The organism is Micromonospora sp. RP3T (assembly GCF_003027925.1).
Lineage (GTDB): Bacteria > Actinomycetota > Actinomycetes > Mycobacteriales > Micromonosporaceae > Micromonospora.
Map to the genome: position 1 here is coordinate 55,571 of NZ_PYPS01000020.1, position 54,433 is coordinate 110,003.

62 protein-coding genes and 1 riboswitch (2 of these 63 cut by a window edge) are annotated in these 54,433 nt (G+C 73.6%); of the genes, 32 read left to right on the forward strand and 30 right to left on the reverse strand.

Features of this window, described 5'->3' with window-relative positions; translation table 11 throughout:
- On the forward strand, nt 1-65 hold the final stretch of the coding sequence (locus tag C8054_RS17395; protein WP_199199807.1) for an NAD-dependent protein deacetylase. It extends 826 nt beyond the left edge of the window; 65 of the gene's 891 nt are visible here — the last part of the coding sequence; the start codon falls outside the window, past its left edge; its stop codon occupies nt 63-65.
- 57 nt (nt 66-122) lie between these two features.
- Nucleotides 123-213: riboswitch (glycine riboswitch) on the forward strand.
- A gap of 73 nt (nt 214-286) precedes the next feature.
- Nucleotides 287-3,109: an aminomethyl-transferring glycine dehydrogenase gene (gene gcvP / locus C8054_RS17400; RefSeq protein ID WP_107157846.1), complete on the forward strand. Its 2,823-nt coding sequence runs from the start codon at nt 287-289 to the stop codon at nt 3,107-3,109.
- A 94-nt stretch (nt 3,110-3,203) separates the two neighbouring features.
- Here gcvP and C8054_RS17405 read toward each other — a convergent pair whose 3' ends face one another.
- Entirely contained in the window at nt 3,204-3,404 is a 201-nt protein-coding gene (locus C8054_RS17405) for a DUF5999 family protein (protein ID WP_107157847.1), read from the reverse strand.
- Nucleotides 3,405-3,527: 123 nt separating this feature from the next.
- On the opposite strand from C8054_RS17405, the gene C8054_RS17410 reads away from it, so the two are divergent.
- Nucleotides 3,528-4,730, forward strand: coding sequence for a chorismate-binding protein (locus C8054_RS17410; RefSeq protein ID WP_107157848.1), 1,203 nt, complete (start codon nt 3,528-3,530; stop codon nt 4,728-4,730).
- A gap of 20 nt (nt 4,731-4,750) precedes the next feature.
- Here C8054_RS17410 and pip read toward each other — a convergent pair whose 3' ends face one another.
- Nucleotides 4,751-5,698 (reverse strand): prolyl aminopeptidase, encoded by a 948-nt coding sequence (gene pip, locus C8054_RS17415; RefSeq protein WP_107157849.1) that lies wholly within the window; start codon nt 5,696-5,698, stop codon nt 4,751-4,753.
- A gap of 51 nt (nt 5,699-5,749) precedes the next feature.
- Between pip and C8054_RS17420 the strand changes: the two genes are divergently transcribed.
- Together C8054_RS17420 and def are read left to right on the forward strand one after the other, a co-directional pair.
- Entirely contained in the window at nt 5,750-6,259 is a 510-nt protein-coding gene (locus C8054_RS17420; protein WP_107157850.1) for a MarR family winged helix-turn-helix transcriptional regulator, read from the forward strand.
- 10 nt (nt 6,260-6,269) lie between these two features.
- Complete coding sequence (gene def / locus C8054_RS17425; protein WP_107157851.1) at nt 6,270-6,779, forward strand: peptide deformylase; 510 nt, start codon at nt 6,270-6,272, stop codon at nt 6,777-6,779.
- 16 nt (nt 6,780-6,795) lie between these two features.
- Here the strand turns inward: def and C8054_RS17430 are convergent, their stop codons facing one another.
- Nucleotides 6,796-7,572 (reverse strand): GNAT family N-acetyltransferase, encoded by a 777-nt coding sequence (locus C8054_RS17430; RefSeq protein ID WP_233219686.1) that lies wholly within the window; start codon nt 7,570-7,572, stop codon nt 6,796-6,798.
- Nucleotides 7,572-8,348, reverse strand: coding sequence for a TSUP family transporter (locus tag C8054_RS17435; RefSeq protein WP_199199809.1), 777 nt, complete (start codon nt 8,346-8,348; stop codon nt 7,572-7,574). The genes C8054_RS17430 and C8054_RS17435 overlap by 1 nt, the downstream gene beginning before the upstream one ends.
- A 174-nt stretch (nt 8,349-8,522) precedes the next feature.
- On the opposite strand from C8054_RS17435, the gene C8054_RS17440 reads away from it, so the two are divergent.
- Nucleotides 8,523-9,302, forward strand: a complete 780-nt coding sequence (locus tag C8054_RS17440; RefSeq protein ID WP_107157913.1) for an endonuclease/exonuclease/phosphatase family protein — start codon at nt 8,523-8,525, stop codon at nt 9,300-9,302.
- A 3-nt stretch (nt 9,303-9,305) separates the two neighbouring features.
- Here C8054_RS17440 and C8054_RS17445 read toward each other — a convergent pair whose 3' ends face one another.
- Entirely contained in the window at nt 9,306-10,196 is an 891-nt protein-coding gene (locus C8054_RS17445) for a bifunctional 5,10-methylenetetrahydrofolate dehydrogenase/5,10-methenyltetrahydrofolate cyclohydrolase (RefSeq protein ID WP_107157853.1), read from the reverse strand.
- A gap of 92 nt (nt 10,197-10,288) precedes the next feature.
- Nucleotides 10,289-11,314, reverse strand: coding sequence for a hypothetical protein (locus C8054_RS33110; RefSeq protein WP_107157854.1), 1,026 nt, complete (start codon nt 11,312-11,314; stop codon nt 10,289-10,291).
- A 118-nt stretch (nt 11,315-11,432) separates the two neighbouring features.
- Here C8054_RS33110 and C8054_RS17455 point away from each other — a divergent pair, with 118 nt between their 5' ends.
- The gene (locus C8054_RS17455) at nt 11,433-12,455 is read left to right on the forward strand and encodes a beta family protein (RefSeq protein WP_107157855.1); all 1,023 of its coding nucleotides are present in this window, start codon (nt 11,433-11,435) and stop codon (nt 12,453-12,455) included.
- On the opposite strand, the gene C8054_RS17460 is transcribed toward C8054_RS17455, so the two are convergent.
- A complete protein-coding gene (locus C8054_RS17460) occupies nt 12,452-13,444 on the reverse strand; it encodes a tyrosine-type recombinase/integrase (RefSeq protein ID WP_107157856.1) in 993 nt (330 codons plus the stop codon). The genes C8054_RS17455 and C8054_RS17460 overlap by 4 nt on opposite strands.
- Before the next feature lie 98 nt (nt 13,445-13,542).
- Here C8054_RS17460 and C8054_RS17465 point away from each other — a divergent pair, with 98 nt between their 5' ends.
- On the forward strand, nt 13,543-14,406 hold the full coding sequence (locus C8054_RS17465) for an aminoglycoside phosphotransferase family protein (protein WP_107157857.1): 864 nt from the start codon (nt 13,543-13,545) through the stop codon (nt 14,404-14,406).
- Nucleotides 14,407-14,510: 104 nt separating this feature from the next.
- Here the strand turns inward: C8054_RS17465 and C8054_RS17470 are convergent, their stop codons facing one another.
- The 4 genes from C8054_RS17470 to pdxY all read right to left on the reverse strand — a co-directional run bounded on the left by C8054_RS17470 (nt 14,511) and on the right by pdxY (nt 18,730).
- Nucleotides 14,511-16,871: an excinuclease ABC subunit UvrA gene (locus C8054_RS17470; RefSeq protein WP_107157858.1), complete on the reverse strand. Its 2,361-nt coding sequence runs from the start codon at nt 16,869-16,871 to the stop codon at nt 14,511-14,513.
- An 80-nt stretch (nt 16,872-16,951) separates the two neighbouring features.
- Entirely contained in the window at nt 16,952-17,365 is a 414-nt protein-coding gene (locus C8054_RS17475; RefSeq protein ID WP_107157914.1) for a VOC family protein, read from the reverse strand.
- Between the two features lie 19 nt (nt 17,366-17,384).
- Nucleotides 17,385-17,837, reverse strand: coding sequence for a helix-turn-helix transcriptional regulator (locus tag C8054_RS17480; protein WP_233219687.1), 453 nt, complete (start codon nt 17,835-17,837; stop codon nt 17,385-17,387).
- A gap of 41 nt (nt 17,838-17,878) precedes the next feature.
- The gene (gene pdxY / locus C8054_RS17485; protein WP_107157860.1) at nt 17,879-18,730 is read right to left on the reverse strand and encodes a pyridoxal kinase PdxY; all 852 of its coding nucleotides are present in this window, start codon (nt 18,728-18,730) and stop codon (nt 17,879-17,881) included.
- Nucleotides 18,731-18,869: 139 nt separating this feature from the next.
- Between pdxY and C8054_RS17490 the strand changes: the two genes are divergently transcribed.
- Together C8054_RS17490 and C8054_RS33115 are read left to right on the forward strand one after the other, a co-directional pair.
- A complete protein-coding gene (locus C8054_RS17490) occupies nt 18,870-20,288 on the forward strand; it encodes an OFA family MFS transporter (protein ID WP_107157861.1) in 1,419 nt (472 codons plus the stop codon).
- On the forward strand, nt 20,285-20,410 hold the full coding sequence (locus tag C8054_RS33115; RefSeq protein ID WP_255563039.1) for a hypothetical protein: 126 nt from the start codon (nt 20,285-20,287) through the stop codon (nt 20,408-20,410). The genes C8054_RS17490 and C8054_RS33115 overlap by 4 nt, the downstream gene beginning before the upstream one ends.
- A 41-nt stretch (nt 20,411-20,451) precedes the next feature.
- Here the strand turns inward: C8054_RS33115 and C8054_RS17495 are convergent, their stop codons facing one another.
- On the reverse strand, nt 20,452-21,180 hold the full coding sequence (locus C8054_RS17495; RefSeq protein WP_107157862.1) for an SDR family oxidoreductase: 729 nt from the start codon (nt 21,178-21,180) through the stop codon (nt 20,452-20,454).
- A 75-nt stretch (nt 21,181-21,255) separates the two neighbouring features.
- On the opposite strand from C8054_RS17495, the gene C8054_RS17500 reads away from it, so the two are divergent.
- The 3 genes from C8054_RS17500 (at nt 21,256) to C8054_RS17510 (ending at nt 23,336) form a co-directional block, all read left to right on the forward strand.
- Nucleotides 21,256-22,092, forward strand: coding sequence for a patatin-like phospholipase family protein (locus C8054_RS17500; protein WP_107157863.1), 837 nt, complete (start codon nt 21,256-21,258; stop codon nt 22,090-22,092).
- Between the two features lie 37 nt (nt 22,093-22,129).
- Complete coding sequence (locus C8054_RS17505) at nt 22,130-22,588, forward strand: peroxiredoxin (RefSeq protein ID WP_306766820.1); 459 nt, start codon at nt 22,130-22,132, stop codon at nt 22,586-22,588.
- 67 nt (nt 22,589-22,655) lie between these two features.
- A complete protein-coding gene (locus tag C8054_RS17510) occupies nt 22,656-23,336 on the forward strand; it encodes a hypothetical protein (RefSeq protein WP_107157865.1) in 681 nt (226 codons plus the stop codon).
- Between the two features lie 79 nt (nt 23,337-23,415).
- Here the strand turns inward: C8054_RS17510 and cydB are convergent, their stop codons facing one another.
- Complete coding sequence (gene cydB / locus C8054_RS17515) at nt 23,416-24,414, reverse strand: cytochrome d ubiquinol oxidase subunit II (RefSeq protein WP_107157866.1); 999 nt, start codon at nt 24,412-24,414, stop codon at nt 23,416-23,418.
- 15 nt (nt 24,415-24,429) lie between these two features.
- Nucleotides 24,430-25,842, reverse strand: a complete 1,413-nt coding sequence (locus C8054_RS17520; RefSeq protein ID WP_107157867.1) for a cytochrome ubiquinol oxidase subunit I — start codon at nt 25,840-25,842, stop codon at nt 24,430-24,432.
- A 148-nt stretch (nt 25,843-25,990) separates the two neighbouring features.
- Between C8054_RS17520 and C8054_RS17525 the strand changes: the two genes are divergently transcribed.
- Nucleotides 25,991-26,761 carry a 1-acyl-sn-glycerol-3-phosphate acyltransferase gene (locus C8054_RS17525; protein ID WP_107157868.1) on the forward strand — a complete coding sequence of 257 codons (771 nt, stop codon included), beginning with the start codon at nt 25,991-25,993 and terminating at the stop codon, nt 26,759-26,761.
- Nucleotides 26,762-26,803: 42 nt separating this feature from the next.
- The gene (locus C8054_RS17530) at nt 26,804-27,646 is read left to right on the forward strand and encodes an SDR family NAD(P)-dependent oxidoreductase (RefSeq protein ID WP_107157869.1); all 843 of its coding nucleotides are present in this window, start codon (nt 26,804-26,806) and stop codon (nt 27,644-27,646) included.
- 23 nt (nt 27,647-27,669) lie between these two features.
- Here the strand turns inward: C8054_RS17530 and C8054_RS17535 are convergent, their stop codons facing one another.
- Together C8054_RS17535 and C8054_RS17540 are read right to left on the reverse strand one after the other, a co-directional pair.
- Nucleotides 27,670-28,038 (reverse strand): DUF4180 domain-containing protein, encoded by a 369-nt coding sequence (locus tag C8054_RS17535; RefSeq protein ID WP_107157870.1) that lies wholly within the window; start codon nt 28,036-28,038, stop codon nt 27,670-27,672.
- The gene (locus C8054_RS17540) at nt 28,031-28,480 is read right to left on the reverse strand and encodes a helix-turn-helix domain-containing protein (RefSeq protein WP_233219688.1); all 450 of its coding nucleotides are present in this window, start codon (nt 28,478-28,480) and stop codon (nt 28,031-28,033) included. The genes C8054_RS17535 and C8054_RS17540 overlap by 8 nt, the downstream gene beginning before the upstream one ends.
- An 88-nt stretch (nt 28,481-28,568) precedes the next feature.
- Here C8054_RS17540 and C8054_RS17545 point away from each other — a divergent pair, with 88 nt between their 5' ends.
- The 3 genes from C8054_RS17545 (at nt 28,569) to C8054_RS17555 (ending at nt 31,529) form a co-directional block, all read left to right on the forward strand.
- Nucleotides 28,569-29,336, forward strand: coding sequence for a glycerophosphodiester phosphodiesterase (locus C8054_RS17545; RefSeq protein ID WP_107157872.1), 768 nt, complete (start codon nt 28,569-28,571; stop codon nt 29,334-29,336).
- 19 nt (nt 29,337-29,355) lie between these two features.
- Nucleotides 29,356-30,747 carry an MFS transporter gene (locus tag C8054_RS17550; protein WP_107157873.1) on the forward strand — a complete coding sequence of 464 codons (1,392 nt, stop codon included), beginning with the start codon at nt 29,356-29,358 and terminating at the stop codon, nt 30,745-30,747.
- A gap of 107 nt (nt 30,748-30,854) precedes the next feature.
- On the forward strand, nt 30,855-31,529 hold the full coding sequence (locus C8054_RS17555; protein WP_233219693.1) for a thymidine kinase: 675 nt from the start codon (nt 30,855-30,857) through the stop codon (nt 31,527-31,529).
- A gap of 3 nt (nt 31,530-31,532) precedes the next feature.
- Here the strand turns inward: C8054_RS17555 and C8054_RS17560 are convergent, their stop codons facing one another.
- Nucleotides 31,533-31,991, reverse strand: coding sequence for a hypothetical protein (locus tag C8054_RS17560; RefSeq protein ID WP_107157875.1), 459 nt, complete (start codon nt 31,989-31,991; stop codon nt 31,533-31,535).
- Between the two features lie 100 nt (nt 31,992-32,091).
- On the opposite strand from C8054_RS17560, the gene C8054_RS17565 reads away from it, so the two are divergent.
- Nucleotides 32,092-32,466, forward strand: coding sequence for a VOC family protein (locus tag C8054_RS17565; RefSeq protein WP_107157876.1), 375 nt, complete (start codon nt 32,092-32,094; stop codon nt 32,464-32,466).
- A gap of 7 nt (nt 32,467-32,473) precedes the next feature.
- On the opposite strand, the gene C8054_RS17570 is transcribed toward C8054_RS17565, so the two are convergent.
- Nucleotides 32,474-33,319, reverse strand: a complete 846-nt coding sequence (locus tag C8054_RS17570; protein ID WP_107157877.1) for an LLM class flavin-dependent oxidoreductase — start codon at nt 33,317-33,319, stop codon at nt 32,474-32,476.
- A 29-nt stretch (nt 33,320-33,348) separates the two neighbouring features.
- A complete protein-coding gene (locus tag C8054_RS17575) occupies nt 33,349-34,335 on the reverse strand; it encodes a tyrosine-type recombinase/integrase (protein ID WP_107157878.1) in 987 nt (328 codons plus the stop codon).
- Between the two features lie 82 nt (nt 34,336-34,417).
- On the opposite strand from C8054_RS17575, the gene C8054_RS17580 reads away from it, so the two are divergent.
- Entirely contained in the window at nt 34,418-35,440 is a 1,023-nt protein-coding gene (locus tag C8054_RS17580; protein WP_107157879.1) for a YafY family protein, read from the forward strand.
- A gap of 7 nt (nt 35,441-35,447) precedes the next feature.
- Here C8054_RS17580 and C8054_RS17585 read toward each other — a convergent pair whose 3' ends face one another.
- From C8054_RS17585 to C8054_RS17600, 4 genes are all read right to left on the reverse strand, one after another.
- A complete protein-coding gene (locus C8054_RS17585; protein ID WP_107157880.1) occupies nt 35,448-35,882 on the reverse strand; it encodes an Hsp20/alpha crystallin family protein in 435 nt (144 codons plus the stop codon).
- Between the two features lie 151 nt (nt 35,883-36,033).
- Nucleotides 36,034-36,543 (reverse strand): DUF2087 domain-containing protein, encoded by a 510-nt coding sequence (locus C8054_RS17590; RefSeq protein WP_107157881.1) that lies wholly within the window; start codon nt 36,541-36,543, stop codon nt 36,034-36,036.
- Nucleotides 36,544-36,675: 132 nt separating this feature from the next.
- Complete coding sequence (locus tag C8054_RS17595; protein WP_107157882.1) at nt 36,676-37,242, reverse strand: cysteine hydrolase family protein; 567 nt, start codon at nt 37,240-37,242, stop codon at nt 36,676-36,678.
- A gap of 79 nt (nt 37,243-37,321) precedes the next feature.
- Nucleotides 37,322-37,810: a GNAT family N-acetyltransferase gene (locus C8054_RS17600; RefSeq protein WP_107157883.1), complete on the reverse strand. Its 489-nt coding sequence runs from the start codon at nt 37,808-37,810 to the stop codon at nt 37,322-37,324.
- A gap of 89 nt (nt 37,811-37,899) precedes the next feature.
- Here C8054_RS17600 and C8054_RS17605 point away from each other — a divergent pair, with 89 nt between their 5' ends.
- From C8054_RS17605 to C8054_RS17620, 4 genes are all read left to right on the forward strand, one after another.
- A complete protein-coding gene (locus C8054_RS17605) occupies nt 37,900-38,718 on the forward strand; it encodes a TIGR04222 domain-containing membrane protein (RefSeq protein WP_107157884.1) in 819 nt (272 codons plus the stop codon).
- A 43-nt stretch (nt 38,719-38,761) separates the two neighbouring features.
- Nucleotides 38,762-39,067, forward strand: a complete 306-nt coding sequence (locus C8054_RS17610) for a hypothetical protein (protein ID WP_199199810.1) — start codon at nt 38,762-38,764, stop codon at nt 39,065-39,067.
- Nucleotides 39,068-39,107: 40 nt separating this feature from the next.
- Nucleotides 39,108-39,416, forward strand: coding sequence for a hypothetical protein (locus tag C8054_RS17615; protein WP_107157885.1), 309 nt, complete (start codon nt 39,108-39,110; stop codon nt 39,414-39,416).
- A gap of 76 nt (nt 39,417-39,492) precedes the next feature.
- Complete coding sequence (locus C8054_RS17620) at nt 39,493-39,951, forward strand: HNH endonuclease (protein ID WP_107157886.1); 459 nt, start codon at nt 39,493-39,495, stop codon at nt 39,949-39,951.
- Nucleotides 39,952-39,966: 15 nt separating this feature from the next.
- Here the strand turns inward: C8054_RS17620 and C8054_RS17625 are convergent, their stop codons facing one another.
- Nucleotides 39,967-40,365 (reverse strand): NUDIX domain-containing protein, encoded by a 399-nt coding sequence (locus C8054_RS17625; RefSeq protein WP_107157915.1) that lies wholly within the window; start codon nt 40,363-40,365, stop codon nt 39,967-39,969.
- 425 nt (nt 40,366-40,790) lie between these two features.
- Here C8054_RS17625 and C8054_RS17630 point away from each other — a divergent pair, with 425 nt between their 5' ends.
- From C8054_RS17630 to C8054_RS17640, 3 genes are all read left to right on the forward strand, one after another.
- Nucleotides 40,791-41,333: a DUF1062 domain-containing protein gene (locus C8054_RS17630; protein ID WP_233219689.1), complete on the forward strand. Its 543-nt coding sequence runs from the start codon at nt 40,791-40,793 to the stop codon at nt 41,331-41,333.
- 204 nt (nt 41,334-41,537) lie between these two features.
- The gene (locus C8054_RS17635) at nt 41,538-42,218 is read left to right on the forward strand and encodes a class I SAM-dependent methyltransferase (RefSeq protein WP_233219690.1); all 681 of its coding nucleotides are present in this window, start codon (nt 41,538-41,540) and stop codon (nt 42,216-42,218) included.
- Nucleotides 42,219-42,250: 32 nt separating this feature from the next.
- Entirely contained in the window at nt 42,251-42,817 is a 567-nt protein-coding gene (locus tag C8054_RS17640) for a hypothetical protein (RefSeq protein ID WP_107157888.1), read from the forward strand.
- A 13-nt stretch (nt 42,818-42,830) separates the two neighbouring features.
- Here C8054_RS17640 and C8054_RS17645 read toward each other — a convergent pair whose 3' ends face one another.
- Nucleotides 42,831-43,712, reverse strand: a complete 882-nt coding sequence (locus C8054_RS17645; protein ID WP_233219691.1) for an NAD(P)H-binding protein — start codon at nt 43,710-43,712, stop codon at nt 42,831-42,833.
- Between the two features lie 63 nt (nt 43,713-43,775).
- Here C8054_RS17645 and C8054_RS17650 point away from each other — a divergent pair, with 63 nt between their 5' ends.
- Complete coding sequence (locus tag C8054_RS17650; protein WP_107157889.1) at nt 43,776-44,390, forward strand: TetR/AcrR family transcriptional regulator; 615 nt, start codon at nt 43,776-43,778, stop codon at nt 44,388-44,390.
- Nucleotides 44,391-44,484: 94 nt separating this feature from the next.
- Here the strand turns inward: C8054_RS17650 and C8054_RS17655 are convergent, their stop codons facing one another.
- The 3 genes from C8054_RS17655 to C8054_RS17665 are packed head-to-tail and all read right to left on the reverse strand — an operon-like array spanning nt 44,485 to nt 46,013.
- Nucleotides 44,485-45,144 carry a nucleotidyl transferase AbiEii/AbiGii toxin family protein gene (locus C8054_RS17655; RefSeq protein WP_233219692.1) on the reverse strand — a complete coding sequence of 220 codons (660 nt, stop codon included), beginning with the start codon at nt 45,142-45,144 and terminating at the stop codon, nt 44,485-44,487.
- Nucleotides 45,144-45,500: a hypothetical protein gene (locus C8054_RS17660; RefSeq protein WP_107157890.1), complete on the reverse strand. Its 357-nt coding sequence runs from the start codon at nt 45,498-45,500 to the stop codon at nt 45,144-45,146. Before C8054_RS17660 ends, C8054_RS17655 begins: the two co-directional genes overlap by 1 nt.
- A gap of 36 nt (nt 45,501-45,536) precedes the next feature.
- Nucleotides 45,537-46,013 (reverse strand): DUF1992 domain-containing protein, encoded by a 477-nt coding sequence (locus tag C8054_RS17665; RefSeq protein ID WP_107157918.1) that lies wholly within the window; start codon nt 46,011-46,013, stop codon nt 45,537-45,539.
- 112 nt (nt 46,014-46,125) lie between these two features.
- Here C8054_RS17665 and C8054_RS17670 point away from each other — a divergent pair, with 112 nt between their 5' ends.
- A complete protein-coding gene (locus tag C8054_RS17670) occupies nt 46,126-46,521 on the forward strand; it encodes a YkvA family protein (protein WP_107157891.1) in 396 nt (131 codons plus the stop codon).
- A 4-nt stretch (nt 46,522-46,525) separates the two neighbouring features.
- Here the strand turns inward: C8054_RS17670 and C8054_RS17675 are convergent, their stop codons facing one another.
- Together C8054_RS17675 and C8054_RS17680 are read right to left on the reverse strand one after the other, a co-directional pair.
- Nucleotides 46,526-47,074: a GNAT family N-acetyltransferase gene (locus tag C8054_RS17675; RefSeq protein WP_107157892.1), complete on the reverse strand. Its 549-nt coding sequence runs from the start codon at nt 47,072-47,074 to the stop codon at nt 46,526-46,528.
- 49 nt (nt 47,075-47,123) lie between these two features.
- Nucleotides 47,124-49,130, reverse strand: coding sequence for a beta-galactosidase (locus C8054_RS17680; protein ID WP_107157893.1), 2,007 nt, complete (start codon nt 49,128-49,130; stop codon nt 47,124-47,126).
- Nucleotides 49,131-49,244: 114 nt separating this feature from the next.
- Between C8054_RS17680 and C8054_RS17685 the strand changes: the two genes are divergently transcribed.
- From C8054_RS17685 to C8054_RS17695, 3 genes are all read left to right on the forward strand, one after another.
- Entirely contained in the window at nt 49,245-51,578 is a 2,334-nt protein-coding gene (locus C8054_RS17685; protein WP_107157894.1) for a TIM-barrel domain-containing protein, read from the forward strand.
- 80 nt (nt 51,579-51,658) lie between these two features.
- Entirely contained in the window at nt 51,659-52,894 is a 1,236-nt protein-coding gene (locus tag C8054_RS17690; protein WP_107157895.1) for an ROK family transcriptional regulator, read from the forward strand.
- A gap of 238 nt (nt 52,895-53,132) precedes the next feature.
- Nucleotides 53,133-54,433 carry the 5' portion of a beta-glucosidase gene (locus C8054_RS17695; protein ID WP_107157896.1) on the forward strand. Its footprint extends 1,120 nt past the window's final position, so 1,301 of the gene's 2,421 nt are visible here — the first part of the coding sequence; the start codon lies at nt 53,133-53,135; the stop codon falls past the right edge of the window.

The following is a 54,433-nucleotide window of genomic DNA, read 5'->3' on the forward strand; positions in this document are numbered from 1 at the left end:
ACGCGCCGTTGGGCGCCACGTTGACCGCGTTGGCCGCCGGGTTCGCCGAGCCGGCGGCGGTGTGAGCACACCCTGGGACATGAGCCGGAAACACGGCCGCTGGTAGCGTGGGGGGTGCCGGTACCACCCACGTGGGAGAGACCGTCGACCCGACGGCGCCGAAGGGGCAGATTCTCCCCGGAACCTCTCAGGCAAAAGGACCACGTGGGCAGGCGCTGTGGAGCGCGTCAGCGTGACTCAGGGGGAGGCCGACCCGTCGACCTCGCCCCCACAAGGAGCGCCGCGCATGACCGCTGAGCAGTTCGCCGACCGGCACATCGGCCCCGGCCCGGACGACGAGCGCCGCATGTTGGAGGCCGTCGGCTACGGTTCCGTGGACGAGCTGATGGACGCCGCGATCCCCGAGGTGATCCGCTGGCACGGCACGCTGGACCTGCCGGCGCCGGCGTCGGAGCGGGAGGCCCTGGCCGAGCTGCGCGCGCTCGCGGCCCGCAACACGGTGGCCGTGTCGATGATCGGCCTGGGCTACCACGGCACGCACACCCCGGCGGTGATCCGCCGCAACGTGCTGGAGAACCCGGCCTGGTACACCGCGTACACGCCGTATCAGCCGGAGATCAGCCAGGGGCGGCTGGAGGCGTTGCTGAACTTCCAGACCATGGTGACCGACCTGACCGGGCTGGCCACCGCGAACGCGTCGATGCTCGACGAGGGCACCGCCGCGGCGGAGGCGATGACGCTCGCGCGCCGCGCGTCGAAGAGCCGGAGCCCGGTGTACGTGGTGGACGCCGACGCGTTGCCGCAGACCGTCGCGGTGATCGCCAGTCGCGCCGAGCCGCTCGGTATCGAGGTGCGGGTCGTCGACGTCGACGTCGAGGAGTTGCCGGCGGAGTTCTTCGGCCTGCACCTGCAGTACCCGGGCGCGTCCGGGGCGGTCCGGGACCACGCTCCGCTGGTCGAGGCGGCGCACGCGGTGGGCGCGTTGGTGACCGTCGCGGCGGACCTGTTGGCGTTGACGCTGCTGCGCCCGCCGGGGGAGATCGGCGCGGACATCGCCGCCGGCACCACCCAGCGGTTCGGGGTGCCGATGGGGTTCGGTGGGCCGCACGCCGGCTACCTGGCGGTGCGCGCCGGTCTGGAGCGGATGTTGCCGGGCCGTCTGGTGGGGGTGTCGCGCGACGCCGACGGCAATGCCGCCTACCGGTTGGCGTTGCAGACCCGTGAGCAGCACATCCGGCGGGAGAAGGCGACCAGCAACATCTGCACCGCGCAGGTGTTGCTGGCGGTGATGGCCGGCATGTACGCGGTGTACCACGGCCCGGACGGGTTGCGGGCGATCGCCCGGCGTACGCGTGGGGCGGCGGCGCGGTTGGCGGCCGGGCTGCGCGCCGGCGGCGTCGATGTCGCGGACGTGGCGTTCTTCGACACCGTCACCGCGACGGTGCCGGGTCGGGCCGCGCAGGTGGTGGCCGCGGCGGCGGCGCGCAACGTGAACCTGCGGCTGGTCGACGCCGACCGGGTGGGGGTGTCGTGCGACGAGACGACCACCGACGCGCATCTGCGGGCGGTGTGGGCGGCGTTCGGCGTCGACGGTGTCGACGGTGACGTGGACGTGGCGTTGCCCGACGGGTTGGCCCGCACCGGTGACGTGCTCACCCATCCGGTGTTCCGCAGTCACCACTCGGAGACGGCGATGCTGCGGTACCTGCGGCGGCTGGCCGATTTCGACTACGCCCTGGACCGGGGCATGATCCCGTTGGGGTCGTGCACGATGAAGCTCAACGCCACCACCGAGATGGAGCCGGTCACCTGGCCGGAGTTCGCGCACCTGCACCCGTTCGCGCCGGACGCGCAGACCGCCGGCTACCGGGAGTTGATCGCCCAGTTGGAGGGTTGGCTGGCGGAGGTGACCGGCTACGACGCGGTCAGCGTGCAGCCCAACGCCGGGTCGCAGGGGGAGTTGGCCGGCCTGTTGGCGATCCGCGCGTACCACCGGGACCGGGGCGAGGGGCACCGGGACGTGTGCCTGATCCCGTCGTCGGCGCACGGCACGAACGCGGCGTCGGCGGTGATGGCCGGCATGCGGGTGGTCGTGGTGGGCTGCGACGCCGACGGCAACGTCGACCTCGTCGACCTCGACGCGAAGATCGACAAGCATCGGGACGCGCTGGCGGCGATCATGGTGACGTACCCGTCGACGCACGGCGTGTACGAGACGGGCATCGCGCAGTTGTGCGCGAAGGTCCACGACGCCGGCGGTCAGGTGTACGTCGACGGGGCGAACCTCAACGCGCTTGTCGGGTTCGCCAAGCCGGGGCGCTTCGGCGCGGACGTGTCGCACCTGAACCTGCACAAGACGTTCTGCATTCCGCACGGTGGTGGTGGGCCGGGGGTGGGTCCGGTGGCGGTGCGGGCGCACCTGGCGCCGTTCCTGCCCGGTGACCCGGTCGGCGCGCCCGTCGACGGCCGGCCGGCGATCTCCGCGGCCCGGTACGGGTCGGCGGGGATCCTGCCGATCCCGTGGGCGTATCTGCGGATGATGGGCGCCGACGGGTTGGCGCGGGCCACCGCGGTGGCGGTGCTCGCGGCGAACTACGTGGCGGTGCGGCTGCGGGAGCACTTCCCGGTGCTGTACGCCGGCAACAAGGGCCTGGTGGCGCACGAGTGCATCCTGGACCTGCGGCCGGTGACGAAGGCGACCGGGGTGAGCGTCGACGACGTCGCGAAGCGGCTGATCGACTACGGTTTCCACGCGCCGACGATGTCGTTCCCGGTGGCGGGCACGTTGATGGTGGAGCCGACCGAGAGTGAGGACCTGGCCGAGCTGGACCGGTTCTGCGACGCGATGATCGCCATCCGGGCGGAGATCGACAAGGTCGGGTCGGGGGACTGGCCGGCGGGGGACAACCCCCTCGCGAACGCGCCGCACACCGCGGCGATGGTGTCCGACGACGAGTGGCCGCACCCGTACCCGCGGTCGGTGGGCGCCTATCCGGGGGCGGTGGACCGGGCGGGGAAGTACTGGCCGCCGGTGCGGCGCGTGGACGGCGCGTACGGGGACCGGAACCTGGTCTGTTCGTGTCCCGCGCCGGAGGCGTTCGAGGACTGAGGGCGGGCACGCCGGGGCGGTGGTGGATCGCCGCCCCGGCCGGCGCGTCGACGGGCGTCGTCGGCGCGTACGCTCACTGACGCTGCGTGATTGCTCAGGCGACGAGGGCGTGGCGGGCCGGTCCCCGGTGCGGGGCGATGGTCCGCCCGTCGGGGAGCAGCTCACCGGTGTCCTCGAAGATGATGACGCCGTTGCAGAGCAGGCTCCAGCCCTGCTCAGGGAAGCAGGCGAGGACGCGGGCGGCCTCGCGGTCGGTCGCGTCGGCGGAGGGGCAGGTGGGCTGGTGCTGACACATCGGGTTCTCCGGACTGTGGGGGCACTGTGTCATGGTTCACATGACCAGTGACGCACAGTACCAAGCTCAACCGCGCAACACCGAGCAAGGTCGTGGCTTGTTCACCCAGAATCGGCTGAACGGATGAGGCGGAACGGTCCGGACGGCGTGGAAGCGCTCCCACACGTGTCGGTCGCGGTGCCCGGCGCGCCGCCCGCCTGCCGGTCCCGGCTGGTCGAGACCGCCCGGTTGCAGTGGCGCCTCGACGACGGCGGCGACCCCGCCGACCTGGCGCAACGCTTCCTCACCGCGCACGGCGTCGACGTCGACGACCTGTCGCGGCCCGGCCGGCACACCGCCGACGGGCCGTGCGGGGCGGCGCTGTTCCTGTCCGCCGCCGCCGGCGCCTACGCCGTCGGCGCGCCGACCGGCGCGCCCACGCCCGTGCCGGCGCTGCCCGACCTGGTCGTGGTCGTCTACCACCACGGCGAGCGCCCGCACCGGCCACCGCCGCCGGCCGGCTGGCGGCCGGGGGACTGGCGGCTCGGGGACTGGCGCGACAGCTGGACGCCGGCCGCGCACGCCGCCGCCGTCGAGTCGGTGCGCGCCGCCATCGCCCGCGGCGACGTCTACCAGGTCAACCTCGTCGGGCACGCCGCCGCCGACTACACCGGCGACCCGCGCCCGGCGCTGCGCCGCCTCGCCGCGCTGCCCGGCGCCCGCTACGGCGGCGCCCTCACCGGGCCCGGCTGGGCGCTGGGCTGCGCCTCCCCGGAGACGCTCGTCGCGACCGAACACGGTCGGCTGGTCACCCGACCGATCAAGGGCACCCGCGCGGCCACCGCCGCCGGCCGCCGCGACCTGCTCGCCTCCGCCAAGGAACGCGCCGAACACATCATGATCGTCGACCTGGAACGCAACGACCTGGCCCGGGTGGCCCGCACCGGCTCCGTCCGGGTCGACGAGCTGTTCGCCGTACGCCGCTGGTGCGACCTGTGGCAGGCCGAGTCGACGGTCTCCGCGGCGCCCGCCGACGGCTTGGGCCTGGCCGACCTGCTGCGCGCGGTCTGCCCCGGCGGGTCGGTCACCGGCGCGCCGAAGCACGCCGCGCTCGCGGAGGTGGCCGCACGCGAGCCGGTCGGACGCGGCGCCGGCATGGGCGCGTTGGGCTGGGTCGGGCCGGAGCGGCTCGACCTGGGCCTGACCATCCGCACCGCCGCCGCCGACGCCCACCGGCTGCACCTGTGGGCCGGCGGCGGCATCACCTGGGACAGCGACCCCGCCGCCGAGGTCGCCGAGGCCGCCGCGAAGGCCGCCCCGGTCCGCGCGCTGCTGGCCGCCGGCTGACCCGCGCGGCCCTGGTGGCCTCAGGCGGCGGCGAACGCGTCCAGGGCGGCCACCACCCGCTCGCCGACGCCGTGGCCGCGGCCGTGCCCGCCGGACTCGACGATCTCCATCCGGGCGTCCGGCCAGTCCCGGGTCAACCGCCACGCGATGTCCGGCGGGCCGCTGACGTCGAGGCGGCCCTGCACGAGCACCCCCGGGATCCCGGCGAGCCGGCCGGCGTCGCGCAACAACTGGCCGTCCGGCACGAATCCCAGGTTCGCGAAGTGGTGGGTGACCAGCCGGGTGAACCCGTACCGGAACACCGGGTCGGCGTAGCGCAGGCTCGGCGCGTACCCGCCGGCAAGGGAGACGTGCACGTCCTCCCAGTCGCACCAGTCGCGCGCCGCCCGCTCCCGCACCGCCGGGTCCGGGTCGTTGACCAGCCGGGCGTACGCGGCGGCCAGGTCGCCGTCCCGCTCGGCCTCGGGCACCCCGTCGCGGAACCGCGCCCACTCCTGCGGGAACACCCGACCCATGTCCCGGGTCACCCACTCGATCTCACGGCGGGTGTTGGCCACCACGCTGAACAGCACCAGCGCGGTGACCCGCCCCGGGTGCGCCTGCGCGTACGCCAACGACAGCGCCGAGCCCCACGACGCGCCGCACAGCAGCCACCGGTCCACGCCCAGGTGCGCGCGCAGCGCCTCCATGTCGGCCACCAGGTGGCCGGTGGTGTTCACCGACAGGTCGGTCGCCGGGTCGGCGGCCGACGGGGTGCTGCGACCGCAGCCGCGCTGGTCGAACAGCACGACCCGGTAGGCGGCCGGGTCGAACAGCCGCCGCCACGACGCGTCGGCGCCCGAGCCGGGACCGCCGTGCACCACAAGCGCCGGCCGGCCGGCCGGGTTGCCGCAGGTCTCCCAGTAGACGCGCTGGCCGTCGCCGACGTCCAGGTGACCCGACGCGTACGGCTCGATCGGTGGATACATGTCCCAGGTCCTCCCCGCACCAGAAACAACAGCGCTGTTACATTAGCGGATGTGACCGCCCCCCACCGCGACGCCCTCGGCACCCTGCTGCGCCACGTCCTGGACCTGCTCGACGGCGACGTCGCCGCCGTCCACGACCGACTCGGCCTCACCGACTACCGGACCCGCTACTCACCCCTGGTGCGCGTCCTGGTCACCGACGGGCCACTACCCATCCGCGACCTCGCCGCCCGCGTCGGCGTCACCCACTCCGCCGCCAGCCAGACCGTCGCCGGCATGCGCCGCGCCGGCCTGGTCACCCTCACCCCCGGCGCCGACGCCCGCCACCGCATCGTCACTCTCACCGACCGGGCCCGCACACTGCTGCCCGCCGTCGAAGCCGAATGGGCCGCCACCACCGCCGCCATCCGCCAGCTCGACACCGAACTGCCCGTACCCCTCGCCGACGAGCTGTACGCCGTGCTCACCGCCCTGCGCCGCCGCCCACTACGCGACCGCATCGCCGACACCGGCCTGCTCCCACCAGCGGGTGGGAGCCCCGCACCGGTAAGCAACCGATAGCCTTCCGGGCATGACTATGCGCCCGATCCGGATCATCGGCGACCCCGTCCTGCGCACCCCCAGCGAACCCGTCACCACCTTCGACGCCGAACTACGCGCCCTCGTCGCCGACCTGATGGACACCCTGCTCGGCGCCCCCGGTCGCGCCGGCGTCGCCGCCCCCCAGATCGGTGTCAACACCCAGGTCTTCGTCTACGACGCCGACGGCCACCGCGGCCACCTCGTCAACCCCACCCTGGAACTGTCCGACGACCTCCAGGACGACGACGAGGGCTGCCTGTCCATCCCCGGCCTCCACTTCCCGACCCCCCGCGCGCTGCACGCCACCGCCCACGGCTACGACCAGCACGGCGAACCCCTCACCATCACCGGCAGCGGCTTCCTCGCCCGCGCCCTGCAACACGAAACCGACCACCTGCGCGGCCGCCTCTACGTCGACACCCTGCGCGGCGACACCCGCCGCCGCGCCCTCCGGGAGATCCGCGCCGGCCGCTTCGACTCACCCAGCCGAGGCCGCTGACACCCCGGCGCCCCCGTCAGCCGGGCAACCGGGTCAACGCGCACTCGGTGAACCCGGCCACCCGGGTGAAACCCAACCGCTCGTACAACCGCACCGCCGCGACGTTGTCCACCCGCACGTTCAACGTCACATGATCCACCGACGCCCGCAGCCGCGCGCACAACGCCGCCACCACACCCGCCCCCAGACCACGCCCCCGCACCGCCGGATGCGTCGTCACGTTCCCCACCGCCGCCACCCCCCACCGCGGCGAGAACACGTGCACCCCCGCCACCGCCACCAACCGACCACCCGCACGCACCCCCACGTACTGACCGGTGTCCACCATCCGCGCATCGAACCAGTTCCCCGGATACGCCACCGCGTACAACTCCCGCAACAACGGCAGATCCGCCCGCCCCAACGGCTCACCCACCGCCGGCACCGACGCCAACCGCCCCGGATCCGTCAACGCCATCCGCACATGCGCCGCCGCGTCCGACACCGCGTACCACCGCGCCACCGTCGCCTCCAGACCGGGGGACAGGTGCGCCCACAACCGCGCCGGCAACACCGGCGCCGCCGCCACCAGCAACCCCGACAACGCCGCCACCCGATCCGGCGCCGCGAACGCCAACAACGTCGGCAACTCCACCCCGTGGTACAGCAACACCACCTCGTCACCCGAGCGGAACCACGACGTGTACGGCCAGAAGAAATCGTCCAGATCACCCAACTGGTAGGCGTGCAGCACCGGATCCCGACCCAACAACCCGGCCAGCACCGCCCGGTCGTGCTCCGCCCGCACCACCATCACCGCACCGCCACCCACTGGTCGTAACCCAACCGCGCCACCAACGCCAACACCACCACCAACAACACCACCCGCACGAACCCCGCACCCCGCCGCAACGCCATCCGCGCACCCACCACCGCCCCCGCCACGTTGCACACCGCCATCGCCGCCCCCAACAACCACCACACGTGCCCCGTCACCCCGAACACCACAAGCGCCCCCAGATTCGTGCCCGCGTTCACCACCTTCGCCATCGCCGACGCGTGCACGAAATCCGCACCCACCAACGCCGTGAACACCAACACCAGGAACGTGCCCGTACCCGGACCGATCAACCCGTCGTACAACGCCACCCCCAACCCGGCCACCGCCACCGCCACCACCACCCGCCGCCGCGTCCGCCGCGACGGCGACGCCACCACCCCCAACCGCGGCCGGGTCAACACGAACACCGCCACCGCCACCAACACCACCAACACCACCGGCCGGTACGCCCCCGCCGGCACCGCCCCCGCCAACGCCGCACCCAACCCCGCCGCCACCACCGCCAACCCCGCCGCCGGACCCGCCACCGCCCAATCCAGCCTCGTCCGCCGCGCATACGTCACCGCCGCCGTCGACGTACCGAAGATCGCCGCCAACTTGTTCGTCCCCAACGCCGTCGCCACCGGCACCCCCGGCGCCGCCAGCAACAACGCCGGCAACAACAACAACCCGCCACCACCCACCACCGCGTCGACCCACCCGGCCAACGCGGCAGCGGCCAGCAACGTCACCAACGACCCGGCATCCACGGCCGCATTCTGCCCACCCCGCCACCACCCACGAGCACCCCTGTGGCCAGCCTCACCGCCCCCGACGACGCCGCACCCACAACCCGACCAACGCCACCGCCACGAACACCAACATCGAACAACACAACAGCTTCACCATCCGACCAGCCTGCCACCACCACGTAGGGTGTGCAGGTGCGCCTGGCCACCTTCAACCTGCTGCACGGCCGCTCCCTCACCGACGGGCTCGTCGACCCCGACCGACTCGCCGCCGCCGTCACCGCCCTCGACGCCGACGTGCTCGCCCTCCAGGAAGTCGACCGCGACCAGACCCGCAGCGGCAAACTCGACCTCACCGCCCTCGCCGCCCACGCCCTGCACGCCGAGCACCACCGCTTCGCCGCCGCCGTCGTCGGCACCCCCGGCGAACACTTCCGCCCCCTCACCCACGACGACGACGGCCACGGCGAACCCCTCTACGGCGTCGGCCTCATCAGCCGCCACCCCGTCCGCTCCTGGCAGGTCACCCGCCTACCCGCCGCACCCGTCCGCTCACCCATCTACATCCCCGGCCCCGGCGGCGGACTCGTCCTGCTCCGCGACGAACCCCGCGTCGTCCTCGCCGCCGTCCTCGACACCCCCCACGGCCCCCTCACCGTCGCCGCCACCCACCTGTCCTTCGTCCCCGGCTGGAACATGTGGCAACTACGCCGCGTCGTGCGCGCCCTGCGCGCGCTGCCCGCCCCGCGCATCCTGCTCGGCGACCTCAACCTCCCCGCCGGCCCCGCCGCCACGCTGTCCCGCTGGCGCCCCCTGGGCCGACGCCCCACCTACCCGGCCGGACAACCCCGCGTCCAACTCGACCACATCCTCGCCGACCCCCACCACCTCGACCGGCTCCCACCCGTCACCGCCGTCGACACCCCACCGTCCACCATCTCCGACCACCGACCCCTCATCGTCGACCTCGGCTGAGCCTCACACCACGCCGCTCTGCCGACGCGCCGCCCGCACCGCGTTACGGAACAACATCGCCACCGTCGTCGGACCCACCCCACCCACCCGCGGCGTGATCGCACCCGCCACCCGCGCACACGACTCGTCCACATCCGGCAACAACCGCCGCCCCTCATACCGCACCCCACCACCGACCACCACCGCACCCGGACGCACATGCTCCGGCCGCACGATCCCCGGCACCCCCGCCGCCGCCACCAGGATCTCCGCACGCCGCGTGTACCGGGGCCAGTCCGCCACCCCCGTGTGCACCACCGTCACCGCCGCGTTCGCCGTCGGCCGCTTCTGCGCCAACAACATCGCCAACGGCCGACCCAACGTCGCACCCCGACCCAGCACCACCACCTCCCGGCCCGACACCGGCACCTGATGGAACGCCAACAACGCCTCGATCCCCGCCGGCGTACACGGCAACGGACCCGGCAACCCCAACGCCAACCGACCCATGTTCACCGGGTGCATACCGTCGACGTCCTTGTCCGGATCCACCTCGGCGAGGGCCCGGTCGTAGTCCAGACCCCCCGGGATCGGATGCTGCACCAGCACCCCGTGCACCGCCGAGTCCGCGTTGAGATCCGCCAACACCGCGTGCAGATCCGCCTGCGACGCCGACGCCGGCAGATGCACGTGCGGCGACGCGAACCCCAACGCCGCCGCCTGCCGCTGTTTGATCCGGATGTAACCCGCGCTCGCGTCGTCGTCACCCACCAGCACCGTCGCCAACGCCGGCGTCACCCCCACCGCACGCAGCTCCGCCACCGACGCGGCCACCTCGTCCAACACCCACTCCGCCACCGGCGCACCCGGCAACAACCGCGCCGACGAACCCGTAACCACCGAAGAAGAAGACATGCGACACCTCGCCCGCGGAGGCCCAGGCGGTCGACCCCCACGACGAGCTCCCCGATGGTTCACCCATCCCCGTGCCGCCAGTCGCGTCCCCCTCACCCTGCCACAGCGCGCACCACGATCGCATCCACCACCGACTGCCACCCCGGCAACGACGCCAACACCGCATCCGCACGCCGCCGCCGATCCGCCGCCGACACCACCTGAAGATCCGCCAACACCGCCACCAACCCCGGCCGCAACACCCGCTCCCGCTCCGGCGCCACCACCCCCAACACCGCCAGACACCGCGCGTACGTCACCACCACCCAGAACATCGCCTCCCGGTGCCGCCCCGCCGCCACCAACGCCGCCCCACCCTCGAACACCACCGGCCGCCCCGCCACCGCCAGATCCGCCCCGAACGCGAACCCCTCCCGCGGCAGCCGCGCCACCTCGTCGAACACCACCGCCAACCCGACCAGATGCTCCCGCACCCGCTCCGCGCCCACCCCGCCCCCGTCCACCGCCGCCAGCAACTCCGGATACCGCCCCCCGAACCCGAACCGCGTCAACACCTCCGACGCCCGCACGAACCGCCGCCGCACCGTCGGATCCACCAACCCCGCCACCGCCGGCCACACCGCCACCAGCGACGTCGGGAACACCCACGCCAACACCTGCTCCGCGAGCGGCGCCCCGGCGTCCAACCCCCGCAACCCGTTCTCGATCCGCCGCCGAACCCCCGCGCACCGCCGCCGCACCCACACCGGATCCGCGAACCCCACCGCCACCCGCCGCCGCACCGCCGCCAACCGACCCGACGGATCCGCGATCACCGCATCGGTACGGAACATCGGCGCGAACACCCACGACCCCAGCACGTCCTCCGGCTCACCCACCTCCGCCCAGGTGACCGAACTGACCTCCAACAACACCCCCCGATGCACGAACTTGCCCACCTTCACGCCGGGGGAGTCCCGCACCAGCAGCACGTCCACGTCCGACCACACCGGCAACTGCGCGTCACCCGGCAAACCCACCGTCGAGCCACTGAACAACGCCCCCTCGACCGACGGATCCGCCCGCATCCGCTCCCGCACCCAGCCGACCGCCACCGCCCGCGCCGCATCCACCCGCATCCGACCGATCCTGCCACCACCACAACCACCAGCCGCACACCCACGGTTGCCGATCGGACACGAAGCGTGGAGTATCGATGACAGTAACTGTCGGTCGGATCGTGTGGGGCGATGCGCAATGGCGGACTACTTCCCGATACTCCACGGCCGCGCCGGCGAGTTCGACGCCATCGACCAGGTCCCCGACGAACTCGCGCCGCACCTCCTCCCGATCTTCGACGTCGCCGCCACCACACACGGGCCCATCCACGACGCCCACACCTTCAGCCGGCGCGCACAAGACACCCTTCCCCGCGACATGACCATCGCCGTCGACGCCCACCGCCTACCGGACCCCGCCACCGGACTCCGACGACCGCTGCCCGACATCGCCGAAGACCTGCACCAGTGGGGCAACCCGATGCTGCCCGTCGCCCACCCCCACGACAGCCCGGCCCGACTGGCCGACATCCGCGACGCCGCCGCCCTGCACGGCCACGGCGCCGTCCTGCGACTCGACCACACCGACGACGACGCCGAAACCCGAGCACACCACCTCCTGTCCGCCATCGACCTGCGCGCCGACCACGCCGTCCTGCTCCTCGACGCCGCCCACCTCCGCTCCGAACACGACCTCACCCGAGCCGAACCACTGGTCCGCAAACACCTCTCATGGACTCACCGGCACCCCTGGAAAGCCGTCGTCGTCGCCGCCGGAGCGATGCCCCGCAGCATCGCCCACCTACCCCCCGACACCCCCACCCCGCTCCGCCGCTTCGACCTCGACCTCTGGCAACGCCTCCACGACCACCACGTCCGATTCGCCGACTACGGCATCGCCCACCCCCGACCCGCCACCGGCGGCTGGGGACCACCCCCGAACCTCCGCTACACCGACCACGACGTCTGGTGGACCTACCGCGCCACCCGCGACGACAACGGCAACGACGCCATCCACGACCTGTGCCGGACCCTCGTCACCGCCGACCACTGGCCGACCCTCGGACGACACTTCTCCTGGGGCGACGAACAGATCGCCCTGCGCGCCGCCCGCCACGCCACCCCCGGCACCGCCCGACACTGGCTCGCCTGGGGCACCTCCCACCACCTGGCCCACGTCGCCAACCACCTCGGCCTACCCGGCGCGCCCCCCGCCCGCTAAAGACCCAACCCCGACAACGCCCGGTTCGTCCGGTTGGCCGCCACCGCCGCCCGCTGCTGACCCGCCGTCACCTCGATGTACGTCTGCGACGACGCCAACGACGCGTGCCCCAGCAACCGCATGATCTCCGCCGCGCTCGCCCCGTCCTCGGCCAACCGCGTCGCGAACGTGTGCCGCAACGCGTGCAACCGCGCCCCGCGCGGCACCCGGTCACCGATGCCCGCCCGCCGGAAACACGACTCCACCAGATACTGCAGGCCGCCCCGACGCAACGGCTCACCCTGCCGATCCACCAGCAACGACCCGTCCGGACGCACACTGCGCGCCCCGAACCGCCGCCGCCGGCTGTCCAGGTAGCCACCCACCACCCGGTCCACGCCCACCTCGATCGGCACCGTACGCGGCCGACCACCCTTGCCGGCCACGTCCACCCGCCGCTCACCCTCGCGACCGGCAACCGACGACACCCGCAGCGCCAGCAACTCCGACAGCCGCAACCCGGCACACAGCGCCAACGCCAGCACCGCCACGTCCCGCTCCGGCCACGGGTCGCGCTGCCGGCCCTCGGCCCGCGCCACCGCCGCCAGCAGCTCCTCCGGGGTGTCCTCGCCCCGCAACGGCTTGGGCCGGGGGAGCGGCGTGCGGGGCCGCCCGACCGCGGGCATCGGGTTGCCGGCCACCACCCCGTCGGCCACCAGGAACGTGAAGAAACTGTTCCAGGTGGACCAGGCGCGGTGCACCGACGCGGCGGCGCGGGGAGCGGCGAACCGGGCGAACGCCGCGCGCATCAGCCGGGGGGACAGGCGCCCGGCCGGCAGTCGGCCCAGGGGGAGGGGAGGGCCGTCACCGTCCGCCACCTCCAGCGCGGCGACGCCGGTCAGGTCCCGCCGGTACGCGGCCAGGGTGTGCGGGGAGGGCTTGCGGGTGGCCCGGGCGGTCAGGAACTCCTCGATCAACGACCCTACCGTTTCGTCCGCTTTGTCATGCATAAGGGATATTATGCATGATTCTCGCGTTCGCGCCAGGCCGCCACTCCGGGGGAGCGCATCGCCGAAAAGCGATTGCCGCGCCCCGCAGACTGGACCGCATGGTGGAGATCGACGCCGCACTCGTCCGCGCCCTGGTCGCCGCGCAGTTCCCGCAGTGGGCGCACCTGCCGGTCACCGCCGTCGCGCGCCAGGGGTGGGACAACCGGACGTTCCGCCTCGGCGAGCACCTGTTGGCCCGGCTGCCGAGCGCCGAGGGCTACGTGCCCGGCGTCGCCAAGGAGGACCGCTGGCTGCCCGTCCTGGCCCGCCACCTGCCGCTGCCCGTACCCGAACCGGTCGCCACCGGGGCGCCCGGCGCCGGCTACCCGTACCCCTGGTCGGTGCGGCGGTGGCTGCCCGGCGACACGCTGGAGGCCGCCGACGGCCTGGACCGCGTCGCCGTGGCCCGGGATCTTGGCGGTCTGCTGGCCGCGCTGCGCGCGGCGCCGACGGCGGGCGGACCGGTCGCCGGCCGGCACTCGGCGTTCCGGGGCTGCCACCCGAGCGTCTACGGCGACGAGGTGGAGCAGGCCCTGGCGGTGCTGGACGGCCGGGTGGACACGACCGCCGCGCGGACGGTGTGGGCGGGCGCGGTGACGTCGGCCTGGCCGACGGCGCCGGTGTGGTTCCACGGTGACGTCTCGCCCGGGAATCTGCTGGTCGCGCGCGGCCGGCTCGCCGCGATGATCGACTTCGGGCAGTGCGGCGTGGGTGATCCGGCCTGCGATCTGGTGCCGGCCTGGACGTGGTGCGTCGGCGTCGAGCGTGCGGCGTTCCGGGATGCGGTCGGGTTGCCGGTCGACGCGTGGCGGCGGGCCCGGGGCTGGGCGTTGTGGAAGGCGCTCGTCACGATCGGGTCCGGGTCGGTCGCGGAGTCGTCGCGGGTGTTGGCGGCGGTGTTGGCGGACCCGGTGGCGGAGTGACGGGGGATCCCGACTCCGCCTTACTTGACATAATGTAGATTATCGAACCGCGTGGTCGGGGCGGCGGTGTCGGTGCCGGACACCGCCGCCCCGGGTTCCGCGGGTCAGGCCCCGACGTAGGTGGCGAGGTGTTCGCCGGTGAGCGTGGACCGCGTGGTCACCAGGTCGGCCGGGGTGCCCTCGAAGACGATGCGCCCGCCGTCGTGGCCGGCGCCCGGGCCGAGGTCGATGATCCAGTCGGCGTGCGCCATGACCGCCTGGTGGTGTTCGATGACGATGACCGACTTGCCGGATTCGACCAGCCGGTCGAGCAGGCCGAGCAGTTGGGCGACGTCGGCCAGGTGCAGGCCGGTGGTCGGTTCGTCGAGGACGTAGACGCCGCCCCTGTCCCCCATCCGGGTGGCCAGTTTGATCCGCTGCCGCTCCCCTCCGGACAGCGTGGTCAGTGGTTGGCCGAGCGTGAGGTAGCCGAGCCCGACGTCGGCGAGCCGGTCGAGGATGGCGTGGGCGGCCGGGATGCGGGCGTCGCCGGCGCCGAAGAACTTCTCGGCCTCGTTGACCGGCATGGCGAGGACCTGGCTGATGTCGCGACCGCCGAGGTGGTAGTCGAGCACGGCGGCCTGGAAGCGCTTGCCTTCGCAGTCCTCGCAGGTGCTGGCGACGCCGGCCATCATGCCGAGGTCGGTGTAGATGACGCCGGCGCCGTTGCAGGTGGGGCAGGCGCCTTCGGAGTTGGCGCTGAACAGGGCGGGTTTGACGCCGTTGGCCTTGGCGAAGGCCTTGCGGACGGGGTCGAGCAGGCCGGTGTAGGTGGCCGGGTTGCTGCGGCGGGAGCCGCGGATGGCGCTCTGGTCGATGCTGACGACGTCGTCGCGCCTGGCCAGGGAGCCGTGGATGAGGCTGCTCTTGCCGGAGCCGGCGACGCCGGTGACGACGACCAGGACGCCGAGGGGGATGTCGACGTCGACGTCGCGCAGGTTGTGGGTGGCGGCGCCGCGGATGGGCAGGGTGCCGGTGGGGGTACGGGTGGTGTCCTTGAGGGTGGCGCGGTCGTCGAGGTGGCGGCCGGTGACGGTGTCGCTGGCGCGCAGGCCGGCGACGGTGCCTTCGTAGCAGATGGTGCCGCCGTCGGTGCCGGCGCCGGGGCCGAGGTCGACGACGTGGTCGGCGATGGCGATGGTTTCCGGTTTGTGTTCGACGACCAGGACGGTGTTGCCCTTGTCGCGCAGGCGGAGCAGGAGGTTGTTCATCCGGGCGATGTCGTGCGGGTGCAGGCCGATGGTGGGTTCGTCGAAGACGTAGGTGACGTCGGTGAGGGACGAGCCGAGGTGGCGGATCATCTTGGTGCGTTGGGCCTCGCCGCCGGAGAGGGTGCCGGCGGGTCGGTTGAGGCTGAGGTAGCCGAGGCCGATCTCGACGAAGGAGTCGAGGGTGTCCCCCAGTGCGGTGAGCAGCGGGGCGACGGAGGGTTCGGGCAGGTCGCGGACCCAGGTGGCGAGGTCGCTGATCTGCATGGCGCAGGCGTCGGCGATGGAGATGCCGTTGATCTTCGAGGAGCGGGCCTCGGGGGCCAGGCGGGTGCCGTCGCAGTCGGGGCAGGTGGTGAACGTGACGGCACGTTCGACGAAGGCGCGGATGTGGGGCTGCATGGCGTCGACGTCCTTGGCGAGCATCGACTTCTGAATGGCGGGGATGAGGCCGGTGTAGGTGACGTTGATGCCTTCGACCTTGATTTTGGTGGGTTCCTTGTGGAGCAGGTCGTGGCGTTCGCGATCGGTGTAGTCGCGCAGAGGCTTGTCGGGGTCGAACATGCCGCTGGCGCGGAAGATGCGGCCGTACCAGCCGTCCATGCTGTAGCCGGGGATGGTGATGGCGCCCTCGTTGAGGGTGCGGTCGGCGTCGTAGAGGACGGTGAGGTCGAAGTCGGTGACGCTGCCGCGGCCTTCGCAGCGGGGGCACATGCCGCCGAGGCGGTGGAAGGTGCCCTTCTTGGTCTGGGTCTTGTCGGGGCCGCGGTCGACGGTGATGGCGCCGGTGGCGCGGACGGAGGGGACGTTGAAGGAGTAGGCGTTGGGTGGGCCGATGTGGGGTTGGCCGAGGCGGCTGAAGAGGATGCGGAGCATGGCGTTGGCATCGGTGGCGGTGCCGACGGTGGAGCGGGGGTCGGTGCCCATGCGTTCCTGGTCGACGATGATGGCGGTGGTGAGGCCTTCGAGGATGTCGACGTCGGGGCGGGACAGGGTGGGCATGAAGCCTTGGACGAAGGCGCTGTAGGTCTCGTTGATGAGGCGTTGGGATTCGGCGGCGATGGTGCCGAAGACCAGGCTGCTCTTGCCGGAGCCGGAGACGCCGGTGAAGACGGTGAGGCGGCGTTTGGGCAACTCGACGTCGACGTTGCGCAGGTTGTTCTCGCGGGCGCCGTGGACGCGGATGACGTCGTGGCTGTCGGCGTGGGCCTGGGGCATGGGTCTCCGTCCGGTTGGTGCGGTGTCGGGCCGGCCGGCGTGCGGCGTGCCGGCCGGCGTACATCGTACGGTACGTCGGGTCAGCGTCGTTGGTTGATGCGGATGAGGTTGCCGGTGGGGTCGCGGAAGGCGCAGTCGCGGACGCCGTAGGGCTGTTCGGTGGGTTCCTGGACGACGTCGGCGCCGCGGGCCTGGAGGCGGTCGAAGAGCGTGTCGAGGTCGTCGGTGGCGAGGGTGAGCGCGCCGTAGGTGCCCTTGGCGATGAGTTCGTGGATGGTGCGGCGTTCGTCGTCGGTGATGCCGGGGTCGACGGCCGGGGGATGCAGGACGATGCCGGTCTCGGGTTGTCCGGGTGGGCCGACGGTGAGCCAGCGCATGGTGTTGCCCTGGCCGACGTCGTTGCGCAGGTCGAAGCCGAGGGTGTCGCGGTAGAAGGCGAGGGCGGCGTCGGCGTCGGTGTGGGGCAGGAAGGCGTAGTGGATCGTGACGGTCATGGTGGTCACGCTAGTTCGGTCAGGTGGCGGGGGCTTCTCGATTCCTGATCGGTCGGGTGGCGTGTTTGGTGAGGCACGGGGGTGGTTCGGGGGTTCCGGGCGCGTGGCGGGCGCGGTAGGCGCTGGGGGGTTCGCCGACGAGTTCGGTGAAGCGGGTGCTGAAGGTGCCCAGGGACTGGCAGCCGACGGCGAAGCAGACGTCGGTGACGCTGAGGTCGCCGCGGCGCAGCAGGGCCATGGCGCGTTCGATGCGGCGGGTCATGAGGTAGGAGTACGGGGTTTCGCCGTAGGTCTGGCGGAACTGGCGGCTGAGGTGGCCGGCGGACATGTGTTCGCCGCGGGCGAGGGCTTCGACGTCGAGGGGTCGGGCGTGTTCGCGGTCGATGCGGTCGCGGATGCGGCGTAGGCGGGCGAGGTCGCGGAGGCGGTGGGCGAAGGCGGGGTCGTCGGTGGCCGGGTGGTGGGTTGGCACGTGTGGCATTTTCGCTGGTCGGGGCGGGGGCGTCCAGGTGTTCAGCGCAGTCGGCGGGCGGTGAAGCGGGTGGGTGGTTCGGCGATGGCGTCCTGGGCGGCGACGAGTTGGAGTTCGCGGGTGCCGGCGGCGAGCGTGGCGTCGAGGACCGCGTAGATCGAGTTGGTGGTGCGTTCCAGCGCGGTCGCGGGTGATCCGGTGGTGGCGAGGTGTGCCAGGTAGAGGGCGGCGGTGACGTCGCCGCCGCCGTTGGGGCTGATCGGCAGCAGCGGGGTGGTGACGGCCCAGGCGCCGTCGGTGGAGACGGCGACGACGTCGAGGTGGTCGGTGGGCAGGTCGCCGTGCAGGACGCTGGTGACCAGGACGTGGTCGGGGCCGGTGGCGCGGACGGCGTCGACGGCGGTGAGCAGGTCGTCGAGGGTGTCGGTGCGGCGGTCGGCGAGGAACTCCAGCTCGAACTGGTTGGGGGTGACGATGTCGGCGCGGGGCACGACGGTGTCGCGCAGGTATTCGGGGATGCCGGGGCGGACGAACATGCCGCGGCCGACGTCGCCCATGACCGGGTCGCAGCAGTAGAGGGCGGCCGGGTTGGCGGCTTTGACCTGGGCGACGGCGTCGAGGATGACGGCGCCGACGGCGGGGTCGCCCTGGTAGCCGGAGAGGACGGCGTCGGCGGTGCCGAGCACGCCGCGTTCGGCGATGCCGGTGATGACGTCGGCGACGTCGGTGGGGGCGAGCAGGGGGCCGCGCCAGGCGCCGTAGCCGGTGTGGTTGGAGAAGTGCACGGTCAGCACCGGCCAGACCTCGTGGCGGAGGCGTTGCAGGGGGAACACGGCGGCGGAGTTGCCGACGTGGCCGTAGGCGACCGAGGACTGGATGGACAGGATCTTCACGGGTTCATCGTCGCATCCGGGTCGGCTGGTGACCGTTCGGCTCAGGGTTTCGACCGTCGGGCGCGGGGTGGGTTTGGGCGCAGCGTGCGGTGGGGGCATGAAGCGAGGGGTTCTCGCCATCTGGACGGAGGAAGCACTGATGCTTTCCGCACTCGATCGTCGGCACACCGTCGCGCCGCCGGGGTACAGCCGGTGGCTGATCCCGCCGGCGGCGTTGGCGATCCATCTCTGCATCGGGCAGGTCTACGCGACGAGCGTGTACAAGAACTCCCTGATCGCGCACTTCGACTCGGGGCAGACGGCGATCGGGGTGATCTTCAGCATCGCGATCGTGATGTTGGGGTTGTCGGCCGCGGTGGCCGGTACGTGGGTGGAGGCGAACGGGCCGCGTAAGGCGATGTTCGTCTCGGCGTGCTTCTGGGCGGCGGGTTTCCTGGTGGGCGCGCTGGGGATCGCGACGTCGCAGTTGTGGCTGCTGTACCTGGGGTACGGGGTGCTGGGTGGGATCGGGTTGGGGATCGGGTACATCTCCCCCGTCTCCACGTTGATCAAGTGGTTCCCGGACCGGCCGGGGCTGGCCACCGGGTTGGCGATCATGGGGTTCGGTGGTGGGGCGATGGTGGCCTCTCCCCTGTCCCGGCAGCTGTTGTCGTTGTTCGACCCGGGGTACGACCCGTCGAACAGCGGGTCGACGGCGTCGGGGTCGGCGCTGGTGTGGTTGTTCGTCACGCTCGGGGTCGGCTACTTCGTGGTCATGATGTTCGGGGTGTTCAACGTGCGGGTGCCGGCGGCGGACTGGCGGCCGGCCGGGTTCGACCCGGCGAAGGTGGCGGCGAAGCCGATGGTGACCACCGCGAACGTGTCGGCGGCGAACGCGGTGCGGACGCGGTCGTTCTGGCTGCTGTGGGTGGTGCTGTTCTGCAACGTGACGGCGGGTATCGGCATCCTGGAGCAGGCCAGCCCGATGATTCAGGACTTCTTCCGGGACAACGGCACGTCGGCGGTGTCGGTGGCGGCGGCGGGCGGGTTCGTCGGGCTGCTGTCGCTGTTCAACATGGCGGGCCGGTTCGTCTGGTCGTCGACGTCGGACGTGATCGGCCGTAAGCCGATCTACGTGGTGTATCTGGGTGTGGGCCTGGTGCTGTACCTGGTGCTGGCGCTGGTCGGGCAGAGCGCGACGGCGTTGTTCGTGCTGCTGGCCTGCGTGATCCTGTCGTTCTACGGCGGCGGGTTCGCGACCGCGCCGGCGTATCTGCGGGATCTGTTCGGCACGTTCGAGGTGGGCGCGATCCACGGTCGGTTGTTGACCGCGTGGTCGGCGGCGGGGGTGGCCGGCCCGCTGATCGTCAACGCGTTCCTGGACGCGCAGGGTAAGCCGGGTTCGTTGACCGCGTCGGCGTACCGGCCGGCGTTGTTCACGATGGTCGGGGTGCTGGCGGTGGGGCTGGTGGCGAACCTGCTGATCCGGCCGGTGCCGCGGCGGTTCCACGAGCCGGCGTCGGGCCGGGACGAGATGGCGGACGGGCAGCCGGTGACGGCGGAGCGGAGCGGGTCGTGAACGAGCGCAGCGGTGGCGGGCAGCAGGTCCGTCTGGTGGTGTCGTGGCTGGTGGTGGCCGTGCTGTTGGGCTACGGCGTGGTGCAGACGCTGATCACGGCGGCGAAGTTGTTCACGCAGTGACGGATGGCGGCGGCCCGGGGCGGACCCCGGGCCGCCGTCGGTCAGAGGCCGCCGGCGATGCGCAGGACCGCGCCGGTGGTGTACGAGGCGTCGGGGCCGAGCAGGTGGACGATCGCGCCGGCCACCTCGTCGGGTTCGCCGGCGCGGCCCAGCGGGATGCGGCCGGCGGCGCGCTCGGGGCGGTCCGGTACGCCGGAGCGGGCGTGGATGTCGGTGCGGATGATGCCGGGGGCGACCGCGTTGACGCGGATGCCGCGGGGGGCGAGTTCCTTGGCCAGGCCGACGGTGAGGGTGTCGGTGGCGGCCTTGACGGCGGCGTAGTGGATGTACTCGCCGGGGCTGCCGAGGGTGGCGGCGGCGGAGGACACGTTGACGATGGCGCCGCCGGCGCTCATCCGGCGGGCGGCCTGCTGGGCGCAGAGGACGTAGCCGATCAGGTTGACGTCGACGACGTCGCGCAGGTCCTCGGCGCGCAGGTCGGTGAAGGGGCCGATGGGGCTGGTGACGCCGGCGTTGTTGACCAGGCCGGTGAGCGGGCCGAGCTGGTCGGCGGCGGCGAAGAGCCGGCGTACCGCGTCGGGGTCGGTGGTGTCGGCGGCGACGGTGACGGCGCGGCGGCCGGCGGCGCGCACGTCGGCGGCGACGGTCGCGGCGGCGTCGTGGTCGGCGCGGTAGCCGATGACCAGGTCGTGGCCGGCGGCGGCGAGCCGGCGGGCGGTGGCCGCGCCGATGCCGCGTCCACCGCCGGTGACAATGGTGACCGAGGTCAATGCGTCCTCCCCTGCCCTGCTGGTGGGGGCGACGTTACCGTGGGCGGCACCGGCGGCGACGGAGAGGACTGTCACATGGGGCGGGCGTTGGTGCTGGGCGGCGGCGGGGTGACGGGGGTGGCCTGGGAGTTGGGGCTGCTGGCCGGGTTGGCCGGGCGGGGTGTGTCGCTGGAGGACGCGGATCTGGTGGTGGGCACGTCGGCGGGTTCGGTGGTCGGGGCGCAGGTGTGTTGCGGGGTGCCGCCGGCGCAGCGGTACGCGGCGCAGTTGCGGCCGCCGGGTGACGAGGTGCCGGCCCGGCTCGGGTGGGGGGTGCTGGCCCGGTGGGCGTGGGCCGGTGGTCGGGGGCGGGACGCGGCGCGGGCCCGGGCGCGGGTGGGTGCGGTGGCGTTGGCGGCGCGTACCCCGTCGGAGGAGTCGCGGCGGGCGGTGATCGCGGCGCGGTTGCCGGCGCGGCAGTGGCCGGCGCGGCGGCTGTTGGTGACCGCGGTCGACGCGGTGTCGGGTGAGTTCGTGGTGTTCGACGCCGGCAGCGGGGTGTCGCTGGTCGACGCGGTGGGGGCCAGTTGCGCGGTGCCGGGGGTGTGGCCGCCGGTGACGGTCGGGGGGCGGCGGTTCGTCGACGGTGGGGTGCGCTCGCCGGTGAACGCGGATCTGGCCGCCGGGGCGCGTCGGGTGGTGGTGTTGGCGCCGACGAGCGCCGCGGTGGGGCCGATGCCGCGGGTGGCGGCGCAGGTGGCGGCGTTGCGGGCGGCGGGGGCGCGGGTGGCGGTGGTGGCGCCGGATCGGGCGGCGCGGGCGGCGATCGGGCGCAACGTGCTGGACCCGGCGCGGCGGGCGGCGGCGGCGCGGGCGGGGTTCGCGCAGGCCGAGGCGGTGGCCGACGAGGTGGCGGGTGTGTGGCGCGCCTAGGCTCACCGCATCGACGGCGAGGCTCGGGAGGTATGTGGTGGGTGTGGGTGTCGGTGACCTGGTCGAGGATTTCACGCTGCCGGATCAGACGGGTGCGCCGCGGCGGTTGTCGGAGTTCCTGGCCGCCGGGCCGGTGGTGCTGTTTTTCTATCCGGCGGCGATGACGTGGGGGTGCACGGCGGAGAGCTGTCATTTCCGGGACCTGGCGGCGGAGTTCGCGGCGGTGGGCGCGTCGCGGGTGGGGATCAGCCGGGACCCGGTGGAGCGGCAGGCGGAGTTCGCCAGCCGGCACGGTTTCGACTATCCGTTGTTGTCCGACGTCGACGGCGCGGTGGCGGCGGCGTTCGGGGTGCGGCGGCGGTTGCCGCTGGGCGCGTTGAGCACCCGGCGGATGACGTTCGTGATCGGCCCGGACCGGCGGGTGCTGGCGGTGGTGCACAGCGAGGTGAGCATGAACGCGCACGCCGACGCGGCGTTGCGGGCGCTCGGGGGTTGACCGTCGGGCTGTCGTGCCGGCCTGGTATCAAGGGCGGCAATCAAACAGGTGTACGGAAGAGGGCGTGATGGCGGTTCAGGGGTTGTCCACTGACGAGGTACAGCAGATCCGTGAGTCGTTGGCGGCGGGCCGGAAGCCGCGGGTGGTGTTCACCGAGGCGGCCGGGCAGATGGCCGGGCAGCTCGGGCAGGTGGTGGAGTTGACCGACCCGGCGGCGTCGGAGGAGTTCGTGGTGGTGCGGTTCGGCCGCGACGAGTTGCCCTTCTCCCCCGCCGACGTGGCGGTCGCGCCGAAGGGCGCCGGGCGGCGGCCGGTCGTCGAGGCGAAGCCGGAGCCGGAGGTGGCCGAGCCGGCGGCGCCGGAGTTCGTGTTGGACACGCCGCGGGTGCCGACGCCGCGTCGGGAGGAACCGAAGGTGGAGCAGCCGGCGGAGTCGAAGCCGGCGAAGCGGGCGGTGAAGGCCGCGAAGCCGAAGGCGCCGGCGGGGCTGACGGTGACGTTGGCGTACGCCGAGGGCGAGTGGACGGTGGCGGCGCAGCAGGGCGCGAAGGCCCTCGCCCGGCCGTACGTGGTGAAGCCGGCGGAGGCGCTGCGGATGGTGGCGTTGGTGGACGTGCCGGGGGTGCAGGAGGCGGTGGAGCAGATCCTGGGCGCGGAGCGGGCCGAGGCGGAACAGCAGGCGGAGAAGCTGCGCGCGGAGCTGGCGGAGATCGAGGCGCGGCTGGCGGAGCTGCGCGAGGCGCGCTGAGCGGGGCCCCTGGACACCCCGCGGGGCCGGTGCGACCCCCTCGCACCGGCCCCGCGCCACCCCTGCGCCCGCAGGTCCATCAGTGTTGCGGAATGTTCTGTACCCCGATTCGGCGGCGGAACACCCAGTAGGTCCAACCTTGGTAGGCGAGCACGATCGGAGTGAACACCACCGCCACCCACGTCATGATTTTCAGGGTGTACGGGGTGGACGCGGCGTTGGTGGCGGTGAGCGTGCCGGCCGGGTCGAGCGTGGACGGCAGGACGTTCGGGAACAGCGCGGCGAACAGGGTGGCCACGGCCAGGGCGATGGCCAGCGCGGTGCCGGTGAACGCCCAGCCCTCGCGGCGTACCCGCGCCGCGGCGAGGCCGCCGAGCAGGGCGAGGGCGGCGCCGACGGCGAGCACGACGGCGGCGGCGTTGGCGCGGATGGTCAGCGACCAGCCGAGGAACGCCACGGCGGCCACGGCGGTGCCGACGCCGAGCTTGACGGCGAGGGCGCCGGCGCGCTGCCGGATGTCGCCGGTGGTCTTGAGCGCGAGGAACACCGCGCCGTGGGTGGCGAACAGGCCGAGCGTGGTCAGGCCGCCGAGCAGCGCGTAGGGGTGCAGCAGGTCGAGCAGGCCGCCGACGTATTCGTGGTCGGCGTCGAGGGGGACGCCGCGGAAGATGTTGGCGAACGCGACGCCCCACAGCACGGCCGGGATCGCCGAACCCCAGAAGATGGCCTGGTCCCAGCGGCGTTTCCAGGACGCCTCGGGGCGCTTGTGGCGGTATTCGAAGGCGACGCCGCGGGCGATGAGGGCGAGCAGGATGAGCAGCAGCGGCAGGTAGAAGCCGGAGAACAGGGTGGCGTACCACTCGGGGAACGCGGCGAACATGGCGCCGCCGGCGGTGATCAGCCAGACCTCGTTGCCGTCCCAGACGGGGCCGATGGTGTTGATCAGGACGCGGCGTTGCCGGTCGCCGCGGCCGAGCACGGGCAGCAGCATGCCGACGCCGAAGTCGAAGCCTTCGAGGATGAAGTAGCCGGTGAACAGCACGGCCACGAGGAGAAACCAGACGGTGGTCAGTTCCACGGTGGGGCTCCGGGGTCAGTAGGCGAACGCGAGCGGGCGCTCGGCGTCGTCGGTGTCGTCGTCGGCGGGTCGGTCGCTGACGTCGGGTACGCCGGCGCGGGCGTAGCGGACCAGCAGTTTGAACTCGATCACCGCGAGGGTGGCGTAGATGAGGGTGAAGGCGGTGAAGGAGGTGAGCACCTCGGTGAGGGAGACGCTGCGGGACACGCCGTTGCGGGTGAGCATCTCGCCGAACACGATCCAGGGTTGGCGGCCCATCTCGGTGAAGATCCAGCCGAAGGAGTTGGCCAGCAGCGGCAGTACCGGCATGACCAGGCCGGCGCGCAGCAGCCAGCGGCTGGTGGGGGTGCGGCCCTTGCGGTGGCTCCAGAGCACCAGCAGCGCGATGGCGGCGGCGGCCAGACCGAAGCCGATCATGAAGCGGAAGCTCCAGTAGGTGACCGGGATGATCGGGGCGTAGTTGCCGGGGCCGTACTGGCTGGCGTACTGGGCCTGGAGGTCGTTGATGCCCTGCACGGTGCCGTTGGGGTCGCCGGTGCCGAGGAACGACAGCAGGTAGGGGATCTTGAGGGCGAAGACCTCGCGGCTGCCGTCGAGGCTGCCGACGGTGAGCACGGAGAACGAGGCGGGGCTCTCGGTGGTGTAGAGGCCCTCGGCGGCGGCCATCTTCATCGGCTGCACCTCGGTCATGATCTTGCCTTGGATGTCGCCGGTGAGCACGACGAGGGTGGCGGAGACCAGAACCACCCAGGAGCCGAACTTCGTGGCGAAGCGGTAGGCGCCGGTGTCGGCGCTGCCGCGGTTGCGCATCACGTGCCACAGCCCGACGGTGACCACGAGGGATCCGGCGACCAGGAACGATCCGGCGAGGGTGTGGGGGAAGGTGACCAGCGCGACCTTGTTGGTGAGTACGGCGACGAAGTCGGTCAGTTCGGCGCGGCCGCTGTCGGGGTTGATGCGGAACCCGACCGGGTTCTGCATGAAGGAGTTGGCGGCGAGGATGAAGTAGGCGGACAGGTTGGTGCCGATCGCGGCGGCCCAGATCGCGGCCAGGTGCAGGCGTTTGGGCAGCCGGTCCCAGCCGAAGATCCACAGGCCGATGAACGTGGATTCGAGGAAGAACGCGACGAGGGCCTCGATGGCCAGGGGCGCGCCGAAGATGTCGCCGACGAAGCGGGAGTAGTCGCTCCAGTTCATGCCGAACTGGAACTCCTGCACGATGCCGGTGACGACGCCCATGGCGAAGTTGATGAGGAACAGCTTGCCGTAGAACTTGGTGAGTTTGAGGTACCGCTCGTTGCCGGTGCGGTGCCACATGGTCTGCAGGATGGCGACCAGCACGGACAGGCCGATGGTCAGCGGCACGAACAGGAAGTGGTAGACGGTGGTGACACCGAACTGCCAGCGGGCGACGTCCAACGCGTCCACCTGAGAACCCCCAGCCTTCTTACTACGAGACGTAGTAAATACTACTCGGTGTCGTAGAAAAATTTTCAGGGCCGCAGGGCCCGAACCGACCCGGGACCAATGACCCTGATCACCTCCACCGGCGCGGCCGTGCGACCATCCAGCACTGATGGACACCTCCCCCTGGCGCGCGCCGCTGCTGTGGCGCGGCGCGCAGACGCTCGCCCGGGCCGCCGTCGCGCTGATCGGCCGCCTGGAGGTCACCGGCGACGTACCGCAGGCGCTGCGCCGCGGGCCGCTGATCCTGGCCGCCAACCACATCAGCCCGTTCGACCCGGTGGTGCTCGCCGCCGCCTGCCGCCTCCGGCGCGTCGCCCCCCGGATCATGGCCACCGGCGGGCTGTTCCGGGCCCCGGTGCTCGGGCCGCTGATGCGCCACGCCGGGCACATCCGCGTCGACCGCGGCACCACCGCCGTGCACCGCTCGCTGGAGATCGCCGCTGAGGCGGTCGCCGGCGGGTCGGTGGTGCTCGTCTACCCGGAGGGACGCATCGGGCTGGCCCCCGGCATGTGGCCCGAACGTGGCAAGACCGGCGCGGCCCGCCTCGCGTTCGCCAGCGGCGCCGCCGTCGTCCCGGTCGCCCAGTGGGGCTCGCACGAGGTCCTGCCGTACCGGGCGCCGAAGGGCATGCTGCGCGGCCTGGCCCGGGCGCTCGTCCGCCGCCCGGTCGTCCGGGTGCACTTCGGCGCCCCGGTGGCCCTGGCCGACCTGGATCCGGGCGCGCCCGGCGCGGCGCGCCGCGCCACCGACCGGATCATCGACGCGATCACCGACGACCTGGCCCCGCTGCGCCCGCACGAGCCCGACGGGCCCCGCCACGTCGACCCCGGCCGGCCGGTCGACCCGAGCCGCGCGCACCGCCGGCACCGGAGGGGTTGAATTGCCCGCGCGGCACCGGCGCGGGGTGAGACCGTGGCAGACGTGAACGCTCCCGTCGTGCTGATCACCGGCACGTCCACCGGCATCGGCCTGGCCACCGCCGTGGGCGCGGCCCGCGCCGGCTGGCGCACCGTCGCCACGCTGCGCGACCCCGACCGCGCCGGCCCGCTGCGCGCCGCCGCCGACGCCGCCGGGGTCGGCGACCTGCTGGAGGTACGCCGGCTCGACGTGGTCGACGAGTCCTCGGTGACCGCCTGCGTGGCCGACGTGGTGGCCCGGCACGGCCGGCTCGACGCGGTGGTCAACAACGCCGGCGCCGGCCACGTGGGCACGCTGGAACGGGAGACCGTCGACGACGTCCGGGCCGTGCTGGAGGTCAACTTCTTCGGCGTCCTGCACGTCACCCGTGCCGCGCTGCCGCACCTGCGCGCCGCGAACGGGCGGCTGATCACGGTGACCAGTGTCGGCGGGGTGGTCGGGCAGCCGTTCAACGAGGCGTACTGCGCGGCGAAGTTCGCCGTCGAGGGGTTCATGGAGTCCCTGGCGCCGGTGGCGGCCACCGTCGGGGTGAGTGTCTGCGTGGTCGAGCCCGGCGCGGTGGCCAGCGAGTTCGTCGCCAACGTCGGGATCGACGCGGACACCGCGGTGGCCGCCGCCGGGCCGTACGGGCCGGCGCTGCGGGCGTACCTCGGTCGCAGCGCCGCCGCGTTCGCCGCCGCCCAGTCGCCGGCCGAGGCCGCCGCGGCGGTGGTGGCGACACTGACCGACCCGGAACCCGCGCCCCGCGTGCAGACCTCCCCCGCCGCCCGCCAGTTCGTCGCCGTCAAACTCGCCGACACCGACGGCCTGGCCGTGACCACCCTGACCGCCGACTGGCTGCGCTGACCGTCCCCGCCCCCGGGTGGGGGCTACGGGGCGGCGGCCAGGCGCGCGTCCAGGGCGGCCAGGTCCGGGACGAACCACACCTGGTCGTGGCGGTTGGACTCGGCGACCAGGGCGCGCAGCGCGCCGCTGGCGGCCAGGTGCGCGGAGATGTCCCCGACCACCACCAGGCGCAGCCGGTAGTTGACGAACTTCTGCATGACCTCCCCGGCGAAGCGGGTGCCCAGCGTGAAGAAGCTCGGGTCGAGCCGGGCGGCGGGCACCGCCACCACCGTGGCGCCGGCGAACGCCGCGCCGATCAGCTCCAGCGCGTCGGCCTCGGTGACGATCGGCGGGCCGGTCGGGTCGCAGACCAGCACCGTGACGCCGGCGCGCTCGCGCAACTCGTCAGCCACGGTCGGCCTCCTTCCCGGCGAGCAGACCGTTGTCGCCGTCGAGCACCGCGTCGAGCAGGCGCAGCAGCTCGGCGGTGGCGCCGAGGTCACCCAGGATGATGATCTTCATGCGGTGTCGCTCCTCGTCGTGGACCGTCTGCACGCGCAGCGGACGGTCCGGGTCGGGGTGGGTGGTGACGCCGGCCAGCACCAGCGTGGCGAGCCGGTCGGCGGCGGCCCGGTCGACGCCGTCGAGCGCCACGATGCTCGACACCTCCGCCGCCGGGCCGGCCGCTCGCGCGGGCCGGCCGGTGAACGCGTCGAGGTCGGCGCGGGCGATCCGGTACTGCTTGCCGATCCGTGTCGCGGGCAGCCGGCCGGCGCGGATGTAGCCGCGGACCGTGCGCACGTGCAGCCCGAGCCGCGCCGCGACCTGCTCCACCGAGTACATGTCGTTACCCATCGCACCCTATGCTAGCGGCTACAGGTAACGATAGGGAATTTCACCGGCCGGACACCCGCCGGCCGTCTCGGCCCGGCATACTGCCGGCGTGCAGCCCCGTCACGGCTACCTCGACGCGCCCGCGCCGCTGGCCTTCGCCCATCGCGGCGGCGCGGCCGACGGCGACGAGAACACCGCCGCCGCGTTCGCCCGCGCGGTCGCGCTGGGTTACCGGTACGTGGAGACCGACGTGCACGCCACCGCCGACGGTGTGCCGGTGGTCTTCCACGACCCGACGCTGCGCCGCGTCACCGGCGAGGCCGGGCGCATCGCCGACCTGCGCTTCGCCGACCTCGCCTCGGTACGCGTCGGCGGCGCCGCCCTGGTGCCCCGCCTCGACGACGTGCTCGGCGCCTGGCCGCAGGTCCGGTTCAACGTCGACGTCAAGGCCGACGCCGGGGTGGCGCCGACCGTCGAGGCGGTGGTGCGGGCCGGCGCCGGCGACCGGGTGCTGCTCGCCTCGTTCAGCGACGCCCGGCTGACCCGGCTACGCGCCCTGGCCGGCCCGACGGTCGCCACCAGCCTCGGCATGCGCGGCGTGGCCCGACTGCGGATGGCCTCCCTGCACGGCCGGCCGCTGCGACTGCCGCCGTCCGTGGCCGCCGCCCAGGTCCCGGTCTCGTACGGGGGGATCCCGGTGGTCGACCGGCGGTTCCTCGCCTACTGCCACCGCATCGGGTTGCAGGTGCACGTCTGGACGATCGACGAACCCGCCCGGATGCACCAGTTACTTGATCTTGGGGTGGATGGCATCATGACCGATCACGTCGGCGTGCTCCGCGACGTCTACCGCAGCCGCGGCCACTGGGCCGCCTGAACCCCCGAGGACCGCCCCGATGGCCGAAACGGTCACCCCCGCCGTCGCCGAGCCCACACCCCCGGGCAGCACCCGCCGCGAACGCACCGGCTGGTACCTCTACGACTGGGCCAACTCGGCGTTCCAGACCACCGTCATCACGGTCTTCCTCGGGCCGTTCCTGACCACCGTCACCGAGCTGGCCGCCGGCTGCGAGCTGGGCGCCGACCGTTGCGACGGCGTGGTGCACCCGCTGGGCATCCGCGTCGCCGCCGGCTCCTACTACCCGTACCTGATCTCGCTGTCGGTCTTCCTGACCGTGTTCGTGCTGCCCGTCGTCGGCGCGATCGCCGACCGGTCCGCGCACAAGAAGCGGCTGCTGGCCGCCGCCGCGTTCACCGGCGCCGGCGCGACCGTCGCGTTCGCGTTCGTCACCGGCGAGCGGTACCTGCTCGGCGGCGTGCTGTTCCTCATCGCGAACATCTCCTTCGGCGCCGCCGTGGTCGTCTACAACTCGTTCCTGCCGCAGCTCGGCGGCCCGGACGACCGCGACGCCATCTCCAGCCGCGGCTGGGCCATCGGCTACCTCGGCGGCGGGCTGCTGCTCGCGCTCAACCTGGTCGCCGTCACCGCGCTCAGCGAGGAGGGCAACGCCCAGCGCACCCTCGACCTGGCCCGCTGGTCGATCGTCTCGGCCGGCGTGTGGTGGGCCGCGTTCACCCTGCTGCCGCTGCGCTGGCTGCGCGAACGCCCACCGGTCGCCGTGCCGCTCGGCGGCGGCAACGTGCTCACCGACGGGTTCCGGCAACTCGGCCGCACGCTGCGCGAGGTCAAGGCGTACCCGCTGACGCTGTTCTTCCTGCTCGCGTTCCTGGTGTTCAACGACGGCATCCAGACCGTCATCACCCTCGCCAGCCAGTACGGCACCGAGGAGTTGCGGCTGGAGCAGAGCACCCTGATCGTGACCATCCTGCTGGTGCAGTTCCTCGCCTTCGGCGGCGCGCTCGCCCTCGGCGCGCTCGCCCGACGCATCGGCGCCTGGAAGACGGTGCTGCTGTCGCTGGTGCTCTGGACCGGCGTGATCATCGCCGCGTTCCGGCTGCCCGCCGAGGCGCCGGTGCCGTTCATGATCCTCGGCGGCTGCATCGGGTTGGTGCTCGGCGGCAGCCAGGCACTGAGCCGCTCGCTGTTCAGCCAGCTCATCCCCGCCGGCAAGGAAGGCGAGTACTACGGCTTCTACGAGATCAGCGACAAGGGCACCAGCTGGCTCGGCCCGCTCGCGTTCGGCCTGGTGTTCCAGCTCACCTCGTCCTACCGGGTGGGCCTGGTGTCGCTGCTGATCTTCTTCGTGGTCGGCTTCGCGCTGCTGGCCGCCGTGCCGATGCGCCGGGCCATCATCGCCGCCGGCAACACCCCGCCCCGGGTGCTCTGAGCGCACCCGGGCGATCATCGCGGCCGGTATCCGGCGGCGTCGATCGGCTAGGCTGCCGCGACGTGACCGACGACGCCGCTGCCGCCCCGACCTGCCTGGCCCGCCCCCTGCCGGGCCCCGGCGACGACCGTGCCGGCGGCTGCGCCGCCGCCCGGGGCGTCGACGGCCGGCCGCTGCACGCCGCCGCGCTGAAGTTCTTCTGGGGGCCGATGGACTGCGGCAAGTCCACCATGGCGTTGCAGATGAACTACAACCACGCCCGGCAGGGCCGCCGCGGCCTGGTCACCACCCGCATCGACCGCTCGCTGGGCCCGCAGGTCACCACCCGCATCGGCCTGGCCCACGAGGCCATCGAGGTCACCGACGGACTCGACCTGCGCGACCTGGTCCGCGACGCGTGGGCCGAGAGGGTACGCGTCGACTACCTGATCTGCGACGAGGCGTCCTTCTACGACCTGGACCACGTCGAGCAGATGGCCGAGCTGGTCGACAAGTTCGACGTCGACGTCTACGCCTTCGGCCTGGCCACCGACTTCCGCTCCTGCCTGTTCCCGGCCGCGCAGCGACTGTTCGAGCTGGCCGACGAGGTGGCCCGCATCCAGGTCGAGGTGCTGTGCTGGTGCGGCCGGGAAGGGCTGCTCAACGCCCGGGTCGTCGACGGCCGGGTGGTCCGCGAGGGCGCGCAGGTCGTCATCGGCGACACCGTCGACACCGCCGACGTCCGCTACCAGGTGCTGTGCCGCCGGCACTACCGCTCCGGCGACCTGGGCCCGCGCGCCTGAGGCTCAGAACGGGTCCCCGCACACCCGCCAGCCGCCTTCCTCCGGCACCACCGGCAACTCCCGCTCCTCGCTGCCGCCGCCGTCACGGTTCAACCGCACCAGCACCGTGCCGCGTGGCCGACCCGCCCGGGTCGACACCGACACGTCGACGATCTCGTAGCCGCTGACCAGCGGCGGGGTCCGCACCCAACTGCCGAACCCGGCCTGACTCCACCGGCTGCGCGCCTCGGCGCACAACCGCCCGTACGCCCGGTCGGTGTCGCCGGCGGCGACGTCCCGGAAGAACCCGTCCGCGGTCTCCCGCACCGGCCCGTCGGCCTGGAGCACCACCTGCGCGTTCCACACCGCCAGCCCGGCCACCCCGATCAGGCAGGTGCCCAGCCCGAGCACGGCGACCAGCACACCCGCGCGCATCGGCCGGCGACGCCGGGCCGGTCGGTGCCACACCTGCTGACTGCCCATCACCACCGACGGTAGGCAACCGGCGACCGGCGCGCAGCCGGTTACGCAGGCCCCCGGTACCTGACAGCAGATGACAGGTACCGGCGGCAGACTGCCCGGCATGACGACGCACGCCGACCTCGCGATGGTCAACCTCGACAGTTCCGACCCGGCCGCCCACGCGGCGTTCTACGGCCACGCCCTCGGCTGGGAGATCACCCACAGCGAGGCCGAGTACGCCATGATCACCTCCTCCGGCGGCACGTCGATCGGGTTCGGGCTGGTGCCCGGCTACACGCCGCCGGCCTGGCCGGACCCGACCGGCGTCAAGCGCTACCACCTGGACCTGACCGTCGACGACGTGGCGGACGCGGAACGGGACCTGGTGGCGGCCGGCGCGACCCGGCCCGAGCACCAGCCCGGCGGCGGACGCTGGACCGTGCTGCTCGACCCGATCGGGCAACCGTTCTGCCTCTGCCCGCGCCGCCCGGAGTGAGACCGGCTCAGCGCAGCGGGCCGCGGGCGACCGCGGCCCGCATCGCGGCCGGGTCACCGGCGGGCACGTACTCCAACCACCAGGTGGCACCCGCCGCCGCCAGGTCGGCCAGGTAGGCGCGCTCGGCGCGCTCGTCGGCCCGCCGCCGCCGGCCACCGACCGCCACGTCGAACGGCGCACCGTCGGCGCGCGTCGCCGGCAGCGCGGCGACCAGGTCGGCCACCTCGTCGGCGGTGAAGTCGGACCAGCCGTCGGTGTCGGTCAGCTTGTAGGGCACGATCCCGTCGGCCCGGGCCGCCCGCCGCAGCACCGCCCTGGCCTGGGTGCTGCCGCCGACCCAGACCGGCACCCGGGGCGACTGCACCGGCGCCGGCCGCAGCGCCACGCCCTCGGCGCGGTAGTGCCCGCCCCGATGGGTGACCCGCTCGCCGCCGAGCAGCGCGACCAGCAGGTCCAGGCCCTCGTCGAGCATCGCGGCGCGGGTCTTGACGTCGGTCGGCTCGCCGAACGCGGCCAGCCCCCGGTCGGCCGGATCGCCGAGACCGACCGCGACGCCGGCCCGACCGCCGGAGAGGTGGTCGAGGGTGAGCACCTCCCGGGCCAGCTTCGCCGGGCGCCGCCGGGGCAGCGCGGTCACCGTGGTGCCCAGCCGGACCCGCTCGGTGCGCCCGGCCACCGCCGCCAGCACCAGCCACGGGTCCCAGGTCGGCGGGTCGTCGCCGGCGTGGTGGATGAGGTAGTCCTCCAGGAAGACGCCGTCCCAGCCGGAGCGCTCGGCCAACTCGCCGAGCGCGACCAGGTCGCCGACCGTCACCGAGGCGCCGCCGCAGGAGATCTCCAGGCCGTGTCGCATCCCGGCACCCTACGGCCCGGGTCCGACGCTCAGCCGCGCCGGCGGGCGCGGGCGGCCCAGATCGCGTACGCCGGGTCGCGGTCCAGGTTGTGCCGGTCCCGGTCGTAGCGACGGGTGGTCCGTGGGTCGGCGTGACCCATCGCGTCCTGCACGTCCTCCAACGGCACGCCCTCCGAGCGGGCCGTGGTGGCGAACGCGTGCCGCAGCGAGTGCGGCGACAACCGCGCCCAGGCCGCGATCCCGGCGCTCTGCGCCAGCCGGCGCACCAGCCGGAACACGGCGTGCCGGTCCAGTCGCCCGCCGGTCGCGGTGACCAGCAGCGGGCCGGTCAGCTGCGGCACCGTGACGCCCTGGGCGGCGGCCCGGTCCGCCAGGTAGGCGTCCAGCGCGTACGCGGTGCCGGGGGTGAGCGCGCGACGGCGTACCTTGCCGCCCTTGCCGACGAAGCGGACACTGCGGTGACCGCGCTCCGCGCCCAGGTCGGCCAGGTCCAGCGAGACCAGCTCGCCGACCCGCAGGCCCAGGTCGGCCAGGAGCGCGAGGGTGGCCCGGTTGCGGGCGGCGGTCGGGCCGGTGTCCGCCTCGGCGGCGGCCAGCAGCGCGTCGACCTCGTCCGGGCTGAGACCGACGGTGGCGGAGTGGTCCCGGTCGACCCGGGGCCGGTCGGCCGCGGCGACCGGATTGGCCGGCACCGCGCCCAGCTTGACCAGGAAGTCGTACCAGCTCGACAGCGCGGACAGCCGGCGCGCCACGGTGGCCGGCGTCAGCGGGCGGCCGTCGCGTCCACGCGGGGTGGACTCCAGATCCCGGCCGTACGCGTTGACGTCGAGGAAGGTGACCCGTAGCGGCTCCAGGCCCCGTTCGGCGCACCAGCGCAGCCAGCCTGTCACGTCCCGCCGGTACGCGTCGCGGGTGTGCTCGGACAGCCGCCGGTTGCGCAGCCACGCCTCGGTGAAGTCGGCCGGAGCGCCGGACACGGCGACACGGGCGCGGGGCAGGACCTCGGGACGCAACATGCGAGAAAGGTTCTCAGTCGGCGGCGCGTTTCGCGACGAGGCGCGCCGCGACCGGATCACCGGCAGGGGTTACCGTCGTGCGGTGCGCGCCAGTCGGCTGGTCTCCCTGCTGCTGCTCCTGCAGGCCCGGGGGCGGATGACCGCCCAGGAACTCGCCGACGCCCTGGAGGTGTCGGTGCGGACCGTCTACCGCGACGTCGAGTCGCTCGGCGCCGCCGGCGTCCCGGTGTACGCCGACCGCGGCCCGGCCGGCGGCTACCGGCTGCTGGCCGGCTACCGCACCCGACTCACCGGGCTGACCGGTCCGGAGGTCGAGGCGCTGTTCCTCGCCGGCCTGCCCGGGCCCGCCGCGGAGCTGGGCCTGGCGAGCACGGTGGCCGCGGCCGAGCTGAAGGTGCGCGCCGCGCTGCCGGAGGAACTCGCCGACCGCAGCGGCCGGCTGCGGCACCGGTTCCACCTGGACGCGCCCGGCTGGTTCCGGCACCCGGAGGACACCCCGCACCTGGCCACGCTGGCCGGCGCGGTGTGGGAGGACCGGATGGTCCGGCTGCGCTACCGGCGTTGGCGCGCCCCACGGGAGGTGACCCGGCTGGTCGCCCCGCTCGGCGTGGTGCTCAAGGCCGGCCGTTGGTACCTGGTGGCCCGGTGCGAGGAGCAGGTCCGCACCTACCGGGTCGGCGCGGTGCTCGACGCGGTGGTCACCGACGAGCGGCACCAGCGCCCGGACGGCTTCGACCTGGCCGCCTACTGGCGGGAGTGGACCGCCCGGTACGAGCGCGACGTCTACCGCGGCGAGGCGCGTATCCGGCTCAGCACGGCCGCGTTGGAGTTCATGCCCTACGTCTTTCCGCCGGAGATGGCGCGGGCGGCCCGGGCGGCGGCCGGCGAACCCGGCCCGGACGGCTGGCGGGAGACAACCGTGCCGATCGAGTCGACGCGGCACGCCCACGCCGAGTTGCTCAAGCTCGGCGCCGAGGTGGAGGTGCTGGCCCCGGCGGAGCTGCGGGACCGGTTCACCGCCACGGCGCGCGCGCTGACCCGGCTCTACCCGTCGGACGCCGACGCGGGGGCGGCCGGCGCTCCGGTCTCCCCCGCGTCGGCGTGACGCGCGTTCAGACGGTGGTGAGCTGCCGGTGCCCGTTGCCCTCCGCGGTCGAGGTGACCGCGATCCGGCGCGGCTTGGCCCGCTCGGCGATCGGGATGCGCAGCGTCAGCACCCCGTTGTCGTAGCCTGCCTCCAGCCGGTCGGTGTCCAGCGTGTCGCCCAGGAACAGCTGCCGGGTGAACGTGCCCATCGGACGTTCGGCGGCGACCAGCTCGATGTTCTCGCCGGTGGGGCGACGTCGCTCGGCGCGGACGGTCAGCACGTTGCGCTCGACGGTGCAGTCGATGCTGTCCGGGTCCACGCCGGGCAGGTCGAAGGCGGCGTAGAAGTGGTCGCCGTCGCGGTAGGCGTCCAGGTGCATCACGGCCGGCCGGGCGGTGGTGCCGAAGAACTGCTCGGCGATCCGGTCGATCTCGCGGAACGGGTCGGTACGCATCAACATGGTCCTGCCTCCTCGGTTCTCCTGGCCCAAGGTCTCGACTTGAGTCGAAGTGACTCAACTTCCGGTTTCTGTTTTAGCGCGGCGGCACGCCGTCGTCAACCTCCACCGGCCGCTCCCCGGAAACGGCGATCGGGGCTCACGGCCCGGTCCGTCAGTAGACGCCCTGCTCGCGGGTGAGCAGCACGTCGTCGACGAGATAGCGGCGCAGCGTGACGTGGTCCGCCGCACCGCCTTCGCACCAGGGGCGCAGCGCCTCGTCCACCAGCCGCTCCGGGTAGCGCCGCCCGGGCTCGAAGGTGCGCTCGGTGATGTGCTCCAGCAGCACCCGGCGGCGAGCGCGCTGCGCCGGCAGCCGGATCAGCGCGCCGTCGCGCAGGAACGTACGCAGGATCGTCTCGCGCCGGTCGGCCGGCGGGAGGGCCGGCGACGACGCCCCGGCCCGGGCGAACTCGCGCAGCCGTTCACCGTCGACGCGCAGGTCGTCGGCGTCGGTCAGCACACCGGCGTCGGTGAGCCGGCGCACGGCGGTGGCGACGTCGCGGGCCGGCAGGCCGGTGCGCGCCACCACGGACGCGACGTCCCGGGCGCCGAGCACGATCGCGGCGAACACGGCCCGGCGACGCTCGTCGGCGAGCGCCCCCGCGAGAGCTTGAGCGGTCATGACCGGCAGCCTGCCAGCAGCCACCGGGCACGGCCAGGCGTTTTCCCCGACCGCATCGGAGGTGGGCGGTTCCGGACCGGCCACGCCACGACGGCTCGGCCGCCGGTCAGGACCGGACGGCTGGGCCGCCGGTCAGGCCGGGACGGCGGCGGTGAAGTCGACGTCGGCGGTGTCGACCGTGCCGGCGCGGCGGCCCGGCGCGCGCTGGAAGCCCCAGTAGAGGTTGGTGTGCGCGATCACCTGCGCCGGCGGGGGCGCGCCGTAGGCCGACAGGTCCTCGGTGGTGTGCGCGTCGGCGACCAGCGTGACGTCGTAGCCGCGGGTGAACGCGCCGTGCAGGGTGGAACGGACACAGGCGTCGGTCTGCGCGCCGGTCACGACGAGCCGCCCGACACCCTCGGCGGCGAGCACCTGCTCCAGGTCGGTGGCCTCGAACGAGTCGCCGTAGGCCTTGTGCACGAGCGCCTCGTCGTCGCGGCGCACCAGCTCCGGCACGATCCGCCACTGCGCACTGCCGGTGGGCAGCTCCTCGCTGCGATGCTGCACCCAGACCACCGGGACGCCGGCCGCGCGGGCGCGCTCGACCAGGGCGGCGATGTTCGCGACCACCCGGTCCCGGTCGTGGGCGCCGCGCACCACGCCGTTCTGCACGTCGACGACGAGCAGCGCGATGCGGGGGCGGTCGGTGAGCGTGGTCATGACGAGGCTCCTTCGACGGCGGCGATCCCCGCCAACCTAACGACGGCCCCCGACACTTTCGCCGCACACCGCGCAGCGGTCACAGGAAACGGTGCATGACGTGCAGGCCCACCCGGCCCAGGGTGGGATGGGCGAACGCCTCCGGCACGGTGCCGACCACCGTGAAGCCGAGCCGCCGGTAGAGCCGCACCGCCACGGTGTTGGTCTCCACCACGGCGTTGAACTGCATCGCGGCGAAACCGGCCCGACGGGCCCAGTCCACCGCCTCCTCGCACAGCGCCCGGCCCACGCCACGACCCCGCGCGTCCGCGGCCACCAGGAAACTCGCGGTCGCCACGTGCGCACCCGGGCCCGGCCGGTTGGCGCCCATCTTGGCGCTGCCGAGCACGACACCGTCGTCGTCCACCGCCACCGAGGTGCGCCCCGGCGGGCGTTCCACCCACACCTCGCGCGCCACCCCGGCCGACCAGGTCGGATCGTAGGCGAACGTGTCCCCGGCGGTGATGACGCCCGCAAGGATCGGCCAGACCTGACCCCAGTCGGCGTCGACGTGCTCCCGGATGCGCATCGTCGGCACGCTAGCCCGGCGGCGTCGCGCGCGGCCACCCGTTTCCACCCGCCCCCGCCCCGGATCACCGTACCGCCATACTTGTCGCCATGCTCTGGGGTGTCAGCGGACCGGTCTTCCTCCTCGACTACCTGGGCGCGGTCGCCGTGGCCGTCGCGGTCGCCGTGGCGGCACGCGAGCTGACCGGCCGCCGGGCCCGGGGCGCGACACCCGACCGGGTCGAGTTGGCGTACCTCACCGACCGGGCGCTGCTGGCCTGCCAGGTGGGCGTGGCCGCGCTGCGCCGCGCCGGCGGGGTGACCGTCGGGGAACTCGCCACCCTGCACGCCGACGGTCCACCACCGTCCCGGCCGCCGGCCCTGGTCCGCGCCCTGCACACCGCGCTGCGCCACCCGCAGACCTGGGCCGCCGTGCTGGCCGACCCCGACGTCGCGCGGGCGCTGCGCCGGATGGTCGGCCGGCTGGTCCGCGACGGCTGGCTGCTCACCCGTGGCCAGCGCCGCCGGGTCGCCCTGGGCACGCTGCCGCTGTTCCTGGTCGCCGCCGTCGGGGTGACCCGGCTGGTGGACAGCGCGGTCGAGGGTCGCACCGCTGGCGGACCCGCCTCGGTCGCCGGGCTGCTGCTCTGCTGCCTGGCCACCGCGCTGGGCGGCTGGTGGCTGACCGAGGTGCCGGAGACCGGCGCCGCCGCCCGGCGTCTGCTGCGCCGGCTGCGCCGCGAGCACGCCGACCTCGACCCCGAACGCCGTCCCACCTGGCAGGGGCGGGACACCGACGCGTTGCTCACCGCCATGGCGCTGTTCGGTCCGCGACCGCTGCTCGCCGTCGACCCGGCCTTCGCCGTGCAGGTCGGCGTCGACCCGGAACGCGACCGGCCGCGACCGCAACGCAAGCTCGCCCGCCGCTGAACGCACACCCTCGACGGGCGGCGCGGGGCATCGATGCGGCAGAGTGACCCCACGACCGCGACCTGGAGGTGACCCGTGGACGGCCCGACCGGGGTGGTGTTCCCCGCGACCACCGACGGCCGGCGCGCACCGCTTCGGCGTCGAGGTGTTCGAGCCGGCCACCAGCAACACACTGATGGCCGCGCTGCTCGTGCACGACCTGCGCACCGGCGGCGGACCGACGCAGGAGCACCCGTGGCGGGACGAAGCGTACGCGGCGGCACACGGCGGGCTGTGGCGGATCCCGTACGCGCCGCGCAGCGCGCTCGGCCTGGCCGTGCTCCTCGGTCTCGGCGGGGCCCGGGCCTGAGGCGGGTTTCCTTGTCCTGAGCGGCGGGAAGGCTCCGCCCATGGCCGAGACATTCGCGAGCGAAGACCTGAAGACGCTGCGGTCCATGGCGCGCGGGGCCGGGATTCCGGAGGCCGAGCGCCTGTCGCACGACGACCTGGTCGAGGTGTTGCGCCGGGCCGGCCTGGCCGACGGCACCTCGGACGACTGGCCGGACCAGCCGATCGAGGACCCGGCACACCTGGCCGGGCTGCCCCGCAGCTCGCTGCGGCAGGGCGACGAGAGCACCGGCGGCCGGGCCGCCGCGGAGGCGATCGGCGCCCGGCCCGGTGAGTCCGGCACCGAGATCGACGACCGCACGCAGCGCTGACCGACGACGGCTGTGCGGGCCGCCGCCGGTCCGGCGGCGGCCCGCACGTCACGTCCCGCCGGCCTATGCTCGCCGGATGCTGTCTGAGGTGACCGGACTGTCCCGACACTTCACCGAGGAGTCCCTGCGGGCCCACCTGCTGGCCCGGTCGACCCGCACGCCCGGCGGCTGCCTGGTCGTGCGCGGTTACGGCAGCCGACGCGGGGTGCACCAGAAGGTGGCCGGTCGGGCGTGGGCGCACGTCGCCGCGTACGCGGTCTTCGTCGGTGGCTACCGGCCGGGCCTGGAGGTGCGGCACGACTGCGGCGTGCTCGACTGCATCGAGCCGACGCACCTGCGTCAGCTCAGCCGCGGCGACAACCGCCGCGAGCGGCGGCAGCAGCCGACGTGCCGCAACGGGCACGAGCGGGAGGTCGAGCCCGGCACCGACCGGTTCCGGAAGGTGTGCCGGCACTGCAACAGCGACGCCCAGCGGCGGTGGCGTGAGCGCCGCGCCGCCGAGGTGGCCGCCGCCAGGGCGGGTTACCGGCCCTGAGCCGCGATCCTGTCGTCAGCGAAGCTGATCGGCGCGGTGCAGGTGGTCGAAGATGATCTGGTCCACCGGGGAGACACGGTGCCGGTCGGCGTAGGTCAGCCAGGTGATCTCCTCGATCTCGTGGGCCGGCCGCAGGACGCCCCGGTAGTCGGCGGCGTAGCAGCGCATCCGCACGACGGTGCCGTCCGGATGTCCGTGCGCCTGGGCCTCGAACGCGCCGACGAACGCGGCGCTGTCCGGGTCGATGGTGACGCTGAGCTCCTCGCGGATCTCCCGCACGAGCGTGTCGAGGTCGCTCTCGCCAGCCTCCCGTTTGCCACCGGGCAGGTAGTGGACGTCCTTGCCGCGTGAGCGCGAACTGAGGATCGCGCCGTGCGCCAACCGGATCCAGGCGATCTTGTCGATGACGGTCACCGTGGTCTCCCCGCTGTTGTCGGTCCGCACCGGACGGTACGCGGGGCGATGACACCAGCTTGAATCCTTACGCACAAGAACTGTCATTATGGTGCATGGTCGTTTTGCGGCATTCGCCCGGCGGTATTGCTGGTTTGTCGTAACCGGTAATCCATTAATTGGCGGGGATAACCGGTTGAGCCGCTCATCCGTCTCTCCTAAGTTGCCTGGCACACCGAGGAGAGAGGACACGAGCCGCATGACCCCGCCCGCTCCGCGGATCTGACACGTTCCACCGCGCTCCGGAAGCCGACGCGTCCCGTCGGTTCCGCCGGGCTGCCCCCGCGCACCCCGGTTCCCGCGGCGTTCGAGGTCGCGCCTCATCGGCCTCGTGTCAGATCTAGACAGATCGGGTCTCGAAACTCATGTCCTCACCACCTCATGTCGTGCTGCCCTGGGTCGTCCGCCGGACCAGGCTGCCGCTGCTGTCGCGGCGCTGCGTGGACTGCCCGTCGGAGTCCGCCACCACCGGCGACGGCCGGTTCCGGGTCAACGCCAACGGCAAGCTGCTGGACGTGTGGCTGCTGGTCCGGTGCGTACGCTGCGACCGGACCAGCAAGCTCACCGTCCACGAACGCACGTCGGTCGGCTCCCTCGACCCGGCCGAGCTGCACGGCTACCACACCAACGACGCGCGGCTGGTGGCGTCCGCCCTGCTCGATCCGGCGTTCCGCCGGCGTAACCACGTCGTTCTCGACTGGACCGACGCGTGGCGGTTGGACGCCGTGCCGGTACCGCTCGGCGAGGCGTGGCCGATCCGGGTGGAGGTGGTGTTCCACGATCCGGTGCCGGTACGCCCGGACCGGCTCGTCGCCCGTGGGCTGGGCCTCAGCCGGACCGAGGTCCAGCGCCGGGTCAAGTGCGACGTGCCGGTCCGGCGGACGAGGAACACCGTCTTCACGTTCACGCTGATGTCCGTGGACTGCTGACCGGGACCGGTCGCGGCGGGCCGGTGCCCGCCGCGACCGGTACTACGGTGGCGTGGACATCGACCCGCTGCGACCGCTCGCCGCGCTCGACGAGAGGAACACCTGAATGCAGCAGCCCGACCACACCCGGCATTCCTCGTCGTTCGGGGCCGCGGCCACCGCATACGCCCAGCACCGCCCGGACTACGCACAGGACGCGGTCCGGTGGGCGCTGGAGACCGCCCCCGGCCCCCGGTGCTCGATCTCGGGGCCGGCACCGGCAAGCTGACCGCCACGCTCCAGGCGGTCGGCGCCGGCGTCACCGCCGTCGAGCCGGACCCGGCGATGCGGGCCGAGCTGCGCCGCGCGCTGCCGGATGTCCGCGCGCTGTCCGGCAGCGCCGAGGCGATCCCGCTGCCGGACGCGTCCGTCGACGCCGTGCTGGCCGGCAACGCCATGCACTGGTTCGACATGGCGGTGGCGGGCCCGGAGATCGCCCGGGTCCTCGCCCCCGGCGGTGTCCTGGCCGGCCTGTGGAACGTGCTGGACGACGAGGTGGACTGGGTCGCCGGCCTGGCCGAGGCCAGCGGCAACGCCGTCGTCGGCCCTCGCGACACGCCCGCGAGCTGGCGGGCCGAGACGGCGCGGATGCACCTGCCGGGCAACGGCGCGCCGGCCCGCTTCGACGCACCCGAGCAGGCCACGTTCCGACACGGGCAGCAGCGCACCGCCGACTCGCTGACCGCGACGCTCGCCACCCGAGCGGGCCTGCTGGTGATGCCGGCGGCGCAGCGACAGGCCACGCTCGACCGCATCCGGGCGTTCCTGGCCAGCCGGCCGGAGACCGCGCACGGTGAGTTCACGCTCCCGATGCGCACCTGCGTGCTGCGCGTCCGCCGACGGTGACGCCGCCCGCGGGGCCCTCCCACGGGTCCGGGATGACCGGCGCGGACGTCCGCGCCGCCGCCGCCGCGATGACCGCCGTGCTGCTACCGGCCGCCGGCCGGGACTGGACGGTACGCGCGGGCGACCTGGACTGGTCCTGCTGGACCACGACCGCGCACGTCGCGCACGACCTGGCCGGGTACGCCGGTCAGGTGGCCGGCCGCCCCACCGACGGCTACCTGCCGTTCGACCTGCGGGTCCACCCCGACGCCCCACCGGCGCGGGTGCTGACCGTGGCGACCGCCACCGCCGGGATGCTCGCCGCGCTGGTCGACACCGCCGACCCGGACGACCGGGGCTGGCACTGGGGGCCCTGCGACCCGGGCGGCTTCGCCGCGATGGGGGTGGCCGAGATCCTGCTGCACACCCATGACGTGACCCGCGGTCTCGACGTGCCCTGGTCACCGCCGGCCGGCCTGTGCGCCGGGGTGGTGCGACGGCTGTTCCCCGACGCGCCCGCCGGCGCGCCGGCGCCGGTGCTGCTCTGGCTGACCGGCCGGTCCCCGCTGGGCGACCGGCCGCGCCGGACGTCGTGGACGTGGCGGGCCGCGCTCGACTGAGGAGCAGGCCGGTTCAGGTCGCCGGGTCGCCCGGCGTGGTGAACGCGGTGACGTGGTCGGCAGCCCACTGACGGAACGTGCGCGCCGGCCTGCCGAGCAGGTGCGACACCGTGGTGGTGACGTGCGCCGGATGCCCCAGGGTGGCGCGCCACGCGGCCAGCAGCATGTCCACGGCGGGACGCGCGTCCTCCGGGGCCTGGCGACGGAACTCGTCGGGCGGCAGGTCCTCGAACGCGATCGGCCGGCCCAGGGCGGCGCCGATGAGGCTGACCTGTTCGGCCTGGCTGAGCGACTCAGGGCCGGTCAGGACGTGATCGCCGCCGGCGGGCCCGTTGTCGGACAGGATCCGCGCGACGACCGCGGCGACGTCCCGGTCGTCGACGGGGGCGGTCTCGGCCGCGCCGTACGGCCACCGGACCACCGCGTCGCGACGGATCGCCGGGGCCCACCAGTGCAGCGCGTTGGAGGCGAACATCCCCGGCCGGACGATCGTCGCGTCGAGACCGGTCGCCGCGATGAGCTGCTCGATGCGGGCGTGCAGCGTCGCCATCGGGTTCGGCTGCCGGAAGAACGGGTGTGGGGTGCGGTGTGGCGCGGACAGGTAGACGACCCGTCGCGGGTGGGCGGCCAGCCGGTCGACGACGGCGGACGCGGTGTGCGGCGGGGCGGTCCAGACCAGGAAGACGGCGCTGACGGCGGTCAGGGCCGCGTCGAGCGATTCGGGCACGGTGAGGTCGCCGGTGACGACCTCGACGGTGGTGGGCAGGGTGGCCGCCGACTCGGGGCGGCGGACGAGGGCACGGACCGGCACGCCCGCGTCGACCAGTTGATCGATCACGGCGCGCCCGATCCGGCCGGTCGCCCCGGTGACGAGCACCGCCTCTGTACGTTCCATGCCGACCATCGAACCGTTACTCGGTTAAAAACACAACCCGGTAACACTTGTTACCCTGACGCGGTGAGTGAGCCGGGTGGGCTACGGGCCCGCAAGAAGGCGCAGACCCGGGGCGCGATCGCCGACGCCGCGATCGCGCTGTTCCTGGCGCGCGGGTTCGAGCAGGTGTCGGTGTCCGACATCGCGGCGACGGCCGAGGTGTCGAAACCGACCCTGTTCCGCTACTTCGCGACCAAGGAGGACCTGATCCTGCACCGGTTCGCCGACCACAACGGCGAGGCCGCACGCGTGGTACGCGACCGTCCGCCCGACGTCGCGCCGATGACGGCGCTGCACCGGCACTTTCGGGCCGGCCTCGACCGCTTCGAGCCGGTGACCGGCCTCAACGATCACCCCCAGGTGGTGGAATTCCACCGGCTGGTGTTCGGCACGCCCAGCCTGGCCGCACGGCTCACGCAGTACCAGCTCGACGACGAGGAGGCGCTGGCCGCGGCCCTCGGCCCGGGCATCGGGCCCCGACTGCTGGCCGCCCAGGTGATCGCCGTGCACCGCGTGCTGGCGCGCGGCAACTGGCGGAAGATCGCCGACGGACGGCCCGCGCGCGAGGTCCACCCGGAGGCGGTCGTCGACGCGGACCGCGCCTTCGCCGGACTGGGCCGGGCGGCCGGCGAGTCCTGACGCGACCCACGGTGGGGCTCAGCGACGCCATCCCGGTGCGGAGGCGACGGCTGAGGCGCCAGGGTCGGCACACCGCCGAGCGCTGGCAGCGCAGCTATCCTCTGGGCCAGTCGGTGAAGGCCGCGCGAACCTCGTTGATCTGCGCGGGCGTGAGGCGGTAGAGCGCGAAGACGGTATCGGGTAGGCCGTCGAGCCGCCGTACAGAGTCGTGAATCTCGTCGTCTGTGATGTCGGGGTCTGCTTTGCGGGCGAGCACGATCAAATTCTGACGGTCGTAGCGGTCGAGAACTGCCGCGACGTCGATGTAGTCGCGCGGCTGCGCTCGTGTGATCATGGCAGCCCCCTTGGTGCCGACGACATCGTCGAGGTGGAGAACGGGTCCGATGTCGAGCACCACTGGGGTGCTGAAACGGGCGAAGCGGACGAGTTGCACGCGGACGGCCTGAGCGTTGCGGTGTACCTCGAACTCGACCATGTCCTGATCGAATCCGTAGAAGACCTCGTCGAGTTCGCTGGGATCAGTCATGGTCTCGACCTGGAGACCCGCATCGCACAAAGCGTCACGAATCAGTTCCGAGGCGGCGGTGACGCCGCCTTCGGTATCAGTGAAAAGATCGATGTCCTCGGTGGGCCGGGTGCCCAAGCCATGGGCGATCAGCGCTTGACCGCCGGCGAGAGCGAAGCCGTGGCGAGCGGCCGCGGCGAGCGCGATGCGGATGACCTCGTGCTGGAAGGGATCGGGGACTTGCGGCATCAGGCGGCGATGCCCCGGACGCGAAGCACATGATGGCGTTCCTCCCAGGCGCGGCGGACGCCGCGAGGCAGGTGCAGCGTGGGCCAGATCCGCGTGAGGGTCGGGCCGTGCAACCAGATCCGCAGTTCCTCGGGACGGACGGCCTCCGCCAGCACCGTCTCGTACATCCAGGCCAACAAGCCGGGCTCGTCGAGGTCGACGTGCCGGTCGGGCTGCCAGAACAGACGGTGCGGCAGCTCAACGATCCCGGTGGTCGGTCCGTTCAGTTCACTCAAATCAGCCGCCACGATCGCCCGGCGTCCCGGGCGGGCCTCATAGGGTCTTCGCGATTTGTGAACGGAGCCGATCGGGTCCATGCCGTACAGGATAGTCGCTTTGACGTGCGGTGGGGCTCAGCGACGCCACCAACGCCACCGGCGGCGGGCGCGGGCCGCAGGCGGTGCGGGCGGCGCCGACTCGACCGGCGTCGCGGTCACGACAGGCTGCTGCCGGTCGGCCCGCCACCGCCGTACCGCCTCGTCGACGTTGACCGGGCGGACCACCACCCGAGGGCCGGTCGGGGCACGCAGCCAGGCCACCACCTCGGCGTTGAGTGCCGCCACGTACGACCGGACCGCGTCCTCGGTGGGCAGGTCGCGCAGCTCGGCGGGAAGTTGTTCGACGCGCCGGCGCAGTTGCAGCGGGGTGGGCAGCATCACATCGGACGGGATCTGCTCCCGCTCCATGAAGCTGCGGATCCACCAGCCCTCGTCGTAGGGCTGGTCATGCCCCGGGATCGGTTTGCCGGCGCCCGGCAGGTTGTCGAACTCGCCGCGCTCCTGCGCCGAGCGGATCTGCGCCTCGACCGCGGCCTCCCAGCCTGTCGTCACCGCCGTCACCTCCCGCTCCCACCGTATCCGCCGGTTCCCGACCACGGTCAGCGTCGCAGCGCGCGGACGTGTTCCCGGCGCGTAGTGTTCCGCCGACGGGAGGAGCGGCGACGTGCGTGACTGGCTGATCGGCCTCGGCGTGGCGACCGGGTGCCTGGCCGCGAGCTGGGCGGTGCTGGTGCTGGCGGCCCGGCGACTGCCACCCGGCCTGTTGCGTGACCTGGCCGCGTTCGTGCCCGACTGTCTGACCACGGTGCGGCGGCTGCGGCGGGACCCGCGCGTGCCGCGCCGGGCCCGGATCGCGATCGTCGTCGCCGGGGTGTGGCTGGCCAGCCCGATCGACCTGATCCCGGAGTTCCTGCCGGTGATCGGCCCGCTGGACGACATCGTCGTGGTGGCGCTCGCGTTGCGCTACGCCGGGCGGCAGGTGCCCCGGCAGGTGCTGCTCGACGCGTGGCCGGGCGAGCCGCGCCTGTTGCTGCGCCTGCTCGGCGCGGCCGCGCGGTGACGGCTCAGGACAGCCGGCGTACGTGCCGGTGGCCGTCGCGGGGAAACGGCGGGCGGGCCGGCAGCACCTCGACGAAGGCGTACCCGCTCTTCTCCGCGACCCGGCAGGAGGCCGGGTTGTCGACCTGGTGCAGCAGTTCCAGGCGGGTCAGGCCGCCGGCGGCGAAGCGGGCGGACGCCCAGCCGGTGACCGCGTCGACGGCCCGCGGCGCGACGCCCCGGCCACGGGCCGCAGCCGCGGTCCAGTAGCCGACCTCGGCGGCCGGCCGCCCGGGCTGGACGTCCTTGAGCACCACGCAGGCCACCAGGCGCTCCCCCGTCGGGGTGTCCTCCAGCACCGCGAAGCTGAACCGGCGCCCGGCGGCCCAGCCCTGCCGGGCCCGGCGCAGGAACGCGCGCGCCTCGGCGCGGGTGGTCACCGGGAAGCGGGTCCAGGCGCGCAGCACCGGATCCCGGTAGGCCTCCAGCAGCGCGTCGGCGTCGCCGTCGCGCCACGGTCGCAGGAGCAGGCCGGGCGCGGTCGGGGTGGCGGCGGCGGACAACAGGACGGACATCGTCCGAGTGTCGCGCGTCACCGGGGGTGAACGCGAGGCCGGCACGCGGTCAGCGCGGCGGTTCGCGCAGCACCGCCACGCCGCCGGGCCCGACGGTCACGTGCTCGTCGACCGGCTCGCCGGTGAGCAGCTCGTGCCCGGCCGAGGGCACCCGCTGCGGGCGGTCGGTGTGGTTGAGCAGGAACAGCCAACTCTGGTCGCCGTCGCGGCGGCGGACCGCCTCGACGCCGGGCGGCGCCGGGCAGGTCGGGGTGACGCCGGCGAGCCGGGCCGCCTCGACGAGCAGCCGGCGGTACGTGTCGTCGTCGGGTCGGGTGGAGACGTACCAGGTGCGGGCCGCGCCGACCCGGTGCCGGGTGACCGCCGGGCGGCCGTCGAGCACCCCACCGATGTACGCGGTGACCTGCTCCGCCCCGGTCAGGTGCACGGTCTCCGACCAGATCCGGCCGTACCCGCCGCTGGTCAGCGGCACCCGTTCGTCGTCGGCGAGCGGGTGAAACTCCTCCACCCGCACGCCGAGCAGGTCGCGGTAGGCGCCCGGGTAGCCGCCGAGGCGGACGCGGGCCTGTTCGTCGGCGACGCCGCTGAGCCAGGTGACCAGCAGGTGCCCGCCGGCGTGGACGTGTCGGCGTACCCAGTCGACGGTGGCGTCGGCGGCCAGGTAGAGCGCGGGCAGCACGAGCAGCCGGTGGCCGTCGAGCGGGTCGCCGGGCGTCACCAGGTCGGCGGTGAGGCCGGCGTGCCACAGCACCCGGTGCGCGGCGGCCACCTCGCCCGGGTGGTCGAGGCCGTCGCGGGGCATCCCCGGGTGGCGCAGCGCCCAGCCGCTGGCGGCGTCGTGAGCGATCGCCACGCGCGCCTCCACCTGCCCCGTCGCGGTGCCGGCGAGTCGGCCGAGCGCGGCGCCGAGGTCGGTGGCCTCCCGGAACACCCGGGTCTCCGCGCCGGCGTGCGACACCACCGCGGAGTGGAACCGTTCGGCGCCGCCGGCCGGGGCGCGCCACTGGAAGAACATCGCCCCGGCCGAGCCGCGGGCGACGTGCGCGAGGCTGTGCCGGGTCATCCGGCCCGGTTCCTTGGTGTGCATCCGCCCGGTGACGTGGATCTGGTTGGGCGCGCTCTCCATCAGCAGCCACGGCGCGGGCCGGCCGGCGCCGTGGCGGGCCCAGCCGCGGGCCAGGTCGGCGGTGAGCGCGGTCTGCTCCTCCGCGCCGCCGTCGATGCGGTCCGGGTAGTGGTCGACGGCCACCAGGTCCACCTCGCGCGCCCAGCGGGCGTGGTCGACCGGCACCCAGTCTCCGAGCACGAAGTTGGTGGTGACCGGCACCGCCGGGTTCGCCGCCCGAAGCAGGTCCCGCTGCTCGGTGTACGCGGACAGCAGCGTGTCCGACCAGAAGCGGCGGAAGTCGAGCAGCTGGCCGGGGTTGGCCAGGTACTGGGTGGCGCGGGGCACGCCGACCTGCGCCCAGTCGGTGTAGTGCTGTCCCCAGAAGCTGGTCACCCAGGCGTCGTTGAGCGCGTCGAGGTCGGCGTACCGGCCGGTGAGCCAGCGACGGAACGCCGTCTCGGCGTGGTCGCAGTGGCAGGTGGTGCCGTACTCGTTGTGCACGTGCCACAGGGCCAGCGCCGGGTGGTGGGCGTACCGGGTGGCCAGCACGTCGGCGATGGTCCGGGCCGCGGCGCGGTAGGCGGGCGCGGCGGCGCAGTAGGTGTCCCGGCTGCCGTGGTGCAGACGGACGCCGTCGGCGGTGACCGGCATGGCGTCCGGGTGGCGCGACGTGAACCAGGGTGGCGGGGAGGCGGTGGGGGTGGCCAGGGCGGCCCGGATGCCGGCGGTGTGCAGCAGGTCCAGCACCTCGTCCAGCCAGTCGAGGGTGTACCGGCCGGGGGCGGGTTCCAGGCGGGACCAGGCGAACACGCCCACGGTGACCAGGTTGACCCCGGCCGCGCGCATCAGGGCGACGTCCTGCGACCACACCGCCGGTGGCCACTGCTCCGGGTTCCAGTCTCCGCCGTAGCTCAGCCGACCGTCGCTCCACAACGCTTTAGTTGTCATCCCCGCCAAAGTAGGAAGAGGTGAGGATGAAAGTCAATGCGACAGATCATTGACAGTTAGTTGTGGCTCCCAAGAAACTTGCGGGGCCGCCCGTGTCGCCGCGAGGAGACGCCCATGCCGTACCGCCCGCCCCTGGTCCCGTACGAGACGTTCGTGGCCGACCCACCCGACCTGCCGGTGCGCGCCCCCGGCGAGGAGGGCGCCGACGACGTGCTGCGGGCCGAGGTGGCCACGGTCGACCCGCACGGGGTCACGCTCACCGCCACCTGCTCCTCCGGCCGCACGCTCGTCGCGCGCGTCGAGGCCGCCGGGGACGGGGTCATCCGGGTACGGCTCACCGACGACCTCTCGGTGCGCAGCCGCTCCGCCCGGGCGCTGACGCTGACCCGGCCCGTGCCGCACCCGGCCGAGGTCACCGTCGACGACGCGTACGCCCGGGTGGACGCCGGCGGCGTGCGCGCCGAGATCCGCCTCGACCCGTGGGGGCTGCGCTTCCTCGACGCCGACGGTCGGCTGCTGGTGGCCGCCGACGGCGGCACCCGGGACATCAGCGGCCGGCGGCGCACGCTGCCGCTCGGACGCTCCACCCTCGACGGCGACCCGGTCGCCTGGCACGAGAGCTTCGTCGCGCCCGGCGACGAACGGTTCGTCGGCTTCGGCGAGAAGTTCACACCGCTGGACAAGCGCGGCCAGCGACCGTTGATGTGGAACTTCGACGCGTTCGGCGGCGAGTCCGACAGGTCGCACAAGAACGTGCCGTTCTACCTGTCCGACCGCGGCTACGGCGTGCTCGTCGACAGCGGACTGCCGGTGCAGTTCGACGTCTGCGCCAGCACCCACAGCAGCGTGCAGCTCCTCGTCCCGGACGACCTGCTCGACTACTACGTGCTGGCCGGCCCGACACCGGCGGAGATCCTGGACCGGTTCGACGCGCTGACCGGCCGGCCGTACCTGCCGCCGCGCTGGGCGTTCGGGGCCTGGATCTCCTCCGGGTTCTTCCCCGACAGCGAGCAGCGGGTGCGCGAGCGGGCCCGCCTCATCCGGGAGCGGGACGTCCCGTGCGACGTGCTGCACCTGGACTGCTACTGGCAGGTCGCCGGCCGCTGGTCCGACCTGCGCTGGGACGAGCAGGCGTTCCCCGACCCGGCCGGCCTGCTCAAGGATCTCGCCGAGGCGGGCTTCCGGGTGTGCCTGTGGATGAACCCCTACCTGATGACCGACAGCCCGCTGTACGCCGAGGCCGAGGCCGCCGGCTACTTCCTGCGCCGCCCCGACGGCGACACGTACGTCGCGGACACCTGGCACGGCAGCTATCCGGTCTGCGCCATCGTGGACCTGACCAACCCGGCGGCGGTGCGGTGGTTCCAGGGCCTGCTGCGACCGCTGCTGGCCCAGGGCGTCGCGGTGTTCAAGACCGACTTCGCCGAGGGGGTGCCCGCCGACGCGGTGGCGCACAACGGCATGACCGGCGTCGAGCTGCACAACGTGTACGCGCTGCTGTTCAACGACGTGGTCGCCGACGTCACCGAGGAGGTCGCCGGGCACCGCACGGTGTGGGCGCGCTCGTCGTACCTGGGCGGGCAGCGGCACAGCGCACAGTGGAGCGGCGACGTCAACGCCACCTGGCCGGGCCTGGCCAGCACGCTGCGCGGCGGGCTGTCCCACGGGCTGTCCGGGGTGCCGTTCTGGAGCCACGACACCGGCGGCTTCCACGGCACGCCGGAGCCCGACCTGTACGTGCGCTGGACGCAGTTCGGCGCGCTGTCGCCACTGGTCCGGCTGCACGGCACCACCAGCCGGCTGCCGTGGGACTTCCCGCCGGAGGCGGAACGGCACGCGGTGGCGGCGCTGCGGCTGCGCTACCGGCTGTTGCCGTACCTGTGGTCGGCGGCGGTGGACGCGGCCCGCACCGGCAGTCCGATGCTGCGGGCGTTGCTCGTCGACACCCCGGACGACCCGACCGCCTGGGCCACCGACCTGCAGTACCGCCTCGGCGTCGACCTGCTGGTGGCGCCGGTGCTCGACCCGGGCGGGGAACGCACCGTCTATCTGCCCGTCGGCGACGACTGGCTGGACGCGGCGACCGGGCAGCACCACCCCGGCGGCCGGCACCTGCGGGTGCGGGCGCCGCTCGACCGGCTGCCGCTGTACGTACGGCGCGGCGCGCTGATCCCGACCGTTGCGCCCGCGCCCACCGTGGCCGAGGGCCCGTTCCGCGACGTCACGCTGGTGGCGTGGGGCGGGACCGACGGCGTGACGGTGGTCCGCGACGACGACGGCGACAGCACGGTCACCGCCGTCCGCGACGGCGACACGCTGCGGGTGCGCGTGGACGGGCCGTTGGACGTGCGCCGCGTCAGCGTGGTCGGCGCGGACGCGCCGCGCCGGGTCGTGCTCGACGGCGAGCCGATCCCGGTGACCCCGTTCGCGCCGTGGTTCGGCGGCTGAGCCGCCCGGCGGGCACCGTACCGATTTAGTTTAAGCTTTGGCCGAACCCGACGGACGGCGGCGCAGGAGGCGGACAGCACGTGATCAGCATCGACCGGTCGGTCCAGACGGCCGACCTCGGCGACGTGCGGGTCGCCAACCGGGCCGTGGTGCTGCGGCACGTGCAACGGCACGCGCCCTGCTCCCGCGCCGACGTCGCCGCCCGCACCGGCCTCAACAAGGCGACCGTCTCCAGCCTGGTCAGCGAGCTGATCGAGCACGGGCTGCTGCGCGAGACCGGGCTGACCGAGAACCGGGTGGGCCGCCCGGCCACCATGCTCGTGCTCGACGGCGCCCGCTACGTCGGGCTGGGCCTGCAGATCGGCGCCGACGAGCTGGTCGTGGTCGCCGCCGACCTGAGCGGCGAGCGGCTGCTCACCTGGCGACGCGCCTTCGCCGCCGCGCCCGCCGGCCCCGAGGAGACGGTACGCGCGCTCGCCGCGCTCACCCGACGGGCGGTCACCCGGGTCACCGGCGCCGGGCGCACGGTGCTCGGTCTCACCCTGGGCGTGCCCGGCCTGGTGGACGCCGACGGCGCTGTCCCGCTGGCCCCCGCGCTGGGCTGGCGCGGCGTGCCGCTCGCCGCCGAGCTGCGCCGCGCGCTACGCGACCCGGGTTTCCCGATCGGCGTGGACACCGACGCCAATCTCGCCGTCTCGGCGGAGCTGCGGCACGGCCCGTACGCCGGCACCGCCGACCTGATCCACCTCACCGGCGGGCTGGCGGTCGGCGCCGGCCTGGTCAGCGGCGGCCGGCTGCTGCGCGGTGGCCGGGGCTTCGCCGGCGAGATCGGCCACCTGCCGGTCCTGACCGACGGGCCTCGCACACCCGACGCGCCGGCGTGCCGGTGCGGGCGCCGGGGCTGCCTCGCGTCGCTGGCCGGCGTGGACGCCGTGGTGCGTCGCCTGCTGCCCGACGCCGCGCCGGACGCGCCGGTCACCGACTACCTGCCGGAGATCGACCGGATCCAGGCGCTCGCCCGCGCCGGCGACGAGTCGGTGCGCACCGGGCTCACCGAGATCGGCCGGCACCTCGGCCGCGCGGTGTCCGTCCTGGTCGACCTGCTCGACCCGGAGGTGGTCGTGGTGGGCGGCCACCTGGCGACGCTCGGGCCGTGGCTGCTGCCGGCCGCCCGCACCGAACTCGCCGCCGGCACGCTCGCGCCGCCGGCCGGGGTCCGGCTGGAGGCCAGCACGCTCGGCTCCGCCGCCAGCGCGTTGGGCGGCGCCACCGCCGCCCTGGCCACCGTGGAGGCCGGGCAACTACCCGCCGTCTGACCCTTGACCGCACCGGCCCCGGATGCCAACCTCGGTAGCGCCGCTTCCGGACCGGGCAATCCGTGGGCGGCCTGTTTTCCGGCGGTTGTCGAAGCGCTTCACCGCAGCTCCGGGCCGACCCGCCGGCCGACCACCCCAACCCTTTTTCTCGCGTGCGGGCCACCGTCCTCACCACCCGGCGATCGAAGCGCTTCGATCGCCGGGAGTGTGGCCCGCCCGCCCACCGGAGGCGCCCGCCATGACCGACCCCGTCCCCCACCGCGTCGACGACCTGCTCGCCCGCCTCACCGTCGGAGAGAAGCTCGGCCTGCTGCACCAGTGGCAGGCGCCCGTCCCCCGGCTCGGCCTGCCCGGGTTCCGCACCGGCACGGAGGCGCTGCACGGCGTCGCCTGGCTCGGCGAGGCCACCGTCTTCCCGCAGGCGCTCGGCCTGGCCGCGAGCTGGAACCCGGACCTGATCGCCGCCGTCGGCGCCGCCGTCGGCGACGAGGTCCGGGCCAAGCACCGCGCCGACCCCGACCGGGTCGGCCTCAACGTGTGGGCGCCGGTGGTCAACCCGCTGCGCGACCCACGGTGGGGACGCAACGAGGAAGGCTGGTCCGAGGACCCCTGGCTCACCGGCCGGCTCGCCACCGCCTACGCGTCCGGGCTACGCGGCGCGCACCCCACCCGGCTGCGGACCGCGCCGACGCTCAAGCACTTCCTCGGCTACAACAACGAGACCGACCGGGCGCTCACCTCCAACGACCTGCCGCCACGCGTACTGCACGAGTACGAGCTACCGGCCTTCCGCGCGCCGCTGGCCGCCGGCGCGGCGGTCGCCGTGATGGCGTCGTACAACCTGGTCGACGGCGTGCCGGCGCACCTGAGCCCGCTCATCGACGGCGAGCTGCGCGGCTGGGCCGACGACGAGGTGATGGTGGTCGGTGACGCCGGCGCGGTCGGCAACATCGCCGGGATGCAGGAGTACCTGCCCGACCACGTGGCCGGCTTCGCCGCCGCGCTGCGCGCCGGCGTGGACAGCTTCACCGAGGACGACGACGACCCCCGCCCCACCGTGGACCGGCTCACCGAGGCGCTGGCGCGCGGGCTGGTCACCGAGTCCGACGTGGACCGCGCGGTCCGGCGGATCCTGTCGGTCCGGCTGCGCCTGGGCGACCTGGACCCGCCCGGCCACGACCCGTACGGCGACGTGCCGGCCGACGTGGTCAACTGCCCGGCCCACCGGGAACTGGCCCGCGAGTCGGCCCGCCAGTCGGTCGTGCTGCTGTCCAACGACGGGCTGCTCCCGCTCGCGCCCGACCAGCGGGTCGCGGTGCTCGGCCCGCTCGCCGACACGGTGCTCACCGACTGGTACAGCGGCACCCTGCCGTACGCGGTCAGCGCGTTCGAGGGGCTGCTCGGACGGCTGCCCGAGGTCACCACACACCCGGGCGTCGACCGGATCACGCTGCGGGTCGGCGACCGGGCCGTCCGGTGCGTCGACGGCGGGGCGCTGACGCTCGCCGACGCGGCGCCCACCGAGTTCGACGTGGTCGA

What these genes read in the sequence shown, in the direction of transcription:
- C8054_RS17615 (WP_107157885.1), top strand. Translation starts at nt 39,108, where the DNA reads ATGGCCGAGACATTCGCGAGCGAAGACCTGAAGACGCTGCGGTCCATG.
- C8054_RS17550 (WP_107157873.1), top strand. Translation starts at nt 29,356, where the DNA reads ATGGCCGAAACGGTCACCCCCGCCGTCGCCGAGCCCACACCCCCGGGC.
- pip (WP_107157849.1), bottom strand. Translation starts at nt 5,698, where the DNA reads ATGTATCCACCGATCGAGCCGTACGCGTCGGGTCACCTGGACGTCGGC.
- C8054_RS17510 (WP_107157865.1), top strand. Translation starts at nt 22,656, where the DNA reads ATGGCGGTTCAGGGGTTGTCCACTGACGAGGTACAGCAGATCCGTGAG.
- C8054_RS17640 (WP_107157888.1), top strand. Translation starts at nt 42,251, where the DNA reads ATGACCGGCGCGGACGTCCGCGCCGCCGCCGCCGCGATGACCGCCGTG.
- C8054_RS17460 (WP_107157856.1), bottom strand. Translation starts at nt 13,444, where the DNA reads ATGCATGACAAAGCGGACGAAACGGTAGGGTCGTTGATCGAGGAGTTC.
- C8054_RS17585 (WP_107157880.1), bottom strand. Translation starts at nt 35,882, where the DNA reads ATGTTGATGCGTACCGACCCGTTCCGCGAGATCGACCGGATCGCCGAG.
- C8054_RS17525 (WP_107157868.1), top strand. Translation starts at nt 25,991, where the DNA reads ATGGACACCTCCCCCTGGCGCGCGCCGCTGCTGTGGCGCGGCGCGCAG.
- C8054_RS17620 (WP_107157886.1), top strand. Translation starts at nt 39,493, where the DNA reads ATGCTGTCTGAGGTGACCGGACTGTCCCGACACTTCACCGAGGAGTCC.
- C8054_RS17590 (WP_107157881.1), bottom strand. Translation starts at nt 36,543, where the DNA reads ATGACCGCTCAAGCTCTCGCGGGGGCGCTCGCCGACGAGCGTCGCCGG.
- C8054_RS17680 (WP_107157893.1), bottom strand. Translation starts at nt 49,130, where the DNA reads ATGACAACTAAAGCGTTGTGGAGCGACGGTCGGCTGAGCTACGGCGGA.
- C8054_RS33110 (WP_107157854.1), bottom strand. Translation starts at nt 11,314, where the DNA reads ATGCGGGTGGATGCGGCGCGGGCGGTGGCGGTCGGCTGGGTGCGGGAG.
- gcvP (WP_107157846.1), top strand. Translation starts at nt 287, where the DNA reads ATGACCGCTGAGCAGTTCGCCGACCGGCACATCGGCCCCGGCCCGGAC.
- C8054_RS17645 (WP_233219691.1), bottom strand. Translation starts at nt 43,712, where the DNA reads ATGGAACGTACAGAGGCGGTGCTCGTCACCGGGGCGACCGGCCGGATC.
- C8054_RS17410 (WP_107157848.1), top strand. Translation starts at nt 3,528, where the DNA reads ATGAGGCGGAACGGTCCGGACGGCGTGGAAGCGCTCCCACACGTGTCG.
- C8054_RS17405 (WP_107157847.1), bottom strand. Translation starts at nt 3,404, where the DNA reads ATGTGTCAGCACCAGCCCACCTGCCCCTCCGCCGACGCGACCGACCGC.
- C8054_RS17470 (WP_107157858.1), bottom strand. Translation starts at nt 16,871, where the DNA reads ATGCCCCAGGCCCACGCCGACAGCCACGACGTCATCCGCGTCCACGGC.
- C8054_RS17500 (WP_107157863.1), top strand. Translation starts at nt 21,256, where the DNA reads ATGGGGCGGGCGTTGGTGCTGGGCGGCGGCGGGGTGACGGGGGTGGCC.
- C8054_RS17490 (WP_107157861.1), top strand. Translation starts at nt 18,870, where the DNA reads ATGCTTTCCGCACTCGATCGTCGGCACACCGTCGCGCCGCCGGGGTAC.
- C8054_RS17560 (WP_107157875.1), bottom strand. Translation starts at nt 31,991, where the DNA reads ATGGGCAGTCAGCAGGTGTGGCACCGACCGGCCCGGCGTCGCCGGCCG.
- C8054_RS17475 (WP_107157914.1), bottom strand. Translation starts at nt 17,365, where the DNA reads ATGACCGTCACGATCCACTACGCCTTCCTGCCCCACACCGACGCCGAC.
- C8054_RS17430 (WP_233219686.1), bottom strand. Translation starts at nt 7,572, where the DNA reads ATGGTGGTGCGGGCGGAGCACGACCGGGCGGTGCTGGCCGGGTTGTTG.
- C8054_RS17655 (WP_233219692.1), bottom strand. Translation starts at nt 45,144, where the DNA reads ATGCCGCAAGTCCCCGATCCCTTCCAGCACGAGGTCATCCGCATCGCG.
- C8054_RS17605 (WP_107157884.1), top strand. Translation starts at nt 37,900, where the DNA reads ATGCTCTGGGGTGTCAGCGGACCGGTCTTCCTCCTCGACTACCTGGGC.
- C8054_RS17570 (WP_107157877.1), bottom strand. Translation starts at nt 33,319, where the DNA reads ATGCGACACGGCCTGGAGATCTCCTGCGGCGGCGCCTCGGTGACGGTC.
- C8054_RS17660 (WP_107157890.1), bottom strand. Translation starts at nt 45,500, where the DNA reads ATGGACCCGATCGGCTCCGTTCACAAATCGCGAAGACCCTATGAGGCC.
- C8054_RS17675 (WP_107157892.1), bottom strand. Translation starts at nt 47,074, where the DNA reads ATGTCCGTCCTGTTGTCCGCCGCCGCCACCCCGACCGCGCCCGGCCTG.
- C8054_RS17600 (WP_107157883.1), bottom strand. Translation starts at nt 37,810, where the DNA reads ATGCGCATCCGGGAGCACGTCGACGCCGACTGGGGTCAGGTCTGGCCG.
- C8054_RS17595 (WP_107157882.1), bottom strand. Translation starts at nt 37,242, where the DNA reads ATGACCACGCTCACCGACCGCCCCCGCATCGCGCTGCTCGTCGTCGAC.
- C8054_RS17565 (WP_107157876.1), top strand. Translation starts at nt 32,092, where the DNA reads ATGACGACGCACGCCGACCTCGCGATGGTCAACCTCGACAGTTCCGAC.
- C8054_RS17465 (WP_107157857.1), top strand. Translation starts at nt 13,543, where the DNA reads ATGGTGGAGATCGACGCCGCACTCGTCCGCGCCCTGGTCGCCGCGCAG.
- C8054_RS17575 (WP_107157878.1), bottom strand. Translation starts at nt 34,335, where the DNA reads ATGTTGCGTCCCGAGGTCCTGCCCCGCGCCCGTGTCGCCGTGTCCGGC.
- C8054_RS17455 (WP_107157855.1), top strand. Translation starts at nt 11,433, where the DNA reads ATGGCGGACTACTTCCCGATACTCCACGGCCGCGCCGGCGAGTTCGAC.
- def (WP_107157851.1), top strand. Translation starts at nt 6,270, where the DNA reads ATGACTATGCGCCCGATCCGGATCATCGGCGACCCCGTCCTGCGCACC.
- C8054_RS17540 (WP_233219688.1), bottom strand. Translation starts at nt 28,480, where the DNA reads ATGGGTAACGACATGTACTCGGTGGAGCAGGTCGCGGCGCGGCTCGGG.
- C8054_RS17445 (WP_107157853.1), bottom strand. Translation starts at nt 10,196, where the DNA reads ATGTCTTCTTCTTCGGTGGTTACGGGTTCGTCGGCGCGGTTGTTGCCG.
- C8054_RS17685 (WP_107157894.1), top strand. Translation starts at nt 49,245, where the DNA reads ATGCCGTACCGCCCGCCCCTGGTCCCGTACGAGACGTTCGTGGCCGAC.